The organism is Rahnella sp. BCC 1045, assembly GCF_019049615.1.
GTDB lineage: Bacteria > Pseudomonadota > Gammaproteobacteria > Enterobacterales > Enterobacteriaceae > Rahnella > Rahnella contaminans.
This window is the reverse complement of sequence record NZ_JAFMOZ010000107.1, coordinates 1-46,937: the sequence shown is the minus strand read 5'-3', so window position 1 is coordinate 46,937 and position 46,937 is coordinate 1. Positions and strand designations below refer to the sequence as shown.

The following is a 46,937-nucleotide window of genomic DNA, read 5'->3' as shown; positions in this document are numbered from 1 at the left end:
CGCTGAATATCTACATTATTGTTGCTCTTTATTAACACAGCCTATTTTAACGACATGTTTTATTATTAGGCCACAGGAAATTAAAAATGGATAAATTATTTACATCATTCAAACTCGGGCAATATACATTGAACAACCGTCTGGTGATGGCCCCAATGACCCGCAGCCGTGCTGAATATGACGGCACACCGGCTGACCTTGCGGTTGAATACTATTCACAGCGCGCCGGGGTGGGGCTGATCGTTGCAGAAGGGACGCAGCCCAGCGATGACGGGCAGGGTTACTTAATGACTCCCGGTATTTACACCGAAGCACACGTGGCCGGCTGGAAAAAAATCACCTCAGCCGTTCACAATAAGGGCGGCCATCTATTCATCCAGCTTATGCATACGGGCCGCATGAATCATCCTGACAATACGCCACACCATCGTCAGGGTGTGGCGCCTTCAGCCATTGCTCCCGGCGTACAGATGTTTACTGCAAGCGGAATGCAGGATATTCCGGTGCCTCGCGAACTGACAACGGAAGAAATCCACAACACAGTTGCTGATTTTCGCTATGCGGCACGGCGTGCTGTTGAGGCCGGTGCTGACGGCGTGGAGATCCACGGCGCTAATGCCTATCTGATACATCAGTTTTTAGCACCGAGCGCCAACCAGCGCTGCGATGAATATGGCGGCTCCATAGAGAACCGTGCCCGTTTTGCGCTGGAGGTTGCGGCAGCCATTGCAGGTGAGATTGGTGCGGACAAAACCGCGATCCGTCTTTCCCCGGGCAGTCAGATTTGGGGTATTAATGAAGGTGAAGAAGGTCCGGCGCTTTATCGTTACCTGGTTGCTGAACTGAATAAGCTAGGACTGAGTTACCTGCACATTATGCATATGGGCAATGAGGTACTGCTGGGTGAGCTGCGGGCATTATGGACGCAGCCGCTGATATTGAATCGCCCTGGGAAAAGCAGAGAAAACATCGGTGATGATCTCCAGTCCGGACTTGCCGAACTGGAATCTTACGGCCAGATGATTCTGGCTAACCCGGATTTCACCTGCCGTATTAAAACAGGGGCCGAAATGAACAGTGCCGATCCGGCGACCTATTATGGCGGCGGCGTCGAAGGTTACACTGATTATCCTGTAATGCAGTAATTTATTATGCCAATAAAGAGGATAAACGTTTAGGTATATCCTCTTTTATTTTCATCGCCCTACCATACCTAAACCCCAGTTTAGAATGTTTCCAATTAATCATGCCCTGCCCTTAACCAATACGTTACTTAATATGTTGACGGTTTGAGCTATTGCTGACGACCGTTTTTGGCAAGGAGAGAATAGACTAACTTAACCAAGGTCTGCATTGAATGAAGAACGGAAATTATTCACATCGTTTGCATAATTGCCTAAGAGAGTAACGCCCCTTTTTGGGTTTGGTTTAGACATGTCGGTTTAGCAATCTTGTTCTGGCTAATTAGGACAAAGTCCTGTCGGGGCTTTTATCGGGCCACAATCACCAAAGTCATACACTTTGTATCCCTTTTGAATCATGCAGCTCAGAATGTGATTACGCCTGGCATCAAAACGCTCCATTGTCTCTCCGGGCTCTATGCGATTCAAGCTCCAGTGACCTCCATCAAGGTTTGCCTTGGGGTTAACACCACAGCTATACAGATCGGCTTTACGCTGCGCAACATTGGTTAAGCCAGAAGCCTCCGGTTTCTGAAATACCTGGACCCAGGGAACATAATCGTAATTAGAGGAGTCCATATCGGCAACCACACACCCTGTTAACACCACTACACTCGCTAAAACCATCTTTTTGATCTTCAAAATGTTCCCTCAGATAAAGTGACCACCGGATATCAAGTAAACACGATGTTCAACCAGCAGGCAACTTCAGCTCCTGGCACTCAGCTAACGTTCAGGCCCATCAAGGTTCCTGCTTTGTTGGCGGAAGCAATTTTTTAGCTTCATGAATGAGCTTTTCAATCTCTTTCAGAGGGATGCATCCTTCGTAGCAAGAAAAAGAGAACTCATGAGTTACATCGGAATAGAAGACTTCAGCAATTTGCCGGAAGGGGGATGTTCCAGCCTCAGATAGTTCGAGGTACATCCCATCACGGATGACATCGCTTCCACGGGTTAGGTTGTATTGGATCTTAGCCATAAATTTAATTTTCCATTTTTCCTATTAATGCCTCTGTTCGAGCGCAATAAAACGTAAAACATACCCCAGAAAGTAACTTGCACAGGTCCGCAAAGAGCGAGGAGCGGACATTCAGCCCATTCATATCCAGCCCGCCAATGAGTCAGACAGATGGCTGTTAAAAGCCGCCTCTCAATAGGTGTGTGGAATTAAAGTTGATATCATTACAAGGGAGAAAACCATGTTAGTACAACCAGAGAGTTGTAAAATAGTGGGAATTGAATACTGACATCACCTGCCCAACAGATGTCAGTATTAAGTTATTTTAAGCATCCTGTGTGATATCCGAAATATCCTTACGTATTTCACCTTCTTAACCCTGACCTAGTTTCAGGCCTCCATCACAGATAATCGTCTGTCCTGTAACAAACGTATTCGTAATTAAGAAACGAATCACTTCAGCGATATCATCAGAGTTGCCCACCCTGCCTACTGGTGTTGATCCTGCATATTCATTAAACGCAGTTGATTTATCTTCTTCTGAAAGAAAATCCCACCAGGGGGTGTCAATCACCCCCGGAGACACACCGTTAACCCTCAGTGGCCGTAATTCGGAAGCCAGGGTAGGCACAAGTGCTGCGACAGCTGCATTTGCTGCACCAATCCCCGCTGTACCGGGCATGGCGGCATGTGCAGTTACCGCACTGACAAAAGTCAGACTTCCATTCTTACGAAGATAAGGGATTGCGGCCTGGGCTGTGGCAAAATGCGCGTAAAATTTCTCCTCAAACCCGGCCCTTACGTCAGCCAGTAAAACGGATGGAAAAGGCCCGGCTCCTTTGCTGCTTCCCAGTGCCAGGACGAGGTGGTCAAAACTGCCAATACAGCTGAAAGCTTCCTGCAGTTCTTCCTCGTTAGCCGCATCGAGTCTCAGCGTATGAATTTCTCCTGTCAGCGATTTTTCTGCTTCTTCCAGCCGAGCAGAACTGCGTCCTGCGATGGTGACCTTATGACCCTCGCTGAGAAGCTGACGGGCTGTGGCAAGGCCTATCCCGGATGAACCGCCGATAATTACGATGTTTTGCTGTGACATACTGATACTCCTTTTTTAGGATATTACAGTTTGTTAACCCTGTTGTTGCATCGGGTCCTGCAGGTTGGTAAGGACGAAACTTGTAGCCCTTAATGCCGTGCGTGCGGCCATGTCAAACGCTTGTCGATGCGGATGACCGGGTAAAAACCGGTCAAAATAAAGACCTGTTTGTCCTTCGGTACTGGGTGAAATGGCAAGCTGAAGAATGGCATCAGCACCTTCTTCAACGCTGCTTAGAGCCGGCATGCCGTCATTTTTAACCATAGAGGTGTTCATATAGGTAGCAGGATGCAGAGCATTAACCGCGATGTTGCTGCTACCGAGTTCCAGGGCAAGGTCACAAGTGAAAAGTATCAGGGCGAGTTTGCTTTGGCAGTACGCACGTTCCCCGCTGTAATGATGAGTCAGCATGATATTTTCAAAGTCTATTTCTTGCTGACCAGCGGAGGACACATTGACAATACGTGCTTTTTCAGCAGAGAAAAGTGCAGGCAGCAGAAGGCGGGTTAGCAGAAAACTTGCAAGATAATTCACTGCAAAACGTAGCTCGAATCCGTCAACACTTTCTGTTCGTCCCGGCCAGTTTCCCGAAACACCTATTCCTGCATTGTTTATGAGTACATCAAGTTTGGAATGCTCCTGACGGACTTCAGCCGCAAGCTGTCTGACCCCATCAAGCGAGGAAAAATCTGCGTGAAAGAAGGTGGCGTCACCGCCCTGATTACGAATAAACTGAACGACATCCTCACCGCGTTGATGGTTAAGTCCATGTATGAGTATTTTATTCCCGGAGACAGCCAGTCGTTCAGCCACCTTCCGGCCAACGCCGTCCGTTGAACCTGTAATCAAGATAATTTTAGATTCATCAGTCATGGTATTTGCTCCGATAGAGAGAAACTGATGAAGAGTTTAATCATCTCAAAGACGCTAACCAGTACTGGTATTATCCTGGTATCAGCACTACCCGGGGAAAGTAAATGTCGGATGCTAAAATTGACAAACACCGCTCACGGCTCAGGGAGTTCGGGAGTTTTCTGCAGTCCCGTCGGGCCAGGTTGTCGCCCGAGCAAGTCGGGCTGCCATCGGGGTTTCGGCGGCGCACCCCGGGGCTCCGCCGTGAGGAAGTTGCGCAACTTGCCGATATAGGGAGTACTTGGTATACATGGCTTGAGCAAGGACGCGATGTACGTCCCTCGGTTGAAGTGCTTGATGCCATCTCAAGGGCTCTTCAGCTTGACCCGGCAGAAAAACATCATCTTTTTACTCTTGCAGCAATATCCTCTTCCGAGGAAAAACCAAAAACAAAGGAACATGTCCCTGATTCTTTGACAAGAATGCTTAAGGCATTGGTCGGTCAACCTGCCTATGTGCTGGGTTGTCGGTGGGATATCCTGGCCTGGAATGATGATGCTGTCCGGGTATTTGGTGATTTTGGCAGCCTGGAGGGGGACCATCGGAATTTAATGCATATGATGTTTACCAGTCAGTCGCACCGCCAAATCCTCGCTGACTGGGACACGCTGGCTCCCCTTTCACTCGCCATGTTCAGATCTGACTGTGCTCATTATGTTGGGGATCCTGACTTTGAGAGACTTATCTCATTGCTGAAAGAAGAAAGCCCGGAGTTTCGGGCCTGGTGGCCGCGTCATGACGTTTTACAACTCCCTTCGACGATCAAACGTATTACGCATCCAGATGAGGGACATCTTGCTTTTGAATACTTAAGTCTTGCTGTCGAAGGGTGCCCCGGAATGCGTTTTATAGTCTGCACGCCATGCCAGCTATGAGCGAAAAGTGGATGTAATGAATCACCACAGGTATTAACAGCATTACCGTGTGTTAATCAGCGGGGAGCATGCCATATCTTTCCCTGTCAGTTCGGTCGCCATTTATTGGCGACCGATTTGCGCAAAGACTACTCTTAATTACTTCCTCAGAATCTGTCCAACGTCTATTCGATTTCCATCGGGATCAGCGAAAACAAATGCCCGAATGCCGTAATCTTTATCTTGTATGCCTTTGATAATTTTGGCACCGATATTCTGACATTGGGTATAAAGTGCATTTGCGTCATCTACAAGAAGGTGCGCGACGGGAAAGGAAGGCGCTTTGTGCTGTGGCTGCAGAGTCAAATGTAGCTCCGCGTCTTCACGCTTTAATATCATGAAGCCCACAGGGTCTCCATTTGCAAAAACATCATTGAAACTCAGTCCATTGATGTAGAACTCACTGGAAATTTTGATGTTTTTTACGGGTATTACGGCTGCTATACGACCAAATTTAACGGGATGCTGCATGATCAACCTCGTGATTGTTAATCAATAGCATAGCGATGGGCGGTGCCGTAGCTAAGCGACTGGACGGTGCCAGGTGATTGATAAAAGTATGATATTCTCGTCATAAATGGAAATGAAACTTTGAGTGCAGTGACAAATATTCACACGTTAATTTTCTATTGTGACAGGCACAGTAGGCTATGAGCGAAGAGCGGACGTTATCTGTAAATAAAAATGCATCTCGATTTAAGGAGCCACTTTAGCGGCTCCCAATCAATAACCCGTAATCAATCAGTATCTAAAGAGAGTGAAGAAGATAATTCACGTAAGGCATTAGCTTGATCATTAAGAGTTTTAGCTTTTGCTTCAAAAGTTTCTACTGCGTCAGCTCCGGCCGCAAAACGCGCCGGTGGGTGTTCAAGTTCAGCAAGCTGAATCAGTGCTTCGGCCAGTTTTTGGGGATCGCCTCCCTGCTTTCCGTCCATGCCCTGCCATGCTGTTTTTGTCGCCCGGGTATCGTCGGCATAATCATTGATTGAGAGTTCGGCATACTGAGTTGAATAATTGGATAACAACTCTGTACGGAAAAATCCGGGTTCAACAAGCATGCTGTTAATGCCAAATTTTTTCACCTCCAGTGCCAATGATTCCATCCATCCCTCCACACCAAATTTAGCGGCACAATAGGCACTGCAAAAAGCGATACCGCCGATCCCGGCCGTTGAAGACAACGTAATAATCAGACCTTGTTTCTGGCTTCTCATTTCCGGTAATACCGCGCGGGTGACGTTCATTGGGCCAAAGAGGAGCGTATCAATCTGGTTGCGTACCTGCGTTTGACTAAGTTCCTCAAAAAATCCGGCAAAAAAGTTCCCGGCATTATTAACCAGAACGTCAATTTTCCCGAATGTCTGTATCGCAACGGCAACCGCTATTTCAGCATCCTCGAAACAGGTGATATCGAGTTTTAAAATCAGCAGCGAGTCGTGTTGGCCTAGCGCACGGGTCACCTTGGCCGGGTCGCGGCCGGTGGCAATAACAATATGTCCGGCAGCCAGTGCTGCCCTGGCAAGATTAAGGCCCAAACCACGACCTGCGCCGGTGATCAGCCATACTTTTTTATCTGTCATAAGGATATCTCGTTAAAATCAGGGATCAGGAACAGGTAGTCAGAGACTTTATTCAAATTGAGTCATCATCATACTTCCGGCTTCATTAAGAGATAATATGCTTAATTTAGCATGAGCTTAGAAGGCAGCTTTCTTAATGGTGCCATGGAGGATGGATATCAGCCTTTGTGGTAGCGCAGTGCTTCAAGTACTAACGTAAATGCCAGAGAATGCTGCCGGCGACTGGGATAATAAAGATGATAAGCCGGTCTGCGCGGGCACCAGTCAGCAAGAACCTGAATCAACTGGCCTTCCTTAATCAGGCTATCTACTGTGTCTTCAGGCAGGTAAGCAAGACCCAGCCCATCAACAGCCGCCTGACGCATCATACTTATGGTGCTGAAGGTGCCTCTACCCTCGATACGAACGTTGATTTCACTGCCGTCCTTGTAAAACTCCCAGGAGTAAAAGCCACTATCTGTGGGGAGCTTTAGCCGGATACAACTGTGAGTACTGAGATCCCGAGGAGTAACCGGAAGTTTTTTACCGGAAAAGTAAGAGGGTGCGCCTACCACGGCAAACTGTGAATGTGACGCAAGTGGTAAGGAAATCATGTCCTGATCAATCTGCTCACCCAGCCTGACGCCAGCGTCGTAACGCTCAGCAACAATATCCTTGAGTCCGTATTCGCTCACGATCTCTATATTCAAATCAGGATATTCAAGAAGCAGCGGAGCCAGTCTGGGCCAGAGAAGCGTTTCTGCAGCATGCTCTACAGCGGTTATCCGTATAGTGCCAGCGGGTTTTTCGCGCAATTCGCCAAGTGCCGTAATTTCATTTTCTATTTCGTCAAAGTGAGGTCCGATGCGGTTGAGCATACGTTCCCCTGCTTCCGTGACAGAGACACTTCGGGTCGTTCGCGTGAGCAGACGCAGACCCAGTTGAGCTTCGAGAGTTCTAATTGTATAACTCAGCGCAGATTGGGAGATGCCCATTTGGGCGGCTGCCTTGGTGAAACTTTTCTCGCGCGCAACCGCAATAAAAGCCTGAATATCACTGATATTCTTCCGTCGCATTGATGAATCTCTCGTGTTAAACGAAGCTGACTATACCATTTTATGATTTAATTGTTAGTCAGGCCTAATGGTATGCAGCTGATCGTATTGAAAAAGGTAATGGCCGTGCTGAAAGAAAACTTTAATGAATTGCAGATGTTTCTTGTCGTAGCGCGCGAGAGAAGTTTTACCAAGGCGGCGAGTAAGCTTGATGTTTCGCAATCGGCCATCAGCCACGCGATAAAAGCGCTGGAAGAGCGTCTGAATATCCGTCTTCTGACGCGCACCACCCGCAGCGTGACGCCAACGGAAGCAGGTGAACGCATTATCGCCTGCCTCGAGCCACGGCTGGCAGATCTTGAGCAGGAGCTGGAAACGCTGCTGCATCTGAACGGCAAGACCTCGGGGAATATCCGCCTTTCGGCGGGAGAACACTCGGCGCGCAAACTGGTGTGGCCGAAGTTGAAACCGTTTCTGAAACAGTATCCTGAAATCAGTATCGAGCTGGTCGTCGATAACGGGTTTGTGAATATCGTCGAGGGGCGTTATGACGCGGGCATTCGTCTGGGCGAAAGCGTCGATAAGGATATGATTGCGGTAAAAATCGGCCCGGACATCCGTATGGCGGTGGTCGGCTCCCCGGCCTATTTCGCGGAGCATCCCATTCCGCAGACGCCGCATGATTTGCAGAATCATCAGTGCATTAATATGCGTTTACCGACCGCCGGTGGCGTGTATCACTGGGAGTTTGAGAAGGACAGAAAACCGCTGCGCGTGCGGGTTGAAGGGCAGCTGACGTTCAACTTGCTGTCCGAAAGAATCGATGCCGTGCAGTCCGGGTTTGGTATTGCCTGCGTGCCGGAAGATATGATTACCGATCTCGTAAAATCGGGCGAGCTGGTGCAGATTCTGGAAGAATGGTGCCCGTATTTCCCCGGTTATTATCTTTATTACCCGAGCCGGAAACAGCATCCGCCCGCTTTTGCACTGCTGATCGATGCGCTGCGTTATTCAGAATAGATAAATCCGCGACGCCTTTTGAGTGTCGCGGATTTTTTATAAACCGGTGATATCAGACATCCAGTTTTCGCGCCGTCAGCCATTCAACCATTGCCGGGTCACGGTGTGAGAAGAAAGCGCTGGTCGCCGTGTCCATCGCGCTGATTTTAATCATTTCGTCCTGACTCAGTTCAAAATCTAGCACATTGATGTTTTCTACAATACGCTCTTTGCGCACTGATTTTGCCAGCGAAACAATGCCGCGCTGGAATACCCAACGCAGAACAACCTGCCCCACGCTTTTGCCATATTTTGCGCCAATCGCCGCTAATACCGGATTCTGGAACAGGCCATTTTTGCCTTCCGCAAACGGTGCCCAGGCTTCCGGCTGGATCCCGCGGCTCAGCATCCACGGCACCGCGTGCAGCTGCTGGTTGAACGGGTTCACTTCAATCTGGTTGACCGCAGGAACGACGTTATTAAAGGCCATCAGGTCTGCCAGACGATCCGGCTGGAAGTTACTCACGCCAATCGCGCGGATTTTCCCCGCCTGATGCAACTCTTCCATTGCGCGCCATGCACCGTGAACGTCACCATACGGCTGATGAATCAGATATAAATCGACGTAATCCAGTTGCAGCCGGTTCAGCGACCGCTCGAATTGCGCTTTTGCGCCTTCATAACTTGCGCCCTGTAACCACAGTTTGGTGGTGACGAAAAGCTCGTCGCGCGCAATGCCGCTTTGTTTGAGCGCGTTGCCCACCTGCGTTTCATTCTGGTAAGACGCGGCGGTATCAATCAGGCGGTAGCCGGTTTCAATCGCATCGATAACGGCACGCTCACATTCTGCGGCGTCCGTCATCTGGAAGACACCAAAGCCCAGCAGGGGCATTTCAATACCGTTGTTCAGATTCACTGTTTGCATGACGTTATCCTTGAGTGTTGTGCCTGAGATAAGCATAACGCAGAGCGATTAATCGGATTAGAGGCCCTAATACGATAGGGTTCATTAGCCGAATTCATTAATTCCCGCCCGCGCCCGGCTCGAAGGCCACAATGGCTTTCACCTTGTTGTTTTTCATGGCGGTATACCAGCCGGGGACGCCGCCCTACCCAATACCCGTGTTTTTAAAAATGTCTTCACGGTTAACGCCTCCTTATCTGCGTTATCAGCTGCGTACAGTTTCCAGCCAGCTGGTGACGGTTTCTGTGGTTCTTCTTTCCTGACTGCCTTCAATGACCAGCGGTTTTTCGCGTTTTGCGCCCGCCCCCAGTCGCGCGAGGACGTCTTCACTGTCGCCCTTTCCGTAGCCGCCGTGGGTAATAAACGGGATGAGTAACTTACCGGCGAGATCGTGAGTGCTCAGGAAAGTCTGCACCACCGGCGGCACGCTGGTGCCCCAGACGGGAAAGCCCAGATACACCGTCTGATAACCCGCCATGTCGGGAACGGTATTTTTTAAGACGGGCAGCGTTCCCCGGTCGTGTTCGCTTTTAGCCTGCGCGACGGTCTGGAAATAATCTTCCGGATAGGGTTTAGCGGGTTCGATTTCAAACAGATCGGTTTTCAGGCTGCGGTGGATAACGCCCGCAATCACGCGCGTGTTGCCGCTTCTTGTGAAATACACCACCAGCGTGCGGTTGTTGCTCAGTACGTTGGTGTTATCGCTGGCCGCCGCGACCAGCGGGACATTGGCGAGCGTTAACCCCGCCAGCGCGGTGAGCAAGATTCTGCGCGCCGGATCATGTTCTTCTGACATCGCCTTCTCCTTTATTTTACAGTGGCCCGTTGCAGGGCATGTTCAGCGCGGGACGCCGCTTCGTTTTCGCCATTCTCACGCAGGGTTTGCGCCAGCAGTTGCAACTGCTCCGCCGTCAGCCCGACGCGCAAACTTGCCCGCGTATGGGATAACAGCTGCGCTTCAACGCCGGGCGTGGCGGCTAACGCCCCGACCGTTGCCAGTTCGCGGCTCTGCCAGTCCAGATTGTCGCGTGCAAAAATGTCGCCGAATAAATGCGTTTGCAGGAACTGATTAATCACCGGCGCAAAATCAAACAACGGGCCCTGCACCGGCGCACCGGAGATTTTGGTCTGACTGGCGGTTCCCGTACGGCGGAGTTCTTCCCCGACCGGGATCGGGCTTACCGGCTCCAAGCCTTCAGCGTCGCGAATGCCGCGCTGTTTGCGGGCTTCGACCACTTTCATGAGTTCGGTTAATGCGTTTAGGCTGCGCGGAAAACCGGTGTATGCGTAGAGCTGCACAAGGATTTCTTTGGTTTCGTTAACGGTCAGCCCGGCGTCCAGCCCCTGATTCAGCGCGACGCTGAGTTTTTCCATCTGGCTGCCTGCCATAAACGCGGCGATTAAAGGAATGGCCTGCTGACGTGCAGACAATGTTTCGGAAACGCTGGATTGCGGGTTCATTGTTGAGGCTCCTGTTGTGACGGGCGGCGCGGCAAATGACATCTGGCCGGAACCTGAGCGGTGACAGAAAAAGTGATTCTTGGCGCGCAGGCGTTTAATCGCGACTTCAACCACGTTCGCGTCGCTGTTGAAATTCCTATCCCACCCCTGTTAGGCAATCATCATTTTGGAGAGGATCTCACCCTGAAGGCGCGACGCACATCGGGACGTACTGGGTGCCGCGTTATGTCGATCAGGCAATGACCAAACTCGATACCTTCTTTGATAAAAATATCTAACCCGCCGTTTTAGTCCCTCGCGTAGTCAGTGCCATCACGGCGCTGGCTACGGTAAATACCGCGATAATCCAGCCCATCGTCCACGGCGTCCCGTCACTGAGCAGCGCCAGCAACAATGAAGAGATAATCCCGCTGCCGTACTGCAACGACCCCATCAGCGCAGAGGCAGAACCGGCAACGTTCGGCACGGCGTCCAGCGCGGCGGCTGTTGACGTCGCGGCAATAACGCCGTTCATCGCAAAGAAAACAAATACCGCCGCCGCAATCAGGCCGATCCCGCCGATCCCCGTGCCGGTGACCAGCGCCAACATCAGTGCGGCCAGCATCGCAATACACACGGCGAACCTGAGCAACGTCTCCAGCGGATAACGATGCACCAGACGCCGGTTGACCATGCTCACTGCCATCAGCCCGACGATGTTGACAGCAAAAAGCCAGCCGTAATGTTGCGGTTCGACGCCGAAGTAGGTGATGTAAACGAAAGGTGAGCCGGTGATAAACGCATACGCCGCGACGTAATAGAACGTCAGGCATAACGTAAAACGCATGTACTGCGTGTTGCTCAGCAATGTGTAGTAATTGCGGAAAGCGCTCCTCAGCGACGCTTTCACGCGCTTTTCTTGCGGTAAGGTTTCCGGCAACCAGAAGAGGGAAATCAGCATGAGTGTGCCGAACACCGCCAGCAGCCAGAAAATAGAATGCCAGGAGGTGACTTTGATCATCTGCCCGCCCAGCAGCGGCCCGGCAATCGGGGCGATCGCCATGATAATCATCAGCGTCGAAAGCATTTGCGCCGCGCGGGTGCGGCTGAACAGGTCACGGATCATCGCCCGCGCCAGCATCGGGCCGGTGCATGCGCCCAGCGCCTGAAAGACACGCCAGAAAACAATCTGTCCGATATCCGTGGATAACGCACAACCGGCAGAACCGATGACGAACAACACCATGCCGATAAACAGCGGCAGACGACGCCCAAAATGATCGCTTACCGGCCCCCAGATCAGCTGTGCAATACAAAAACCGATTAAAAATCCGGTGATGGTCAGTTCCGCGTCGCCCTGTAAATCCTTCGCCATCAGCGGCATGGCGGGTAAATAAATGTCGGTCGATAAAGACGTGAAAGCCATTAATGCGCTGAGAATAAGTACAAACGTGAGGCCGGTCGTTTTTCCGGTAGCGATCTGCGATCGTGCCTGAGAATCAGTCATGGTGTTCCATCGGGAAATAAGGAGAGGACTTTATACTAGCGGGTTCATGGCGCGAGATAATGGCAGGGGATCGGATAGAGATTATGAGCTGTATTCATGAATGCGGGCTGTTAACGCCCCGGCAGACGCAAAAATGCCCGCTCAGGGAAACCCGGCGGGCAGAGTATTTCTACGGCTTAACGGTTGATTTCAGGCCGTTCAGTCGCGCCAGCCCATGGCCGGTGCTACGTGTTTCAGGATTGATTCAATAACATGCACATTGTAATCCACGCCCAGCTGATTCGGCACGGTCAGCAATAACGTGTCCGCTTCGGCAATCGCTTCATCCTGTTTGAGCTGTTCAATCAGCCTGTCCGGCGTCGCCGCGTAGCTGCGCCCGAAAATGGCGCGGGTTTTCTCATCAAGATAACCAACTTTGTCACCGTCGTTGCCGCCTCCGCCAAAATACATGCGGTCGCGGTCATCCATCAGCGCAAAAATGCTGCGGCTGACAGAAACGCGCGGCGCGCGTGTATGCCCCGCTTCGGCCCATGCTGCGCGGTACGCCCGGATTTGCGCCGCCTGCTGAATGTGGAACGGCTCGCCGGTTTCATCATCTTTCAGCGTCGAGCTTTGCAGGTTCATGCCCAGCTTCGCCGCCCAGACTGCGGTTGCATTCGAACCCGCGCCCCACCAGATGCGGTCGCGCAGACCTTCGGAATAAGGTTCAGGTCGCAGTAAACCCGGCGGATTCGGGAACATCGGCTGCGGATTCGGTTTCGCGAAACCTTCACCACGCAGCACGTCCAGGAACTTTTCCGTCGTGCGACGCGCCATATCCGCCTCGGTTTCACCTTCTTCAGGCTGATAACCAAAGTAACGCCAGCCATCAATCACCTGCTCCGGTGAACCCCGGCTGATCCCAAGCTGCAAACGCCCGCCGGAAATCAGATCTGCCGCGCTGGCGTCTTCGGCCATATACAGCGGATTTTCATAACGCATATCGATCACACCGGTGCCGATTTCAATCTTGCTGGTCTTCGCGCCAATCGCGGCCAGCAGCGGGAACGGCGAACTCAGCTGACGCGCAAAGTGATGCACGCGAAAATACGCGCCATCCGCACCCAGTTCTTCAGCGGCGACCGCCAGATCGAGAGATTGCAGCAAAGCGTCAGCCGCCGAACGGGTGCCGGACTGTGGCGATGGCGTCCAGTGACCAAATGATAAAAATCCAATATTTTTCATCGAGTATTCATCCTCATATTCAGGGAGATAATCCGCAAAGAGGCCCTTTCCGCCAGGCCGCAATAATAGATTCACTCTACGCGATCCAGGATGAGAATAAATATCATTTGTTTAACATAAGGATTCAATAAATTTGAAGGAGAGCAGACTTTTTTGCTTGTTTTTTAATAACCTGAACAAATAGTCGCCATAAAAACGCAGATGTAAAAAATCCTTTGCCAACGACATCATCACCCGTTATTATGCGCCCCGTTCACACGATTCCTCTGTAGTTCAGTCGGTAGAACGGCGGACTGTTAATCCGTATGTCACTGGTTCGAGTCCAGTCAGAGGAGCCAAATTCTTGTTTTCATGCCGCTTTGCGAATCCTTATGTGATTTAGATTCAATAAGTTAGCGTGAAAAATCTTCCCGATGCATTTTTAGTTTTCCCTCTGCATCGGGAGAATTTGGTGGTCAGATTTGGGGTCATGCGGGTTCGATGACTTAGTGCCCCCCAAATGTCCCTAAAAGACTCAAAAATCCGCAATTAAAAACCATCCGAAAAAACTTCTAAGTTTCTGACTGTCATGGTCTATACACTTAAGAAAATACCCCTTCGATTCAATGCGCATAATAAACTCCTCGGGCAATCCCGGAAGCGAGAGCTTTTTTTTTAATTCACGCATGACCTGCCAGAAGCGCTGACTGGATGCGCTTACCTGGTGATTTTCCCAAACCTGAATCATGATTTCGTTATTCGATACGATTCGGTGACCCGACGTCTCCAGCATATAGATCAGCAAGCGCATCATTGTTGTTCTTAAAGTAATTGCCTGGATTTTTTCCGTGAATTATTCCAAAAACAATGTTCCTCTGGATATCAACAATGATGTTATTTCCTATGCTAAAACCAAAAAGCCTCTCCTTGTTCATCATTCCTCCCTCCTTACATTCAGAAACCATAAGCAATGAACATATTTCATATGAATAATGCCCCTGATTTCAGTGAGCGCATTCTATATCCGCAAAAAGACATTCGACAACGCAAGATAAAAAACACCTATGAAAAAAAATTAACTACATACCATCGTCCTGACCAGTATAGAAGCGGGTTAAGATTTTTATTAGAAAATTCAATACCAGTTTGAATATAAAAACATCCGGATAAGCCACAGGCATAAAACTTATTGTATTCACGTAACGTTAATAAATAACAGAATCTAATTAATAATGAAATGCATATGCAGTTACCTCTTCCCGTGTAGTTTTCAACCCCGAAAAGTAGGACTGATGCATTAAATCAGAGGGAGGTAGTAGTATTTCCACGAAAAGCAGAGTGATCACTCATTTATCTTCATTTTGTTTTTTCTTATTACGGAGGGTAAATACAGTGCGTGCATATCTTTTTTACATCTTTATGCTATTATTAAGAATGTCCCCGGAGAAATGTCAAACTTTTGCCTCACTCATTAGAGAAATGACAGATGACAGAGAAATCTTTTATTGAAAACATCACCAGAGCCAGGGGTTTTGATTTAAATCTTCTCTTATACTTTGAAGCAATCTATGCCTATAAAAGTGTTTCAAAGGCGGCGAAATTGCTTTGCATCAGTCCTTCCGCTGTCAGCCAGTCGCTGACAAAACTTCGCAGTTTCTTCTCTGATCCTCTTTTTCTGCGCGAAGGTTCAGGCCTTGTGGCAACGACGGTCGCAGAAAATTTACACAACCAGTTAAGTTCCGGATTCGGGCAGTTGCTCAGTAGTCTGGACTATTTCAAAGACACAGCAGCGAAAAATAAATTTGTCATTCATTCCACTCCCTATGCAGCTATGCGCATTTTGCCCAAGCTGACATCTGAGATCCTCAATGAAAAACTTAACTGTGAAATCAGCCATATAAGTACGGATGGGTTGTTAGATACGATAGAAGATGCCCTGACCTACAGAAAAGCAGATATCGTTTTTGATACCAGGCCTTATTATAACTTTTCGACCGTTGTGGAACCTTATCTTATTGAGCATACCGTTCCTATTTGCAGGAAGGATCATCCAAGATTAGGGTCAACGTTGACGTTTGATGAGATGGCGATTGAATCATCAACCTTATTAAATGCAGGTTCCGAAAATGTAAAACGCACCCAGACGGGTATCATGGACTTTTTGGGGCAGCGTAACTTCTTCTTTAGCAGCAGTTCTATCATTGTGAATGCGGCGATCGTTGAAAACTCTGACGTCGTCAGTTTCGTGCCGGTCTGGTTTGCTGAAAAATTTGCATCAAGCTTTAATATTAAAATTCTGGACTGTGATTTTTGCCCGGAACCCGTCACGATGTATATCACTTACAATAAGGCTTCCTTAAAAAGCCCACACTTTCTGGAACTTTTAGCCATACTCAATAAGCATAAAGAAATCTAAAATCCACCAAAGTGGAAAGAATAGCCTGAGTATGTCACAGGGCTATTCTCGTCCACTGCTCAGTCATCAAAATTCATATCTTGAGGGTTAATGCATTTTTTCAATTTTCTTGAGCAATACGTCTTTATCTTTAATGCGTGTGGGGTCTTTCAAATAGTTTATATACAGGTAGGTTTTTTTGGTATTGACTTTGAATCTGTAACTCAGTGACTTAATATTAAAAGAAGCATGTAATTTCAAATAGATGTTAACAGGAATGACGCAAATGATATCACTCACTTCTACCATTGATAGCAGTACGAGATAATAATGGCTTGAGAAAAATACGTTATCTGTATTGCTTTCCTGGATTAAATTATCAAATCTGGATAAGCATCCGACGGCTGCTTGTTTTTCCTGATAAAACTCTTTCAGGGAAATGGCGTCTGAAAATCGCGGATGTTCTTTCCGGCAGACAATGGCATAATCTTCTGTGAACAATCTTTTAAAGTAAATATCGTCGTGCTGAACAGGCGCATAATCAAAAATGACATCCGCCTTATTATTCAATAATAATTCGATTCTGGCCTCAGGCGTATCAGGGAGAGGCTTATGCTCCAGCGAGAAGGACAGGGTTTCCTGCATCACCTGATAGGTCAAAGGGATAACGGTCGCCGCAAGATGGGGGGCACATGAAAAAATAAAATGAGTACGGTGGGAGCTATCCGCACTAGCCTGCACCTTCAGCTGGGAATTGTGAAGTCCGAGCATTTCGGTATGCAGGCGGTTAGCAAACTCTGTTGGTAAAAGCCCCTTTTTATCATGAACAAACAGTTCGTCGTTATATAATACCCGCAGCTTTTTGATTGCCATATAAACGCTGGAATGTGAAATGTTTAAGGCATGAGCCGTCTGGGTCATGCTTTTCGTTTTCATCACCGTGTTAAAAATAAGGATCCTGGCAATATCTGCCTTGCTTAAGTTGAGATGCATCACATTGACCTTCCGTAATCAAATAATGTCTATTTGTAGTTTTTAAATGCTCGCTGCAGATCCCTGAACTGGTCAATCCTCGCCAGATATTTTTGCTGTTCAAGGCTTCCCTTCGGTAAGATTCCGCTGGCCTGAGTCAGAAGCTCAATGGCCTGTTCTAAATCTCCTTTAAGCGCCCTGCTCTCCGCCCAGGCGGCAAGCTCTTTACTTCTGTATCCTTCAAGAGCAGAGACCTTTCTTAACATCTCCCATCCGTTAGGTTCTGAAGGATGCGCAAAGGTATAAGCCGCTAAAAGGGGATCTGCTTTCGCATACATGCCGGATTCGATTTCGGCATTAGCCAGATTTAAGATCAGCACCGGATTATTTTTAGTTGCCGCATTCGCCTTTTCCAGGCGTTGTGCAGCCTGCCCGGCTTTTTTACGGGCAATATCATTATCAGTGGCAATATCCAGAAACCAGGCGTTGCCGGGTGAAGCACTCAACAGTTTTCGAATGGCCACATCGGCCTGGTCGTATTTTTTTGCCTGATAACTCTGGATAGCAGAACCGTAAAGTGCGGCTAACACCTCGTCTGCCTGCCCTGCATTTAGGGTGTTTATATACTCGTCAGCGACTGTCTGATCTTCGCTATACATCGTCAGCACTCTGACTTTTGCCAGCATAAAATCTAATGAAGATGCACGTACCACTGCGGGCATCTGATTCGCCCGGTTACGCATATCGGACAAACGACTTTCAGGGAGCGGATGCGTCAGCAACATTTCAGGAGGTTTACTTGCGAAAGAGGATTTATCGGCCAGTTTTTGCAGAAACAATGGCATTGCCTGGGGATTAAAACCGGCGCGCTGAAGTACCTGAATGCCTATCCGGTCCGCTTCCTGTTCGTTGGCCTGAGTAAAACTGATCATCCCCTGTTGTGAACCTGCAAGGGTGGAAGTCAGGGCTGCCATTCCGGCCTGCGGACTGGCAGTCGCCAGTAAAATTGCACCAAACGCACCGCCCCATGTCAGAGGAGAATTCTTTTGCTGATCCTCCATTGCCCGTGCCAGATGACGTTGCGTGACGTGTGATATTTCGTGTGCCATGACGGAGGCGAGTTGTGATTCATCCTCTGTCGCGGCAAATAATCCGGTATGCAAAACCACATTTCCGCCAAAAAAGGCGTAAGCGTTAAGCTCATTATTATTTACCAGATAAAAATGAAACGGCGTCCTGACAGATTTAGCCTGACTCACTAAATTTTGCCCCAGATGATTGAGATATTCCACCAGCAGGGGATCGTCAATAATCGGTGTCGCTGCCCGCATCTGCCGGACATAATAGTCTCCCATCTTAATTTCCTGAGCCACACTGAGCGTGCTGCCAGCGGACGTTCCCATTTCCGGAAGTGTTTCCAAAACAGGTTGCCCTGCAAAATGAGAAGCAGGATCATCCTGATAATGGAAACTGCTGACCGTAGAGGTTGACGCGAAGGCACCGCCGGTACATAAGGCACACAGTATTGTCGCGTACGCCCCTGGTTTAAATACTTTAGTTTTCATTTTTTCCTGAGATGACTATTTACGACCAAAGGAGTATAAGAAAAGCCCGTCTGACCGAATAAGCGGGATATAAATATTATTTTCTGAGTCAATAGTAAAGTAATAATAACGCATTAATTGCGGTGATACCTTTTAGTTTTACTAAATGACTTATTAAGCAATTGTGAATTAAGATATGCTTAAATAATCAATTCGGTTTGCTTGTTAATTAAGCCGATTCCTAATTTGTTTATCGTGATACTCTGTTTTTCGGGATATAAACCCAGTTTCAAATATCGTTCTAAATGAAAGCCAAGCTTACCGGACATGTTATTAATGACGCTTATTAACATCGGTATGCCAATGACAAAACCTGACTCCCCTCTTTTTGGGCAGGGCAATGCCGTCTTTCATAACAGGCTGTTTAAGACGATGACTTCTCCGCAGAAATGGAAATTATCATGAATATGCAAAAGAAAATTCTTTCATTATGTATTGCCCTGGCGCTTGGCAATAACGCCTTTGCCGCACCTGAAGTAGAAAGTAAATTAAAAGTCGATGAAAAAACATGCCCGGCTAAAGGCACTGTTTTAACGAAAGAGCAAAAGGCAAAACTGCCGCAAAAATGTCTTTCGGATGATGATGATAAGATGTTATGGGGCTGGATAGCCGGAGGTTCTGCGCTTGCGGGTATTATTGCCCTCGCCAGCGGCGGCGGTGGCGGTGGCGGTGGCGACGACCATCATTCGGATCCGATTCCCGACCCAATTCCTGATCCGGTTCCTGATCCAATTCCGGACCCAATTCCAGATCCTGACCCGATTCCCGATCCTGAACCTACAACGGGAACCGTAACCTATCGCAATAACGCAGTCCTGGATAAAACGGCGAAAACCATTACGTTCAACGACGTCACCTACAGCTATGCGCCGGACGGCGACCGTTATGTTCTGACCGCGCCGGACAATTCCGTGCTGTACACCGAAAGTGACAAGTGGCTGGTGGATGACCGAAACGATCTGATCCTCAGAGGTGATGATACTGAGGGCTTCTACTGGATCTACGATTCGGAAGCTAAATTTGTTCATGCGGACGACCATACCAATCTCATCGAAGGTGATGGCACAAACAACAAAATCGACAACGGTTCGAGCACATCCGGCGAATTTACCGCAGGAACGATTGTTGATGGTAACAATACCTCTACGGTTATCAACGGCGGTTCCGGCGCGACAGACGGCGGTAAAGGCACCTACATCAACGGGAACGGTTCTGTTGTCGATAACACCGGCGGCACCACGGCCAGCGGCGAAAAATCTACCGGTATCGATATCACCGGGAATAACGACAAAGTCATTAACGGCGGTGAAAGCACCATTACCAGCGGCGGCACCGGCATCAACATTGACGGTAATTATGGCCAGGTTGATAACAAAGGCGAAACCACTGTCTCCGGCGAAGGCTCCACCGGCACTAAAATCAAAGGCGACGATGCCGTTATCAACAACAGCGGTAAAACCGATGTGACCGAAAGCGCCACCGGCACAAAAATCAACGGCAACGGCGCAGACGTCGTTAACACCGGCGACACCACTGCCAGCGGTTCTGGTTCATCGGGTACTGTGATTACCGGCGATAACGCAGTCGTAGATAACTCCGGCAAAACCGACGTCACCGAAGACGGCACCGGTACCAATATTGACGGTAAAAATGCCAGGGTAGACAACAAAGGCGAAACTACTGTTTCCGGCGAAGGTTCCACCGGCACAATAATCAAAGGCGACGATGCCGTTGTCAACAACAGCGGTAAAACGGATGTAACCGCAGGTGGCACCGGCACCAAAATCGACGGTAACGGCGCGAACGTCGTTAACACCGGCGACACCACGGTCAGCGGTTCTGGTTCAACGGGTACTGTGATCACCGGTGATAACGCTAAGGTGAATGAGCAGGGTTCTGCCACTGTGACCGATAACGCCATCGGCATCAAAATCGAGGTTAGCGGTGCGGATGTCACTATCAAAGGCGGCAGCACGAACCCTGCAATTATTGATGTCTCCGGCGGCGGTAAGGGCGTGGTTGTTAACGGCGACGATGCCAAAATTACTATTGAAGACGCCACTGCTAACGTGGACGGCGCTGGCTCTGCCCTGGCAATTATCACGGGGGATAACGCCACAGCTAACATTGGTGGTGATATTTATGTTAAAGGCGCTGCGCACGGCATTGATATCGCGGGTGATAATTCCACGGTTAATACCACGGCGAGATTCTTCGTTCAGGATTTGAATTCCATCGGGATTAATATTACCGCGGTCAACGACGGCGCAGATGAGCACACCACCTTTAACAATACCGGTGATATTAATGTCACTAAAAACGCGACCGGGGTGATGGTTGCGGGTGAAAAAGCCAATGTGACTTTAGGCGGAAACATTAATGTTAACTCGGTTAAAGATGATGCCGGTGTTCTGCAACTGGGAACCGGCGTTAACGTTAACGGTAATAACGCCAGCGTTCAGATTAATGGCAACGTTAATTTAACCAATGAGACTGTCAGTTCAGCCGATATTACCAAAATAGCCAGCGGCTACATGGAAGGTGTCAAAGTCACAGGCGATAATAATGACATCACTATTAAAGGTGCCATCAACGCCAATGCAACCGGAGCAATCAAAAGCGATGGTCCTCAAAAGGGAGAAAATGACAAATCAGCGGTCTGGGTGGGCGTTGATGTTTCAGGCCAGAATGACCATGTAAAAATGGACGGTGGTATTAACCTGACATTGGATACCGGCAGCGCCCCTTTATATTCTGAAGGCGTGCATTTGATTGGCATAGATGTTTCGGGTAACAGCACGGTAGATTTGGCCGGAAAGTCTGTCATTAACAACACCAGTGCCATAACGGGTAACACTATGTTAGCCAGAATAAAGGGTGGCGGTACATTAAACATCGAAGCAGACGCTGAATTTGACTACACACAAGCCTTAAATCCCGGCACACCAACGATTGGGACCTCAGTATACGGGGTGTTAAATGCAGCAGGTAATGGCAGTGAAATACTCAATGAGGGAACACTTTCATTTGGCGGAAATCTCAGCGGGTTTGCAATAAATATCACTGACGGGGCTTCATTTGAAAACGATGGTGTTATCAAGGCTAATCTTGATGACCATAATATATCTGCGGTTGTTTCAGCGCAAAATGTCGGAACTAAAGCAATAAATAACGGCTCAATCGTAGCTCAGGGGACGGCGGGACAATCGCCTGAAGGCGGCGACACAAGGTTTCCTGCCGCAACAACAACTAATTCCATCTACGCAATGTTAGCTATCAGCTCTGCGGAGGTGCTAAATAGCGCTACCGGGACGATTGATTTACAAGGTCAGGTAATCTATGGCCTGGCAGCCAATCAGGGGGGGATTGCCACAAATGCAGGCAGTATTAATTTTAATCCTTCTTACGTTTATATTCAGGATTCAAATTCTTACATGCGCGGAGCCGCAATGATTGCAGGCTCTTCACAAAAAGGACGTGGATTAGGCAACAATGCTCAGGCAATTAACACCGGTAATATTACGGTGAATAATTCCGGTATAGGTATGGCCGCGCTAGAAGGGGGCACTGTTATCAACCAGGGCACTATCACACTGACAGCAGATGCGGGCACCGTCAAAGATCGGTATGAAACACAGCTTGTAGCTATGGAGGCAGTGTACGGGGGTAAAGCTATTAATGACACCACCGGTGTTATTAATATCAACACCGATATTGGCCGTGCCTTCTATAACGACACTGCATCTGGCCAAAAGTATGGGAGCCAGGTTGTTAACAAAGGCACTGTGAACTATATGGGCAGCGCCATTGATAGCAGTGATATCCATATGGGCAGCACGCCACAGTCACAGGTGACAGGTTCACCAGCGCTGCTTAAAGGCTACATGGTGGGCACCAACGCCGACGGTTCTTCGGGTAAATTCTACGGCAGTAATGTAGATGTCTCCGAAGTGACCGTCGATACCGGGTTCACCGAAGGAACAGATGCCAAAACCGCCACCATCAACGATGCCTTTGTGGGTTCTGATATCGCCGGTGCAGAAAACATTCAGGCTGATTCTGTCGTCTGGAATGCCGAAGGGAAAAAGGATGCCAGCGGCAACGTTGACGTCACCATGACTAAAAAGGCCTATACCGATGTGGTTACGGATACCAGCGTGAACAGCGTGGCGGGCGCACTGGAAGCGGGTTATACCAACAATGCCCTTTACCAGAGTCTGAACCTGAAAACGGCGAAAGACGTGACCAACGCCATGAAGCAGCTCTCCGGCAGTAAGGCGACCACCGCGTTTAACGAAGCGAAAGTGCTGAGTAACCGTTTCACCATGCTGGCAGACAACGCGATTGAAACCTCAAGCGGTCTGGGCTTTAACGTGGTGGCGAAAGGCGACAAGCGTGCCGAACTGGGTAATAACACCCAGTACGACATGATGGCCCTGAGCCAGAAACTGAGCCTGACAGACAACCAGACCCTGAAATTGCAGTACGGTATTGCGCGTCTGGACGGTAACGGCGACGTGAAATCCGCAGGGGACAACGGTCTGACCGGCGGCTACAGCCAGTTCTTCGGTCTTGAGCACGAAATGGATCTGGGTAACAACCTGAGCTGGGACAACGCCCTGCGTTATGACAACCATCAGCTGAACAGCAGCCGCTCAATCCAGTACGGCAGCGTGAATGAAGTGGCGAACGCCAACAATTCACAGCAATACATGGAAATGAAGAGCCAGTTCAGCAAGGGTTATGACCTGAGCGAGACGCTGAAATTCAAACCGTCCATCGGTGCGAAAGTGCGTCATACCCGCGATGGCGGCGTGAGTGAAACCGGGGCAAGCGACTACAACCTGAAAATGGATGCAGGCAGCGAAACCGCCGTTGACGCCATCGCCGGAATGGAACTGACCTACGCCGGTAAGAACGGCTGGGCGGCAACCGCCAGCGTGGAAGGCGGCCCTAACCTCTCCTACAGCAAAAGTGCGCGTTCTGCGTCCCTCCAGGGTGCAGCGGGTCAGCATTTTAACGTGGATGACGGTCAGAAAGGCGGCGGCGTAAACAGCTTGTCTCAGGTCGGCGTCAGCTACAGCCAGGGTAACACCTCTCTGGGGATGGATGCGTATAACTGGAAAGAAGACGGTGCGTCTGATAAAGGCCTGAACCTGAATCTGAAAGTTAAGTTCTAAGCGTAAGTTCGTTAAATTAACAAACCCTGCTGATTGCACCAGCAGGGTTTTTTTATGCGTAAATGTCACAGTCCCTTCTTTTTAGTCCTCAGTAAAACGCCCTCCTCCGGTAATCATTCTGCAACTCAGTCAGACAAAATACCTGAGTCAATGAATTGCTGTCGCATTACCGCTACCGCTGTTCCCGGATTAAATCCGCAGCTGAGTGAAATATACTCTTCCCTGCTGCGTGCTGATTCTCTGTTATCGGCTGACAGCACCCGCAGATCATGCGCATCAGACGTGGATGCGAAAGCCGGTATGCCTCACGTTAAGCTTAACCGGGGTGTCTCAAAGGGTGTGGTGGGTATAGCACTGAAATGGCGGAGAGCCTGCCGTACAGTGTAACGAGGGGAACAGTTGCAGAGATGTCTCTTTCCAGAGATGCAGGGGCACCTGCGTAGTTTGCCCGCGTTATACCGGCAGGGGCTAATTTCCCGGCCTGTGAGCAATCCATGATAATTCCCTGACTTTATCTTGTTTCAACTACGGTGGTGTCATCATGGCCGGAGTGCACCACTCTTCAGGTAATTATGGCGACGTGATGACTGGCAATAAAGTTTTCATTGCCTGAGGAGTTTGGATATTACGAGTTACGCATGAGTTACAGAATTACCCTCTGCTCCGTCCCGATGGACAGGGGTTCTGTTTTGACAGCAGAAAGAGTAAGCGATGAAGTTGAGACCGGAACGGTCAACAGGGGGAATGACGGGGGGCTTAAAAAATTGCGGGGCTCATGACCTGTTCTTAACCACCGACGGCTGAACAAATCATGAACCCCTGAACCTGCAATAAAATTTCACTGTATGAAATTGTGCTCGTCAATAATGCTCAGTAATAGGTGATCGTCACATCGGCTTTCGCGGTGAAATTCCCCGTAAAATCGTTATTACTGGCATCGGTGACTTTTGCCGCCGTCTGGATTATCGCCGCCTGGAAATTAGCGGTGTTCTTGCCTTTTTGTCCGACACCAAGATTTTGTTTCACGCCCATTCTCACCGTATTCCCTTCGCTGTCAAAAAGTCCGACTTCCAGACCCTGCAATTTTTCACCGTTCTGAACGCTGGTGGTGGACAATGTGTCGCGGCCCTTAATCACGGTGTAGGGTTCGTCAAACGTAAACTCCACATTATTGGTGTAGCTGCTACAGGTAAAATCCATGCCGAAGCGGATCAGCGGCCCTTTCTGAGGAAAGGTGCCGCTGCCTGTTTTGCTGATATTGCCCAGATCAACGGTCTGATGCTTATTATCCAGCGAACATGACGGCGCGGCCATGTACACACCTGAACCTAACGGCACATCAACGGTGGCGATACCGCCCAGCCCGTCGATGGTAAAGGTTAAATGCGCGCCGGGAGGAATGACGGCCTGAGACTGATATTCCATCCAGCCGAATTTAATCAGTTCTGCACGCATCGATTCGATGGCGAAATTGTATTGTTTATCGTACTTGTAGAGCGTTTTTCCCGCATTGTACTGCGCGCCGAACTGCACCAGCGTGGTGTCGTCTTTACCATTAATAATCGGATATTCCACACCCAGACGTTTTCCGCTGGCCATTTGCGCCGCAGGATAGCTGTCTGGCGGCGTTTCTTCACTGATCTGCACGGCTTTGATGTACATCTTCATCTTTATGCCGTTATTGGTGGTTTGCGCTTCACCCGCCCAGTCCAGCGCGCTGTCATTGACCGCGCTGAGACTCAGGCTGATGGTGCCGTCAAAGTTGGCCGGGGCTTCAAACTCATTGCCATCCGACGTACAGGTCAGGCGCATATTTGGCAAAAACTGGGCGTAATCAAGCGCAAGTACCACCGTGTAATCCGGCGTGTTCTGATCGACAGCCACCGGATTTTCACGCGTGTAAGGCGAGAATGGCGCTGCACCGCCGGAATCGATATCGCAGTGTAAAACCCCCGCCTGGCTGCAAACGGGAGCCAGAAGAGTCAGTAACAACGCAGGCCATATTTTCATGTGCGGCTGTCCGTCAGAAATTCAGGGACTGATGTAACACCGGGGATTCGCCACCGAAATCGTTGATGACTGAATAGTTCAGCGAGCCGGATTTACCACTCACACCGGCAGGCAGCGCATAACGCATTTCCCCTTTAGCAGGCACCATGCTGTTCTTACCGGCGACCGGCTGCGCTTTGCCGCCTGCGGTGACCGAAAGCTCAGAGAAACTGGCGTAATACTGCGTCGGGTTTTTCGCAATCAGCCAGGTTTTACCGCCTTCACGGCTGACCTGCCATTGCAGTTTGTTCAGCGTGTCAGCCGGTTTCTCTGCCAGCGTCGTCGGGCGGATAAACACTTTCAGACGGGTGCGTACGGCCACCTGTAACTGGTTGCCCTGCGCTTTACTGACCGGCGGCACTTCCTGGATCCAAAGCCAGTAAACCGATTCCCGATCCTGAGGGATTTTGCCCGGCACGATAACCATGCGTAACTTCCCTTCCCTTCCGGCACCGATTTTGAATAAAGGAGGCGTGAGGATCAGCGGCAGGTTTTTATCGTTACCTTTTAAATCTTCAATCCAGGACTGAACCAGATAATCCTGTGACTTATCATCGTTGATGAGCTTAATAGAGGTTTCTTTATCACTTTCCAGCGCGACCACACGGGTCAGCGCGGGACGGACAGCGGCGGAGGCCGCGTTTGCCAGAAGTAATAAACTCATGAATACGGGAACGGCAATTTTAGTGAATTTCATCTTTATCTCTGCTTAGCGACAAACCGCATTTATTTGCTGATACCAGGGTTCAGAAGACTCTTTGGCACCTGGTAAATCGAACTGGCACTGCGCGTTATTGCCCAGGTCCACATGCAGTGTTGTACCGCCATCGGCCAGAATGCCGTTGAGATACAACAGTCCGTTATCGGCCACCATGCCGACCTGCTCCTTGCCCTGCCATGCCGCCGCTCCGAATGGCGCAGGTTTGCCGTCTGAAAGCGATAACATCACTATAGCGCGGCGGCCTACTTTCGTCTGGAAACGGCGGACAACGACCGCTCCGTGAGTCGGGATCACGTTCTGGCCACCATCAACCAGCTCAACGTTATCCGCGGCATGTCTTGTATCGAGCGACAACGGATTGTCGCGGTAAGCTGAAACGGACGGCACCACGGCACGCCCGAAACGGTTGGTGCTGACACCCGGCTGACCGTCGACGCTGATACCCGCCGCCCCCGGTGTTTCAATAATGGCAATGGTGTCGCCGAGTTGCTGGGAAAGCACCACGCCGTGACGATAAGCCACCACGCCGCCGGAAATCCCCGCCGAATACTGACGGCTGTCCTGACTGGTGCTGGCGCTCACATTCATATTCGCCATCGAATTGCGGTAAGCTAGCGCCGCCGAAGGCGAGTAACCGGTGCTGTCATGCTGCGCGGAAAGCGAATAGTTCATCGTGCTGTCGAGTTCGGTTCCCGACACCGTCGCCATTTGTGAATCACCGGAACGGTTACTGCTATTGGTGCTAAATGACAGATTACGGCTGCGCCTGTCGCCCATATCCAGCGGCACGGAGAAATTCAGTGAGAGCTGACGGTCAGGCGCGTTCTGGCCATCATTGCCCGAATTCGCCTGATAACTGTAATTCATGCTGATGTTGACGGCTTTAATGTTGAAGCTGTAACCGAGCGTCAGTGAGGTGTCGGTTGCGCTGCTGTCGTAATAGCTGTCGCGCTGTAACGTCAGATAACCGCTGCCGAAGTCACCTAAGCCCTGATTGATGGTCGCCTGCATTTCATTTTTGCGGTGGTGCTGCGTGTCATCATCGCCCCAGCGCCAGCCCGCGTATTCGGGAAAATCCATGAAATCTGCGGTCTGGTAGCGGTAAGCCATCAGTTGCAATGAGGTGTCAGAACCGTCAAACCGGCGGGCATACAGCAAACGCAATGCACGACCACTGTCGCCGATACTTTCTGCCTCAGTGGCTGCGTTGTCGTTAACCTGCTGATGTCTTTCCAGCGCCCAGTCCAGAGAAATGCTGCCCAGCGTGCCGAGATTAAACGCGCTGCTGAGCGCCATAGACTGATAACCTTCGCCGGTGACCACCAGATCGCTGAGTGTGAACTTATCCCAGCCATATTGCAGGCTGCCCTGAGCGACCAGCGGCTGATAAGACAAGCCGTCGTCGCGATACCGCCCGGCGCTCACACTGTAACGCCAGGTGCCGGGGCGCAGCATGTTGGGCAGTGAAGTATACGGCACCGTAAAATGCTGCTGTGAGCCGTCGCTCTCTTCAACGGTCACCTCTAAGTCGGCCCCGATTTGTCCGTTGTTAAGATCGGTAATGGCAAAACTGCCCGGCGCGACCGTCTGGCTGTAGATAATGTTGCCGCGCTGACGGATAACCACGCGGGCATTGCTGCGCGCGACGCCGCGGATCACCGGAGAATAACTGAACGTGTCGGAAGGCAGCATCTGGGCGTTAGTTTCCAGCGTGACGCCGCGTACCGGCAAAATCCCCAGCACGTCGCTGGAGGTGCTGGCGTACACATCACCGGCTGTAAAACGCGAAACCAGAGACGCAATGTCCCGTTCTGCGTAGGCGCGGTCATGGTTCTGCTCCCAGCCGGTGTCCGATTTATTGAACGTATCGAAACTGTAGAAACGCCAGTTGCCGAGATTGACGCCGGAATTGAGGCTGAGATAGGCGTTATCGCTGGTGGAGGCATCCGCGTTATTGCCGCGGTTTTCACTGTGATACACGTAACCCGAATAGCTCATACGCAGGGCGTTGACGCCGTTATCCCACAGCGAAGGGTCAATCATCTCGCTTTGTCCGGCGACGTTCATCGCCGCCTGAGGGGCGGTTATCACCAGTTGTTGCATGGCCTCGTCATAGCTGATTTTTGCATCAGGCCATTTGGTCGCAAAATCGTAGCAGGTTTCATTACCGGCTTTGGTCAGTTCATCCAGATGATGGTCAAGTCCCATCTGGTGCAGCAATGCCTGAGTCAGACACGGCGTGGCACTTTCACTGCCCTTAACCGTAATAAAGTCGATTTTGGTTTTAAAAAGAGTATGGCCGTTCAGCACAATATCGACCGTTTTAATCCCGGCTTCGGTCTGTTCGGGATGATAAAATTGTTTAGGGATTTCCTGGGTATCTTTACGCAGGAAATCAGCATCAAAGGCACTGTCATTTTCTGCTGCATGAGAATAAACAGAAAAAAAAGCAGGCGCAAAAATGAAAAATCTTATTATCAAAAACCAATAATTTATTTTCACAGTTGGCCTGCTTAATGTCGGGGTGGTTATTCGTTATTTATTTACGGGGATACAAAAGTGTTAATTAATTGTATGTGATATCCACAAATGTCTTCGCGGTAACATTCCCTGCGGTGACAGCGGGTGTGGACGTATTCGCCTTATAAGCCACTTTAAATTTCAGTGATGTATCTCCGGTAGTTAATGCCTGTGACACGGAAGACTGACCGCCGTTGATATCCACCAGCGTTGTTCCGTTATTTTCTAAAACAGCCACGCCGACGCCGGTTGCCGGGGTCGCAGCATTGGTGTTTTTCAAAATGGAATTATCAACCGTATCGGGCGTGCCACTAAAGGCAACACGGGCGTTTTTCATCGTTGAGGTATCACAGTCTTCGAGATCAATGGTGAAGTCAGTCATACCGGCATAGCCGCCAGCCCCGGAGAAAGAATCCGGGGTAACGTTAGGAAGCGTCATCAGGCCAGATGTGCTGGCAACGTTATTAAAACCTTTCAGAGAGCAGGCTGATGCCGTCACTTTACCGGTAAAGGTAATGTCACCATCTGATGCAAGAGAAGCCAGCGGGGTCAGCCCGAGGATGATAAGAGTGAGTGCTTTAATTTTCATAGCAATATTTCCTGGAAAAGAGAGAATGACATTCCGTTAAACAGAGGACGATTGATTCACGGCATGAATAACGGCGATGGGTGGATTGTAGTGGAATAAATAATTTAGGAAATACGCAATGTTTTAATTCGGCATTAAGAAAAACGAAATACCCCTGACAAATAACATAATCTTAACTTCACAGATGCTTCAGAAAAGAGAACGTATTTTCTAAAATAATTCATTAAGAAATATGAGATTGTCATTCATTCTTTAATCCCTGCATTATTGACCATTATTTTGCAGCTGGGCAACACGGAGAACGACAATGAATATCACCTTTCTGGGATGTCAGAAAGAGTATGAGGAATGGTACATTTTACTCATTAACGCCGGGGTAGATGACTTCCCTTCCCTGCTCAACCCTCAGGAAATTGAAGCCGCACTGGCTGAAAACATGCCAGCAGCCTTTCCCTGCATGGCTTACATCCAGAAAAACGAAACCAATTACCTTGATGAAGAAATTGTTTACGTTTATGAAGAAGAATTTTCAAAATGGATGCATCTGATGGGGGCAGACAAAAGATAACTAAGTCATTGGTGCTACAATTAGAATCACTCCAGATGTCAGCCAATGAGGTTGGAAATGAATGACACGAATCACAAGCGCCCTGTCTCCCTTAAGATCAGGAAATTCGATCTTAACCTGTTAATGGTCTTAGATGCGGTTTACACCACCGGCAGTGTTAAAAATGCGGCCACTTTGCTCAATGCCTCCTCACCCAGCATCAGCCAGTCCCTGCAAAAACTGAAAGATTACTTTGGTGATCCCCTGTTTTTGCGTGACGGGCAAAAGCTGAAAGCCACCACCATCGCCACCAGACTACATCTTACGATTAAGGACAGCCTGGAAACGCTAATCAGCAATATTGAAGATTTTGAAAATGATGAGTACCACAATCAGCTCGTCATTCAGTGCCCGGTATACTTATCGCTGAAAATCATTCCGATTATCAGCGAGTTTTTCGCTAAAGAAAAAATAAACTGTGAAATTGTCCATCGGGTCAGCGACAACATGGTTGACAGCTTTAGTGAGTCGTTATCACTTCGCCAGGTCGATTTAGTGTTTGGCGTCAGTAAAAACCTCGGGCTTTCTACTCAGTCCTTCCTGATTGGTCAGGAAGACCTGGTGTTTATTTGCAGAAAAAATCATCCACGTCTTCACACCGAACTTCGTGAAGAAGACATCCCGCAAGAAGTCTTTGGTTACCTCCATACCGACGAATTACCGGCAATCACATCCCGCAAAAATATTGAAAATAACCTGATGTCAGGACGAAGCTTTTCTCTGAAAAGCCCTTCTTTCATGTCTATCCTCAGCCATGTTTCTTCTTCAGATTCGGTGGCTATTGTTCCCCGCTGGCTGGCTGAGCGTTTCATAGATGCCTTTGACATCAAAATTCTTACCAGTGAAATTCCCTTGCCCGTGGTGGAAATCGCCATGAGTTATAATAAAAACAATCTTAATAAAAAGATGAACAACCAGCTTTTTAATTATCTTAAAGAAAATTTCCGCGCCTGAGAGGGGATCTCAGATCTTTGAGACAATACGATTATTCGAACTGAGAGTTCAGCCATCATAAAAAGAAAATCTAAACACAGTTTCCGGCAGTCCGTTTTTGATTAAAAAAACGCGGACTGGCGCTGTGTGTAAGCAGTTCTGGCTATACTTATCCTGCCCGGCTCAGAGGCGTTATTCCTGGTGGTCATTCCCGTTTAGTCCCCGCGGTTTTCCGGAGTTATCAGCATGACCGAAATCGGATTTGCTTTGCTGGTGTTCACGCTGTTGCTGGCCGCCACGCTGGTGGGCATGGTTGTCCGGCCCTTGTTGCCTGAGGAACATAAAGCGCACGAAACCGTACAGCTGGTGCAACTGGTCATCGGGATGCTGCTGACCTTCGCCGCGCTGGTGCTCAGCCTGATGACAGCGTCGGCGAAAAGTAACTTCGATACGCTGACCAATGATTTTCGCAGCTACGCCGCAGACCTCATTCAGCTTGATGTCACATTACGCGATTACGGGCCGGAGGCTGACGCTGCGCGGTTAAATCTGCGCCTTTATACCGCGGCCGCGATTGCCAGTACCTGGCCCGCAGATGTAAAACCCGCGGCCACCGTCACACAGAAAACAACACCGCCCGAAAATATTCAGGATCGGTTAGAGGATTATCGGCTTGGCGAAATGCTCAATATCGCGGAGCGACAGGTGCGTCAGTTACCGGCGCAGGATCCGTTGCAGAAACGTGTGATGGAAGTGGCGCTCAGCCAGTTTGACCGGCTGATTCAGGCGCGCTGGCGGCTGATTGAAGTCTCGCACAGTTCGATGTCACAGCCGTTCTTTACCATGCTGACGTTCTGGCTGATGATCATCTTTCTGAGCTTTGGTCTGATTGCCCCGCGCAATGCGCTGGCGATTGTCACCATCACCCTTGGCGCGTTATCCATCGCTTCCGCCATTTACGTGATTGTCGATCTGGATTCACCCTTTACCGGCCCTATCATGATTTCCAGCCAGCCGATGCAGGAAGCTTTGCAGCATTTACTGCGCTGACAGGCTATACCAAACTTGCCATCGCCAGATACGCTGTCACCGCATTGCCCGGCTCCTGTACCCGGCTCACCATCACCAGATTGGCGGTCAGTTCGGGGGCGTTCAGGCTGCGGTAGACGAGGCCGGGAATATTCACCTGTTGCAGCGGCGCGGGGATCAGCGCCAGCCCGAGCCCTGCCGCCGCAATCGCCAGAACGCTCAGCGTGCTGTTTGAACTGTGCGCCACGTTAAAATTTTCTCCCAGCCGCTGCGCCAGCAAAATATACAGATTTTCATGCGTATCGTGGGCGTCATACAGCACCAGCGGCTGTCCGGCGAGCATGTCCACGGTCAGCTGCGGATGCACGGCTAAAGGATGATCGTCGCACAGCGCCGCCATGATTTCCCAGTTTCCGGCCTGCTGTACCCTGATTTGCGGATCCGCCGTCGTGCTGTTATCCGGCGTATAACCGATATCAATGCGACCGGTCAGGATCGCCGTCACCTGCTGCTGTGGCGCGATTTCCTGAATAATCACTTCGGCATCCGGATGGGCCTGGCGGAAACGACGTAAATCGGCAATCATTTTGCCGCTGAAAATGGCGTTACCCGCAAAACCGACACGCACCCGCCCCGTCTCGCCGCGCATCGCGCGTTCCACCGCCAGCCGCGTATGTTCCACCTGTTCCAGCGTCAGCCTGGCCTGTGCCAGTAAAAGTTTTCCCGCTTCAGTCAGTTCCACCCGACGGCTGGTGCGGATAAACAGCGGGCCGCCCAGCTCCGTTTCCAGTGCTTTAATCTGCATGCTGAGTGCTGGCTGAACAATATTGAGCCGCCCGGCGGCGCGGCCAAAATGCCCTTCTTCAGCCACGGCCACAAAATAACGTAAGTGTCGGAGTTCCATTATTGCCTTATTCATCATTAAAAATGATTATTCAGTAAAATCTATCTATTTGAGTTTAACGCGGAACCCCGCCAGACTGAATCCCTCAACGTAAAAGGATCCCCAAAATGCACACTCAACCACTGCAAGACCGTCAGGCGCTTAACGACCTCATGAATGGCTGGATGTACCGCGATCTGGGCGAATGGGAACAGTTACGTAACCTGTTCCATCCGGACGGCACCATAGAAATCACCTGGTATGAAGGGCTGGCGAGCGGTTTTGTCGATGGCTCGATGCGGATGGGCGCGTCAGATTTACGCACCAAACACATGATCGGCTCACCCGTCGTGACCTTTAACGAACGTGGTGACAAAGCGATTCTTGAAACCAATGCGATGATCATCGCCGAAAACGTGAAACTGAATATCGGCTGCGAATGCCACAACCGCTTCTACGATCTGGCAGAAAAAAGAGACGGCGTGTGGAAGCTGTTTCACCGTCAGAGCGTCTACGATATGGGGACGTTCACCTTCCCGCTGGGGCCGGTAGAAATTGACGCAAGCATTGCCGCTAAATATCCGCGTGAATATGCGGCGCTGGCCTGTCTGCTGGAACTCAGCGGGTTCCCGCTCAGCCGCGTGTTTGCTACCCGTGGCAGTGAACTGGAATCAAAAATGAAAGCGGACGCTAAAAAGTGGCTGGCGGTCTGACTGTTCAGTCAGAATAAAAAAGCAAGGTGACAGACGCAGGTCTGCACCTTGCTGCGTTTCAGACCGGTAAACTCATCAGACCCGGATACGGTAAGTGTGTACGTTACCCGCCGCCTGTCTGATGGCACCGGCAAGTTGTTCGGTCAGATCTTTATGAGGCGAATACGCATACGGCGGTTTTTCGACGCCGGGCGTAAATCCGCAACCATTTAAATCTCCGGTTTTCTGATTAAAGACAGAACCGGAATCCGCCAGAAACTCCCCGCCAAAACCTTTATATAATTTACAATGGTCAGTCAGCCCTTTGACATTGAAGACATTATATTCTGAGAGCGTGCGTGAATTTTTCCCGACGCCGAAGCTGTACTGATATTTATATATCGGATCAGAGGTATTGTTATCAAACACATTATTATAGAGATGGATATTACCAAAGCGGACGCGTGGCGTGCGCTGCACAATACGGCTGAAATTATTATCATGAAACGTCACGCGTAATTTGCCGGTATCTTCGGCGTCATTACTGTCGCTGTGGCCAATTAAAATCGTCTTATCATGTAATGTAAACAGGCAATTCGAGACGGTAATATAATCTGACGCCCGTTTGATATCGAGGGAGCCATCATGCTGAACGTATTTCCAGCCATCGACTTCTTTATACATGTCCATGGTGAAACGCCCGTCAGTAAAGGTCACGTGACTGACCCAGACGTGATGAGCGCGGATAATACTCAGCCCGTCCCATTCGGCATTCCAGCCATCGCCCTCCTCAAATTGCGGGTCAACATCCACCGGGTTTTCTATGAAAATATTGTGGATAATCACATTGCTGACATCCTGAACCAGCAGCGCGCTTTCGATAAATTTCGCGTTATGGTCTATGCCGATGAGTGTGGTGTTGCTGCCCAGAAAAATGCGGCCACGCCGGGACTGATCCTGCCGGTTCACGTAGGGTACGCCTGCGCTGGCATCAATCACACCGCCCACCCAGATGCGCTTTTTGCGGTCGCCTGATGCATCGATAGCCTGCCGGAGCTCTGCAATCGTCGTGACATAATATTCGAGTTCCGGTTTTTCTCCGCCGCCGGTGGTTCCCCCTGCCTGCGATGCCCATCCGTCAGGAGTTTGATACCAGGGTTCATGTGGTGGAATATGCGTGATGTTGTCCATAATAAATACTCCCTTTATTTTTCAGATAAAATGAGGATCCTGTTTCTTTATTGCTGTCATCTCTTTTATATGTTTTATATTCCCGGCAGGCCGTGCGTAAAGTCACAATTAGCAGAATATAGCTAAAGTATTTCATTGGAAAATTCCCAACATACAATAACTAAGAATAAGCGTGCAATAAATAAGGACGCATCCTACGCCTGTGGCTTTATTCTGAAAATAAGGGTTTATCCGGATTTGTTTATTGGTATTTAAATTATGACACCTGCATTCACGTCCCGGAATAAAAAAAGGCGCCACCCGAAGGATAACGCCTTTCCTTTCAGAAACAGTGTTTCTCAGTTTACCAGTTCACATCAATAGTCGCAGCGGCTGTCGCCGGGCCCGGTTCGGCGGTCGGACGCGGACACAATACCCATACCAGCGGATCTGACCACGACTGGGTGGAGGTCAAAGTGTGCAAACCAAACGCGCTGCTGTCCATGGGAACCGATGACGCTTTGTTGGTACATCCGGCATCGGTGGCAGCATTTACCCCGAGGAATCCGCGGATATCCCCCGACACGCTTGCATCTGCCATTGAGGTTATCGGCAGCGTGTACTGATCGCCAGCCTGTGATTTCGGCGTGAAGGAATAGCTGACATCCGTGCTGATCCCGGCGTCGTTGGTACAGTTCACATTCAGTGCCGACTGTACCGCAACGCCCTTTCCGCCGGTCGCCTGGCCCGGAGTGACATCACCGAAAGAGATCACCGCCGCGGTATCCAGCGCACATTGTGTACGGGCGATGGACAGGTTGCTGAAGTTGAGCACTGACTGCTGGTTGGTGCCGCTGGTTTTATGCAACTGGAGATACGTGGTCGGAAGCGCACCGGGTGCGGCGGTCGGTGAAACATAAATCCCGTAGGTGACATTCATCGCGGCGCTTCCCCCGGTCAGCGCGTAGAAATTACCGCTGACTGTACGCTTAAGCCCTGCACAATGGGACGTGGCGCCGGGGCTGAGCCAGTCGGCGGTGATCGCTCCCTTGCTGTCCCATGTGGCGGAGTAGTTATCCGTAGCAACGTTGGCGGTAGCGTTCGGGGTGCCCGTGGTTGTCGATGCGGCCAGGTTACCGGACAGGATAATCAGCACACCCGGCTGGATCTGGTATCCCGACCACCCGTCTACCGTCACATAGGGCTGACCGGCAATATTACACGTCGCGCCATTCGAATCCGTGGGGGTGGACTGCCAGGCCGCCAGTTTCCAGCCCCAGCTGTAGTTTAATGCCGTGTTCGCACTATAAGGTCCGTACTGAGATGTGCCTATTGATGGCGTCCAGGTGCCCAGCTTTGTGTATCCGTCCCCGATAACTTGCGCTGAAACCGGAGTACAAGGCACCAGTAAAATCGCAAACAGCCATTTTATCCAGGGTTTACCCGTAGCTTGCGTGAAAAAATGGAGCAGCGAGCCTGGGGCTCGCCTGGTCAGATTGCCGGAGCCAGGCCGGTTAACGATGTGGGTGAAATCAGACATACTTCTTTCCTGTATAAACATAATGTGGATAGGTGAGTAACAAAACCTGCCCTTCAAAAGTGGAGTCCCCACTCAGGTTCAGCGGCACTCGCCGTTAAGCTGGATAACCGGCATCTGCGCGGTTGGCTTCAGCCCTTCAAGGTTATAACTGACGCGGCACTGCTTATCGTTGCCCTTACCCCAGGTCACGGACAGCGCGCCTTTTTGCGGTAAGCCGGTCATATAAACCTGACCGTTATCACCGACGATGCCGGTCGTTTCGTCCTGGGCCGTTTTGTCCAGTAACGAGACGGTTGCGCCAAATGGCACCATGCCAGCCCCGGCAGTGCGGGTCAGGGTCATTAACACCTGATAACCGATACGGGTAGCAAAGTCGGCCTTCACCACCGCGCCGTTCGTCGGATACACGGTTTGCTGGTTTTGCGGCAAATCGACGTTGTCCGGCAATGTGCTCGGATCCAGACCCACGCTGTTACGGGTGTAATCGGACAGATAAGGCACTATCGCATAACCGCGTGAGTCGGTTTTTCCGCTGCCATTTGACAGATCTACGCCGCCGGCACCCGGTGCGCTGACCAGCGCGACAGAACTGCCGAGAGGACGTGACAACGTCACTCCTTCACCGTGTACCACCGCACCGCCGTTCATGTTGACGTTCATCGAACGCATGTCACCTGAGTAGCCGTAACCGGCTGACACATTGCCTTTACTGCCCTGATAGCCCAGATTCAGGTTGCTGTTACTGACCTGATCCTGATTTCCCCAGCCCTGCATCACGCTGTAGGAGAGCGCGCCATCTGCGTTACTGCCGGAAATTCCGGTCTGGTTCTGCGTGCGGCCTTTATTGTCATGCGTCATCTGAGCGCTGGCGTAAGTGTTTTGCAGCGCGGAGGATGAGCTGAAGATGCTGAACGGCACGCTCAGGTTGAAGGACACCTGACGATTCTCTGGCCAGTCGCCGTTGCCTTTCATCCGGTCAACGGTGTAATAAAGGCCGTAGCTGACGCCCCGGTAACTGCCGTTATACCCTGCCGAAAGGCTGGTCAGCGTTTTGGTCGATCCCCAGTAATCATCACGGTTGGCGCGCAAACTGACCGAACCATAATTCCCCAGTTGCTGAGTCACCTGCGTCTGGAAGCTGCTGCGACGGCGGCTCAGCGTCCACGGCGAAACGTCATCCTTCTGCGCATATCCCATGCTGTTGTATTCCGCGAAACTGTAATAATTTCGGGTGGAATAGCGCAGCGCCGTCAGGTCAAAGGACGTGCCGGTAGTCAGCATGCTTTTGGAGTAACGCATACGCCATGACCCGCCGGTCTGGCGATCGCTGTCTTCAAACTTCGCCTCAGAGAATGTCCCGTCGGCGGAAAACGCCCCCATATCCCCGAGCGAAAGGCCGCTGCCCAGCGTCAGGGCACTGTAGTTTTGCGAGCCCAGCATGCCGCCGTACAACGTCAGGTTTTTAGGCAAACCGTAAATCAGCGTGGCGAGCACAAACTCTGACTCGCGCGAACCCTGCGTCATGCCGCCGTTATAACGACCGGCAGTGACCTCATATCTGACGCCACCGGGGCGCAGCATCACCGGCAGTGAAGAATAAGGCACCACAAAACTGTGTACGCTGCCGTCGGCTTCGGTGACTGATACGTCGAGGTCTCCGGCGTTACCTGCCTGATAGACATCTTTAATTTCAAACGGACCGGGTGCGACGTACGTTTCATACACCACATAGCCGTTCTGACGCACGGTGACGCGGGCATTGCTGTTGGCGACGCCGGTGATCTGCGGAGCAAAACCACGCAAACGGGCAGGCATCATCTGCTCGGTAGAACTGAGCTGGATCCCGCGGAACGGCACCCCATCAATCACGTCGCTGCCGGTGCTGGATTCCCCCATCGTCAGACGGGAACGCCAGTCGCGGATATCGCGTGACAGATAGGTGTTAGAAAAACGCGTGCTGTCGCTGTTATTGCCGCCATCCGAGTCGGAATGGCTGTGCGTGACGGTACTGCGCAGACGCCATGCGCCAAGGTTTGCACCGGTCTGCACGTTGGCAAACAGGCTGTTGTTCACGCGGGTATCGCTGTTGAGCGTCTGTTCGTTACGACCGGCACTGAGGTTGTAGTTAAACAACATGGCCGGGATACCGTCATCCCATTGCGACGGATCGGTCTGGCTGTCCCTGCCCGGCTGCATCGCCACCTGCGGAATGCTGACATCCAGTCGCAGACGCGATAAGTCAAATTTGACGGTGGATTGCGGGATCAACGCCGGAAGATCTTCCACCGGTTTCTCTTTCGGCAAGCCTTTGAACGCAGGCAACTGATCCACGTTGACGCCCAGCGTGTTGAGCAGCGCCGGCGTCAGTTCCGGTGCGATAGCGCCCTGCGCGTTTTTGCTAAACACCAGTGTTCGTGAAACCGCTTCGTGCTGGTTCACGAAAATAGTCACCGGATAATTCCCTTCAGCCACGCCGCCTGCCTCGGAAAACGCAGACAGATCGACATCCGATGCGCCGGTGCCCAGTGAAAGTAATTCAGGGTCAAAATAATCCGCCGCCCAGGTGTTCTGGCAACTCATTAATACAAACAGCGCAAGCGTTTTGCGCGGGAAGGCGCGGATGTGGCCTGCCATTCCGTTAGTCCCTAAACAGGATGTCAATGTCTTACTCAAGGTCGTTCCCTGCTCTGCAATAATTTATTAGCTGTTCCGGATATGCCGGTCATGCGATCTGATGGCTTACAATGTGTCTTTGCACAATCACTTGTTTTATAACGTTTTGTGCTGCACTGGCGTTGGCCGGCTGTCTTCTCCGATCACCTGCCATTCCACCTCATTACGCGCCCCTTTCGGCACCGGATAACGCTGCTGCCCTTTTGGCGGAACCAGCGTGCGCAGTGTGGCGGCAGGAAGTGCCTGGCCTCCCACTTTCAGCTGGCTGAAATTGAGGTAAAACGGCGTCGGGTTATCCACCACCAGCGCATCGCCTTGCAGACTGAAACGAAGCTGCTCTGACGCCTTTGTCACACCGCCTGCCGGTAAACCCGCCGGGCGATAAAACAGTTTCATGTTGTTCACCACGGCGACGACCAGCTGTCCCCCGGTCTGGCTGGCTTTATCCGGCGCCGACGGAATGCCTTTCACCGAAAGATAAAAGACGGATTCCCTGTCCTGCGGCAGCGACGAGCCGGTCTGGCGCAGTCGCAGCGTCAGCGGTTCGCCGGGATCGACGCGTTTGAGCGGCGGTGTCACCAACAGCGGAAGCGCATCGCGCGGGCCTTTGTTGTCTTCTTCGGCCACCGGCAATCCGGTCGCCTGATCCAGCGGGCGTACCCACGACTGCATCAGATAGGCGCGGTGAGTGTTGTTGGTCATTGACCAGGTAATGCCTTTGGTTTCAGAAGCCGGATACACAATGCGGAACTGATTGATCGACAAGCCGTCAGGGTGTTCCTGCGCGGCCAGACACGGCAAGGCCGCGGCCAGCATGGCGATGAGCAGCGGCACTTTCAGGAAACGCTTCATCATTTGCTCCCGCCCTGCACCGGCGCAGTGAACAGCGGGCTGTTACCGCCGTAATCATTGATCACCGTCCACTGCGCCTGCCGCACAGCCCCTGTTACCGGATAACTGGCCTGTGAAAAAGGCGCGATCATCGGCACGACATCGCGCACCGCGACGTCACGACCGTCAAACGCCAGACGCGAAAACGTCAGGTAATAAGGCGTCGGGTTTTTCACCTCAACGCTGCCATCCTGAAGATGGAACGTCAGGCGCCCCTGCGCTTCTTCTGCCGTCATATCCAGACCCACCGGGCGATAAAACAGCTTGATGGTGTTCTGAATGCCGACGGAAATACGCGCCGCCAGCGAGGCCTCTTGCGCGTCTTTCGGTTGCGTCATGGCCGGCACAGCGATCGCGGTGAAATAAAATACCGATTCACGATCGGCAGGCAGCGCGCCATCGCCCTTGCGCAAAATCCGCAGGCTGTTTTTGCTGTTTTCTTCCAGCCGGAACAGCGGCGGCGTGGTCATAAAAGGTGCCGCTTCACGCCCCTGCGGCGAACCGACAACCGCAGACTGCACCAGATAGGGCCGCGAACCGTGGTTTTGGATCGTCAGCGTTTGCGCACTGTCGGTGGACTGGAAAATGACCCGCGTCCGGCTGAGGCTGATCCCGTCACCGGCGGCGGCAGCGTTGTGAGTCAGCGTCATCATTAACCCGGCGCACAGCAGCACACGGCGTAAAAACAGAGGAATAAAATGCACAGGAAGCCCCTTACTGATAGACGAAATCGAAGGTGACGCTGGCATTTAGCGTTCCTCCTTTGGTAGCGGCGTCGTTGCATTGGTTGCCACAGGACAACGCTGCTTTCAGCGCAATGCTGGCGCTGCCACCGTCAAAACCTGACCCGTCCAGCGCTACCGGCAGCACGGTGGTGTTATCCACCACGTCACCCTGAGCGGTGACAATGCGCACCCCGTAATTAACCACCTGAGAAGTCCCCGGTTGCAGGAACAAAAAATCTCCCGAAGCGGTGTTGCCGGTACCGGAGACTTTCACGCCCGGTTTTTGCACTGCACCGACAAAACCGGCGCATTGCGTGAGGGTGATCGCCAGCGGCAACGGATTCGCCAGGCTGTCTCCGCTGCGGATCCCGGATGACTGCACCGAACCGAAATCCAGCACAGGGGGGGCAGATACCTGACAGGTGGGCGCCTGAAACCTGGCGGTGAATTGCACATCTGCCGCTCCTGCGCGGGCGGTTATCGCCAGCAGACACAGACAAAAGGCAGCCCTCAGAGCCGTCAGGTGCCCTGATAAAATGTTGTGATTTTTCATTTTGTTTATCTGTAGAAAGCGTCAGGGAAAGATAAAGGCAAACGTGATTTTTGCGCTGACCGTTCCGGCATTCAGCTGCGGATCACCGGCGCCCTGCACAAGTCCCACGGAAAAGGGCTGCACAAAACTGCCGTTATCCTGCGTCAGGGCGACCGTGTCGCCCGGTGCTACTGTGCCTGTGGCGTTATAAAAATCTGTCAGGTTGTTCAGCGTGCCCTTTTTCAGCATGAAACCGACGAACTGCGCCGTCGAACTGGCCGCGCGGTACAGCCGGGTGTCACTAAGCTGCGAAGATTCACCGGTCACGGTCAGTGACGGGGCTTTGCCCTGCATTCCTTCGCAGTTTACGTTCACGCCTAGCGGAAGGATCGCTGCCGTACCGCTGCTGAATTGCGAAACGTCCCGGTTCGGGAACGTGATGGTCGCGGTATCCACTGCGATCTGGCAATTGCCATCTACCACCGTGGCTTTCATGTCCGTGGTCGCCGCCTGTCCGCCAGAGATGCCGCATAGCATCAGCAAAATGCCGGATGCTAAAGGCTTAGTTAACCGTGCCATGGAACGTCTCCACTCCACCAAAATCGTTGATTGCTGCCCATTCTGCTTTGCCCTGCCCGGCGGTCACCGGATAGTGACTGGCAGAAAATGGCGCAATCATACTGGTGCCTTTAATGACATCGAGTCTGACTGCCTTACCATCCACCAGCAGTTTGTTCAGGGAAATATAATAAGGCGTCGGGTTTGTCACTTTGATGCCCTCACCCGCGCGGGAAAACTGTAATTTGCCCATGGCCGTTTTATGCGTCATCGGCAAATCAGCCGGACGGTTAAACAGCTTCAGCGTATTTCCGGTGGCAATTTGCAGCGTTCCGCCTACCGTATTGTCATTATTATCCTGTCCCGCTTTACTGGTCGGGATTGCCATAATATTCAGATAAAAAACGGACTCTCTGTCGCGGGGTAAATTATTTGTTTTTCTCAGGATACGGAGTTTATTGGTGGTATCCGGTTCAATACGAAATAATGCCGGCGCAGGCATAAAAGCGCTGTCCGTTGATTTAGCGGTCAGACTGTCTGAAATGCCGACATTAATAAGATAAGGTTGATTATGGGAACGGTTATTAATGTCAATGCTCTGACTGCTATCAGATCCTGCAAAAATAACGCGGGATGCACCGATGCCAATACTGGCTAATACCGGCTCGCTCAATAACAGACTCAGGCTTAATACAACGCCCAACTTGCGGTAAAACTTCATAATATTCTCTGTCCGTTAAATGAAAAAGAGAGGCTAAAAAGTCCCTCTCTTTTTTTACTCAGTGTCGTACCAGGGATCTAAACTCTTAGTTACTCACGTAAGAGATTTTGATCGGAGCGGTATATGCGCCTGGCATTACGTTGGTAGCATCCATGACGGCCATACCCGCGGTGAAGGTATAGTCCACTGCGCCGGTAGCGTCAGCGGTCAACGGAATGCTGGTGTTGTTTTTAACCTGAGTGAGGTTATCTTTCTGAGTCAGCATGAAACCCGCTGTCTGGTTAACATCGCTCAGGAACAGGTTGTCAGTGCCAGTGGTAACAATGCCGGAAACCTGCAGTGCGCCTGTTTCGTCTTCGCTACAATTTTTCAGGGAAACCAGCAGCGGCTCCTGACCAACTTGTTGCTTAGCGGTAGTGAACGCAGATTTTGAGAAAGAACCCACGTTCAACGTTGCAGCACCATTATTTGCAGTCACTTCACAAGTGGTGTCTACAATAGTGCCCTGCAACTGGACATCAGCCTGAGTTGCAGCCTGAACCTGACCAGCAATACCCATAATCAGAGCAACGGGAGCAAGGGCGATAATTTTTTTCATTACAAAATCCTTCATTAGATATATGTGTTATTACAATGGAAATACTTAACTTCAGCCTGCCTTGGCTGATGCGGTAATAATACGTTTGCGAAGGGTTTCCGGATATCAGAGGGAGATTATTTTAATGAAGGTGCCAGACTACGGCTGTAGGATGAAGGATATTTCAAGAAGGTAATTTTTTGAAAGGGCTGAGGAGAGAAAAATATAACGGAATCATCAGATAAAATAAAGCCATCGTAAAAGGATGGCGTAAATTAAATAATAGGTTGTTGCCGTTTTACGGCGTAAGTATCCCAGTTGCCGTTCCACGCGTTTTTTTGAGATTTCCAGTCTCTCAGCCGGTATTCTTCCGGCGTCAGGTTATTCAGGGATTCATGGGGCCGCTCGTGGTTAGATTCTGCCCGCCGGTGTTCCGTGCATAAAATCAACCGATCAACTTTGGTTGAGTGCTTCCGGCGTTGCCAGAGACAACGAATTTAGAAAAGCCCGCTCAGGAGACTAAGCGGTTTTATTATTTTCCAGGGGAAGCCCTAAGCGGTAAACAGGAACCCGCCGCGTGGTGCCTGTCAGATTATCGAAGGCTTCGGCCTCAGCGGTGGAAATTCTCATACCGGACTTTCTCAGCGTTGAGATGTCAGCGGCGATACGCTGCATGCCAAACCAGAATAAACCATCAAGCGCGGTGACAGATAAACCGGCTTCCAGCGCCAGACGCAGACGTTCACGCGGCGCTTTAATCTGTTTTGCAATTTCCTGGTACGCGGCAGTGGTCACGCCATCCGCCGTCACGCGACGGATCCGGTGGGTGAAGCGGTAGCGAAAAGCATCGGGGACATTGTTCAGATCGGCCCTGATGCTATACACACAACCATACCGGCTTTCGCTGATGGTGACAGGTTTGCGGCCTAACGGCAGCGTTTTACGCAGTTGATCTATCAGCTGCGGGGCACGGATCAACTGGAGGCGAAACGGTATTTCAAAGCTGGTGACGTAATCAACATTCAGCAACGCAATGTGCAGCCGCTCTTCACTTCCGGCTTTTATCTGCCGGCACTCTTCTGTCACCTCCGCCCACTGCTGCGTTAGCCGGGGGGATTCGTCTATTGCTGCAAATTGGTATTTTTCGATCTGATAGTCGATACGTTCACTCATCGTTATTCCCCGCACATGTCTGTCATCAAACCGTATAAAACTAAATCACATACCGGTGTTTACGCGACAGAAATATCGTTTTTTTGCTCTTTTAACGGTAAAACGCCCTACCCGTTATATGCCCTGATTTACGCAGACCGGGACACCCTTTACTGCCTGCGTTTCCATTCATCCACAACATCGCCCAACGTCTTTGGAATATCATTGCGTATCCATGCCATGAAATCACGGTTGAACCGGAATTCCTCTCCGCAATGTTCAGTCATGAAACGACGAACGTTTTGCGTGTTTTTATACTCTTTATCGACGATTGTAGCGGGTGTGAGTGATGCGCTGTGCCAGTCCGTTTTCATCGGTCCTGCTCCTGAAAAAGCCAATAAGGGGAAAGCCCTTAACCTTAAATCAGCTGCTTTTTATTTTCCATATCACCGTAGTATTTTAACGTCCGCCTTAAACAGTCCGGTCAAACAACAAATTAAAGTTTTCTCCCAAAATGCCGATAACTTCCCTGAGAGTTCTTTTTTGCTGCATTAAACAGGAGAACGAAATGGATGTATCGCAAATTGCTTCACTGGCGACCGGGCTTGATAATCTGGATCTGAGCAACAAAGTTGACACCCTGATGTTGAAAAAGACGCTGGATAACCAGCAGTCAACCGCTGCCAGTCTCATCGAATCGATCCCGCAGCTACCTGCTAATCCGGCGATCGGGCGCAATATCAATATCACCGTCTGAACCCGCTTTTCACCTGTTCACTGTTGATGAATGCACCGCGTTTTCAGCAGTGTCAGTTTCTGACTCTCCGTCACATGCAGAGCGTTGGGCGACTGCGCCGTTATGAGATATATTACGGCAATCTCTTTATGACAGGTAACATCGCCAATGGCTCTGATCCCAAAAAACTACGCGCGCTTAGAAAGCGGATATCGTGAAAAAGCCCTCAAAATCTATCCCTGGGTCTGCGGACGCTGCACGCGGGAATTTGTTTATTCAAACCTGCGGGAATTAACGGTTCACCACATCGATCACGATCACACCAACAACCCGGAAGACGGCAGTAACTGGGAATTGTTGTGTCTGTATTGTCATGACCATGAACATTCAAAATACACCGAAGCGGATCAGTACGGCACCCGCGTAGTTGCAGGCGAAGACGCACAAGATGATGTGGATGCGGCAACCTACAATCCGTTTGCCGATTTAAAGTCGATGCTGAATAAGAAGAAGTAGTTTTAGATCTGTCCGCTTCTGTGGCAAAACCGCCAGAGATAACACTCCGGGTATCTTGTCGTTGAGAAGCGGACGCTACAGAGGTAACGCTTTCAGGATAACAGCGAAATCGTCTAAAACTCCACAGTAAGTTAGCCGTCCCGAACTATTAAAGATTAATTACACAAGGAGGCCTGCGTAAATAGCCTCCTTTTATTGTGCTGGGTGACTATCGTAATCAAATTATTCCAATAGTTCTTTAGGGTTTATTATTTTTTCTTTTCTTTCATTTAAGCCACCGTTGATGGCTATCCTGTTGAGATGATCCTCAATGAATTTTTGACCTTGTTTTGACAGCATGCTTATGTCATTATTTAAAATCACAATATCCCTGTTAAGTTCCATTAAAAAATTATTCGCTGTGTTGATAATATTCGAAAGTTTTACATCTACGGCCTTAATGAGAATATTCTGGGCAGCCACATTATCACCGAACTTATTTTCAATTTCGAAGAGTTCGCTCATGGCTCTATTCATGGCCTCATCCTGGAGATCTCTATATTGCAATGTTTTACTATGGACGAGATCCTGAGCCTTTTTCTTGAGGTCAAGATGCATTTCACCAATAGCCTTTATTGTCTCCGTATTAAGAATAGTTAATTCCTTTTGATACTTTTTGATAGCATCGGTAGTCATCATCATGCGCTGGAAATCATTATCTTTTACAATTTCCTCAAGGTCAATTAACGCTTTTCTTACGCCCGTTTCTTCTTTAATCCTTAGCTCTACCTCAAGCTCTTTCATCCGTATTGTTCTTTCGTGATCTGAATTCCTTTCAGTTTCGTTGCGTTGATGTTCCCAACGTTTTGATGGTTCTCTGATCAGATCACTTACCGCATCTAACGGCGCTTTAACTAAATCTATAATAACGCTTCCAAATTTACTAAACATACTCATTTAAGTCTCCTTTTGTTCCTGTTGTTAGTCTTTCCATTTCTCTCTCAAAGAGTCGGTTATCTTTAATGATAAGGTACTTCAACTGAGATAGGTTGAGTGATGATTTCTCTTCCATATTTATAAGCAAGTCTAGAAATTCAATCTTCGTAGAAGCCAAATTTTTATAGAAAATAGAAGAGGATATACTTTCATGCACAGAAGATTCCTCTTCAGAGAGCAAACATATTAATCTTTTAATGGCTGAATTATAA

General features: G+C 50.3%; 45 protein-coding genes, 1 tRNA gene and 1 pseudogene. 12 read left to right on the top strand and 35 right to left on the bottom strand.

The annotated features are described in order from the left end of the window. Nucleotides 1-86: 86 nt before the first annotated feature. Nucleotides 87-1,145, top strand: coding sequence for an alkene reductase (locus tag J1782_RS05955; protein ID WP_165057247.1), 1,059 nt, complete (start codon nt 87-89; stop codon nt 1,143-1,145). A gap of 315 nt (nt 1,146-1,460) precedes the next feature. Here the strand turns inward: J1782_RS05955 and J1782_RS05950 are convergent, their stop codons facing one another. The 4 genes from J1782_RS05950 to J1782_RS05935 all read right to left on the bottom strand — a co-directional run bounded on the left by J1782_RS05950 (nt 1,461) and on the right by J1782_RS05935 (nt 4,105). Further along, a complete protein-coding gene (locus J1782_RS05950) occupies nt 1,461-1,823 on the bottom strand; it encodes a hypothetical protein (protein WP_254302940.1) in 363 nt (120 codons plus the stop codon). Nucleotides 1,824-1,923: 100 nt separating this feature from the next. After that, the gene (locus J1782_RS05945; protein WP_165057245.1) at nt 1,924-2,160 is read right to left on the bottom strand and encodes a hypothetical protein; all 237 of its coding nucleotides are present in this window, start codon (nt 2,158-2,160) and stop codon (nt 1,924-1,926) included. A 352-nt stretch (nt 2,161-2,512) separates the two neighbouring features. Beyond that, nucleotides 2,513-3,232, bottom strand: coding sequence for an SDR family oxidoreductase (locus J1782_RS05940; RefSeq protein ID WP_165057243.1), 720 nt, complete (start codon nt 3,230-3,232; stop codon nt 2,513-2,515). Between the two features lie 33 nt (nt 3,233-3,265). Further along, complete coding sequence (locus tag J1782_RS05935; protein ID WP_217152644.1) at nt 3,266-4,105, bottom strand: SDR family NAD(P)-dependent oxidoreductase; 840 nt, start codon at nt 4,103-4,105, stop codon at nt 3,266-3,268. Between the two features lie 104 nt (nt 4,106-4,209). Between J1782_RS05935 and J1782_RS05930 the strand changes: the two genes are divergently transcribed. Then, nucleotides 4,210-5,019: a helix-turn-helix transcriptional regulator gene (locus J1782_RS05930; RefSeq protein ID WP_217152643.1), complete on the top strand. Its 810-nt coding sequence runs from the start codon at nt 4,210-4,212 to the stop codon at nt 5,017-5,019. Between the two features lie 138 nt (nt 5,020-5,157). Here the strand turns inward: J1782_RS05930 and J1782_RS05925 are convergent, their stop codons facing one another. The 3 genes from J1782_RS05925 to J1782_RS05915 all read right to left on the bottom strand — a co-directional run bounded on the left by J1782_RS05925 (nt 5,158) and on the right by J1782_RS05915 (nt 7,693). Further along, nucleotides 5,158-5,529: a VOC family protein gene (locus J1782_RS05925; RefSeq protein WP_152326011.1), complete on the bottom strand. Its 372-nt coding sequence runs from the start codon at nt 5,527-5,529 to the stop codon at nt 5,158-5,160. 266 nt (nt 5,530-5,795) lie between these two features. After that, nucleotides 5,796-6,638, bottom strand: coding sequence for an SDR family oxidoreductase (locus J1782_RS05920; RefSeq protein WP_217152642.1), 843 nt, complete (start codon nt 6,636-6,638; stop codon nt 5,796-5,798). A 158-nt stretch (nt 6,639-6,796) separates the two neighbouring features. Beyond that, entirely contained in the window at nt 6,797-7,693 is an 897-nt protein-coding gene (locus J1782_RS05915) for a LysR family transcriptional regulator (protein ID WP_165057233.1), read from the bottom strand. Nucleotides 7,694-7,798: 105 nt separating this feature from the next. Here J1782_RS05915 and J1782_RS05910 point away from each other — a divergent pair, with 105 nt between their 5' ends. After that, on the top strand, nt 7,799-8,692 hold the full coding sequence (locus tag J1782_RS05910; protein ID WP_195812949.1) for a LysR family transcriptional regulator: 894 nt from the start codon (nt 7,799-7,801) through the stop codon (nt 8,690-8,692). Nucleotides 8,693-8,744: 52 nt separating this feature from the next. Here J1782_RS05910 and J1782_RS05905 read toward each other — a convergent pair whose 3' ends face one another. The 6 genes and pseudogenes from J1782_RS05905 to J1782_RS05885 all read right to left on the bottom strand — a co-directional run bounded on the left by J1782_RS05905 (nt 8,745) and on the right by J1782_RS05885 (nt 13,806). After that, complete coding sequence (locus J1782_RS05905; protein WP_152326007.1) at nt 8,745-9,596, bottom strand: aldo/keto reductase; 852 nt, start codon at nt 9,594-9,596, stop codon at nt 8,745-8,747. A gap of 244 nt (nt 9,597-9,840) precedes the next feature. Continuing rightward, on the bottom strand, nt 9,841-10,431 hold the full coding sequence (locus J1782_RS05900) for a flavodoxin (protein ID WP_217152641.1): 591 nt from the start codon (nt 10,429-10,431) through the stop codon (nt 9,841-9,843). Nucleotides 10,432-10,442: 11 nt separating this feature from the next. Continuing rightward, nucleotides 10,443-11,138, bottom strand: a complete 696-nt coding sequence (locus tag J1782_RS05895) for a carboxymuconolactone decarboxylase family protein (protein WP_217152640.1) — start codon at nt 11,136-11,138, stop codon at nt 10,443-10,445. Between the two features lie 36 nt (nt 11,139-11,174). Then, nucleotides 11,175-11,291, bottom strand: a pseudogene (locus J1782_RS26535) (winged helix-turn-helix domain-containing protein); the annotation flags it as partial. Nucleotides 11,292-11,370: 79 nt separating this feature from the next. After that, on the bottom strand, nt 11,371-12,582 hold the full coding sequence (locus tag J1782_RS05890; RefSeq protein WP_217152639.1) for a multidrug effflux MFS transporter: 1,212 nt from the start codon (nt 12,580-12,582) through the stop codon (nt 11,371-11,373). Nucleotides 12,583-12,780: 198 nt separating this feature from the next. Next, nucleotides 12,781-13,806, bottom strand: coding sequence for an LLM class flavin-dependent oxidoreductase (locus J1782_RS05885; protein ID WP_165057225.1), 1,026 nt, complete (start codon nt 13,804-13,806; stop codon nt 12,781-12,783). 262 nt (nt 13,807-14,068) lie between these two features. Here J1782_RS05885 and J1782_RS05880 point away from each other — a divergent pair. Then, a tRNA-Asn gene (locus J1782_RS05880) sits at nt 14,069-14,144 on the top strand. A gap of 176 nt (nt 14,145-14,320) precedes the next feature. Here the strand turns inward: J1782_RS05880 and J1782_RS26530 are convergent. Both J1782_RS26530 and J1782_RS05870 read right to left on the bottom strand, forming a co-directional pair. After that, complete coding sequence (locus tag J1782_RS26530) at nt 14,321-14,578, bottom strand: hypothetical protein (protein ID WP_371819744.1); 258 nt, start codon at nt 14,576-14,578, stop codon at nt 14,321-14,323. After that, nucleotides 14,541-14,723 carry a hypothetical protein gene (locus J1782_RS05870; RefSeq protein ID WP_165056864.1) on the bottom strand — a complete coding sequence of 61 codons (183 nt, stop codon included), beginning with the start codon at nt 14,721-14,723 and terminating at the stop codon, nt 14,541-14,543. Before J1782_RS05870 ends, J1782_RS26530 begins: the two co-directional genes overlap by 38 nt. Before the next feature lie 548 nt (nt 14,724-15,271). On the opposite strand from J1782_RS05870, the gene J1782_RS05865 reads away from it, so the two are divergent. Next, entirely contained in the window at nt 15,272-16,201 is a 930-nt protein-coding gene (locus J1782_RS05865; RefSeq protein ID WP_152326002.1) for a LysR family transcriptional regulator, read from the top strand. A gap of 87 nt (nt 16,202-16,288) precedes the next feature. On the opposite strand, the gene J1782_RS05860 is transcribed toward J1782_RS05865, so the two are convergent. Next, nucleotides 16,289-17,173 carry a LysR family transcriptional regulator gene (locus J1782_RS05860; RefSeq protein ID WP_235937333.1) on the bottom strand — a complete coding sequence of 295 codons (885 nt, stop codon included), beginning with the start codon at nt 17,171-17,173 and terminating at the stop codon, nt 16,289-16,291. 29 nt (nt 17,174-17,202) lie between these two features. Beyond that, nucleotides 17,203-18,717, bottom strand: a complete 1,515-nt coding sequence (locus J1782_RS05855; RefSeq protein ID WP_217152637.1) for a M48 family metalloprotease — start codon at nt 18,715-18,717, stop codon at nt 17,203-17,205. A 440-nt stretch (nt 18,718-19,157) separates the two neighbouring features. Here J1782_RS05855 and J1782_RS05850 point away from each other — a divergent pair, with 440 nt between their 5' ends. Further along, nucleotides 19,158-23,936: an autotransporter outer membrane beta-barrel domain-containing protein gene (locus tag J1782_RS05850; protein WP_217152636.1), complete on the top strand. Its 4,779-nt coding sequence runs from the start codon at nt 19,158-19,160 to the stop codon at nt 23,934-23,936. A gap of 870 nt (nt 23,937-24,806) precedes the next feature. Here the strand turns inward: J1782_RS05850 and J1782_RS05845 are convergent. The 4 genes from J1782_RS05845 to J1782_RS05830 all read right to left on the bottom strand — a co-directional run bounded on the left by J1782_RS05845 (nt 24,807) and on the right by J1782_RS05830 (nt 29,815). Then, nucleotides 24,807-25,946, bottom strand: a complete 1,140-nt coding sequence (locus tag J1782_RS05845; protein ID WP_217152635.1) for a fimbrial protein — start codon at nt 25,944-25,946, stop codon at nt 24,807-24,809. A gap of 13 nt (nt 25,947-25,959) precedes the next feature. Next, nucleotides 25,960-26,682 (bottom strand): molecular chaperone, encoded by a 723-nt coding sequence (locus J1782_RS05840; protein WP_217152634.1) that lies wholly within the window; start codon nt 26,680-26,682, stop codon nt 25,960-25,962. Between the two features lie 12 nt (nt 26,683-26,694). Beyond that, a complete protein-coding gene (locus tag J1782_RS05835) occupies nt 26,695-29,208 on the bottom strand; it encodes a fimbria/pilus outer membrane usher protein (protein ID WP_371819743.1) in 2,514 nt (837 codons plus the stop codon). A gap of 64 nt (nt 29,209-29,272) precedes the next feature. Next, nucleotides 29,273-29,815 carry a fimbrial protein gene (locus tag J1782_RS05830; RefSeq protein WP_152325996.1) on the bottom strand — a complete coding sequence of 181 codons (543 nt, stop codon included), beginning with the start codon at nt 29,813-29,815 and terminating at the stop codon, nt 29,273-29,275. A gap of 307 nt (nt 29,816-30,122) precedes the next feature. Between J1782_RS05830 and J1782_RS05825 the strand changes: the two genes are divergently transcribed. The 3 genes from J1782_RS05825 (at nt 30,123) to J1782_RS05815 (ending at nt 32,405) form a co-directional block, all read left to right on the top strand. Next, nucleotides 30,123-30,383 (top strand): hypothetical protein, encoded by a 261-nt coding sequence (locus J1782_RS05825; RefSeq protein WP_152325995.1) that lies wholly within the window; start codon nt 30,123-30,125, stop codon nt 30,381-30,383. 57 nt (nt 30,384-30,440) lie between these two features. Beyond that, a complete protein-coding gene (locus J1782_RS05820; RefSeq protein ID WP_208952458.1) occupies nt 30,441-31,376 on the top strand; it encodes a LysR family transcriptional regulator in 936 nt (311 codons plus the stop codon). Between the two features lie 225 nt (nt 31,377-31,601). Further along, the gene (locus J1782_RS05815) at nt 31,602-32,405 is read left to right on the top strand and encodes a hypothetical protein (RefSeq protein ID WP_152325993.1); all 804 of its coding nucleotides are present in this window, start codon (nt 31,602-31,604) and stop codon (nt 32,403-32,405) included. Nucleotides 32,406-32,409: 4 nt separating this feature from the next. On the opposite strand, the gene J1782_RS05810 is transcribed toward J1782_RS05815, so the two are convergent. Next, nucleotides 32,410-33,288 carry a LysR substrate-binding domain-containing protein gene (locus J1782_RS05810; RefSeq protein WP_217152633.1) on the bottom strand — a complete coding sequence of 293 codons (879 nt, stop codon included), beginning with the start codon at nt 33,286-33,288 and terminating at the stop codon, nt 32,410-32,412. Between the two features lie 107 nt (nt 33,289-33,395). On the opposite strand from J1782_RS05810, the gene J1782_RS05805 reads away from it, so the two are divergent. Beyond that, nucleotides 33,396-33,980, top strand: a complete 585-nt coding sequence (locus J1782_RS05805) for a nuclear transport factor 2 family protein (protein WP_217152632.1) — start codon at nt 33,396-33,398, stop codon at nt 33,978-33,980. 75 nt (nt 33,981-34,055) lie between these two features. Here the strand turns inward: J1782_RS05805 and J1782_RS05800 are convergent, their stop codons facing one another. The 11 genes from J1782_RS05800 to J1782_RS05750 all read right to left on the bottom strand — a co-directional run bounded on the left by J1782_RS05800 (nt 34,056) and on the right by J1782_RS05750 (nt 44,872). Then, nucleotides 34,056-35,150, bottom strand: a complete 1,095-nt coding sequence (locus J1782_RS05800) for a polysaccharide lyase family 1 protein (protein ID WP_217152631.1) — start codon at nt 35,148-35,150, stop codon at nt 34,056-34,058. A gap of 343 nt (nt 35,151-35,493) precedes the next feature. Beyond that, nucleotides 35,494-36,669, bottom strand: a complete 1,176-nt coding sequence (locus J1782_RS05795) for a hypothetical protein (RefSeq protein WP_217152630.1) — start codon at nt 36,667-36,669, stop codon at nt 35,494-35,496. Between the two features lie 78 nt (nt 36,670-36,747). Next, a complete protein-coding gene (locus tag J1782_RS05790) occupies nt 36,748-39,342 on the bottom strand; it encodes a fimbria/pilus outer membrane usher protein (protein WP_254302939.1) in 2,595 nt (864 codons plus the stop codon). 96 nt (nt 39,343-39,438) lie between these two features. Next, nucleotides 39,439-40,197 carry a molecular chaperone gene (locus J1782_RS05785; RefSeq protein WP_165057203.1) on the bottom strand — a complete coding sequence of 253 codons (759 nt, stop codon included), beginning with the start codon at nt 40,195-40,197 and terminating at the stop codon, nt 39,439-39,441. Continuing rightward, nucleotides 40,194-40,982: a molecular chaperone gene (locus tag J1782_RS05780; protein WP_217152629.1), complete on the bottom strand. Its 789-nt coding sequence runs from the start codon at nt 40,980-40,982 to the stop codon at nt 40,194-40,196. The genes J1782_RS05785 and J1782_RS05780 overlap by 4 nt, the downstream gene beginning before the upstream one ends. Continuing rightward, on the bottom strand, nt 40,948-41,412 hold the full coding sequence (locus J1782_RS05775) for a fimbrial protein (protein WP_165057199.1): 465 nt from the start codon (nt 41,410-41,412) through the stop codon (nt 40,948-40,950). Before J1782_RS05775 ends, J1782_RS05780 begins: the two co-directional genes overlap by 35 nt. Before the next feature lie 120 nt (nt 41,413-41,532). Next, nucleotides 41,533-42,069: a fimbrial protein gene (locus J1782_RS26325; RefSeq protein WP_254302937.1), complete on the bottom strand. Its 537-nt coding sequence runs from the start codon at nt 42,067-42,069 to the stop codon at nt 41,533-41,535. Then, complete coding sequence (locus J1782_RS05765) at nt 42,053-42,769, bottom strand: molecular chaperone (protein WP_217152628.1); 717 nt, start codon at nt 42,767-42,769, stop codon at nt 42,053-42,055. The genes J1782_RS26325 and J1782_RS05765 overlap by 17 nt, the downstream gene beginning before the upstream one ends. A gap of 85 nt (nt 42,770-42,854) precedes the next feature. Then, nucleotides 42,855-43,367, bottom strand: coding sequence for a fimbrial protein (locus J1782_RS05760; protein WP_165057197.1), 513 nt, complete (start codon nt 43,365-43,367; stop codon nt 42,855-42,857). Between the two features lie 498 nt (nt 43,368-43,865). Beyond that, nucleotides 43,866-44,519, bottom strand: coding sequence for a helix-turn-helix domain-containing protein (locus J1782_RS05755; RefSeq protein WP_165058674.1), 654 nt, complete (start codon nt 44,517-44,519; stop codon nt 43,866-43,868). A gap of 149 nt (nt 44,520-44,668) precedes the next feature. Further along, on the bottom strand, nt 44,669-44,872 hold the full coding sequence (locus J1782_RS05750; protein ID WP_152325982.1) for a DUF6434 domain-containing protein: 204 nt from the start codon (nt 44,870-44,872) through the stop codon (nt 44,669-44,671). A gap of 194 nt (nt 44,873-45,066) precedes the next feature. Here J1782_RS05750 and J1782_RS05745 point away from each other — a divergent pair, with 194 nt between their 5' ends. Then, nucleotides 45,067-45,255, top strand: a complete 189-nt coding sequence (locus tag J1782_RS05745; protein WP_152325981.1) for a YjfB family protein — start codon at nt 45,067-45,069, stop codon at nt 45,253-45,255. Nucleotides 45,256-45,402: 147 nt separating this feature from the next. Then, nucleotides 45,403-45,750, top strand: a complete 348-nt coding sequence (gene yajD / locus J1782_RS05740) for an HNH nuclease YajD (protein ID WP_152325980.1) — start codon at nt 45,403-45,405, stop codon at nt 45,748-45,750. Nucleotides 45,751-45,972: 222 nt separating this feature from the next. On the opposite strand, the gene J1782_RS05735 is transcribed toward yajD, so the two are convergent. Both J1782_RS05735 and J1782_RS05730 read right to left on the bottom strand, forming a co-directional pair. After that, the gene (locus tag J1782_RS05735; RefSeq protein WP_217152627.1) at nt 45,973-46,686 is read right to left on the bottom strand and encodes a hypothetical protein; all 714 of its coding nucleotides are present in this window, start codon (nt 46,684-46,686) and stop codon (nt 45,973-45,975) included. Beyond that, nucleotides 46,673-46,937, bottom strand: a 265-nt coding sequence (locus tag J1782_RS05730; RefSeq protein WP_217152626.1) for a hypothetical protein, incomplete at its 5' end; no start/stop codon positions are given. The genes J1782_RS05735 and J1782_RS05730, both read right to left, overlap by 14 nt.

Coding starts and splice junctions, on each gene's coding strand:
- J1782_RS05955 (WP_165057247.1), top strand. CDS start 87: ATGGATAAATTATTTACATCATTCAAACTCGGGCAATATACATTGAAC.
- J1782_RS05945 (WP_165057245.1), bottom strand. CDS start 2,160: ATGGCTAAGATCCAATACAACCTAACCCGTGGAAGCGATGTCATCCGT.
- J1782_RS05940 (WP_165057243.1), bottom strand. CDS start 3,232: ATGTCACAGCAAAACATCGTAATTATCGGCGGTTCATCCGGGATAGGC.
- J1782_RS05935 (WP_217152644.1), bottom strand. CDS start 4,105: ATGACTGATGAATCTAAAATTATCTTGATTACAGGTTCAACGGACGGC.
- J1782_RS05930 (WP_217152643.1), top strand. CDS start 4,210: ATGTCGGATGCTAAAATTGACAAACACCGCTCACGGCTCAGGGAGTTC.
- J1782_RS05925 (WP_152326011.1), bottom strand. CDS start 5,529: ATGCAGCATCCCGTTAAATTTGGTCGTATAGCAGCCGTAATACCCGTA.
- J1782_RS05920 (WP_217152642.1), bottom strand. CDS start 6,638: ATGACAGATAAAAAAGTATGGCTGATCACCGGCGCAGGTCGTGGTTTG.
- J1782_RS05915 (WP_165057233.1), bottom strand. CDS start 7,693: ATGCGACGGAAGAATATCAGTGATATTCAGGCTTTTATTGCGGTTGCG.
- J1782_RS05905 (WP_152326007.1), bottom strand. CDS start 9,596: ATGCAAACAGTGAATCTGAACAACGGTATTGAAATGCCCCTGCTGGGC.
- J1782_RS05900 (WP_217152641.1), bottom strand. CDS start 10,431: ATGTCAGAAGAACATGATCCGGCGCGCAGAATCTTGCTCACCGCGCTG.
- J1782_RS05895 (WP_217152640.1), bottom strand. CDS start 11,138: ATGTCATTTGCCGCGCCGCCCGTCACAACAGGAGCCTCAACAATGAAC.
- J1782_RS05890 (WP_217152639.1), bottom strand. CDS start 12,582: ATGACTGATTCTCAGGCACGATCGCAGATCGCTACCGGAAAAACGACC.
- J1782_RS05885 (WP_165057225.1), bottom strand. CDS start 13,806: ATGAAAAATATTGGATTTTTATCATTTGGTCACTGGACGCCATCGCCA.
- J1782_RS26530 (WP_371819744.1), bottom strand. CDS start 14,578: ATGCTGGAGACGTCGGGTCACCGAATCGTATCGAATAACGAAATCATG.
- J1782_RS05870 (WP_165056864.1), bottom strand. CDS start 14,723: ATGATGAACAAGGAGAGGCTTTTTGGTTTTAGCATAGGAAATAACATC.
- J1782_RS05865 (WP_152326002.1), top strand. CDS start 15,272: ATGACAGAGAAATCTTTTATTGAAAACATCACCAGAGCCAGGGGTTTT.
- J1782_RS05860 (WP_235937333.1), bottom strand. CDS start 17,173: ATGCATCTCAACTTAAGCAAGGCAGATATTGCCAGGATCCTTATTTTT.
- J1782_RS05855 (WP_217152637.1), bottom strand. CDS start 18,717: ATGAAAACTAAAGTATTTAAACCAGGGGCGTACGCGACAATACTGTGT.
- J1782_RS05850 (WP_217152636.1), top strand. CDS start 19,158: ATGAATATGCAAAAGAAAATTCTTTCATTATGTATTGCCCTGGCGCTT.
- J1782_RS05845 (WP_217152635.1), bottom strand. CDS start 25,946: ATGAAAATATGGCCTGCGTTGTTACTGACTCTTCTGGCTCCCGTTTGC.
- J1782_RS05840 (WP_217152634.1), bottom strand. CDS start 26,682: ATGAAATTCACTAAAATTGCCGTTCCCGTATTCATGAGTTTATTACTT.
- J1782_RS05830 (WP_152325996.1), bottom strand. CDS start 29,815: ATGAAAATTAAAGCACTCACTCTTATCATCCTCGGGCTGACCCCGCTG.
- J1782_RS05825 (WP_152325995.1), top strand. CDS start 30,123: ATGAATATCACCTTTCTGGGATGTCAGAAAGAGTATGAGGAATGGTAC.
- J1782_RS05820 (WP_208952458.1), top strand. CDS start 30,441: ATGAATGACACGAATCACAAGCGCCCTGTCTCCCTTAAGATCAGGAAA.
- J1782_RS05815 (WP_152325993.1), top strand. CDS start 31,602: ATGACCGAAATCGGATTTGCTTTGCTGGTGTTCACGCTGTTGCTGGCC.
- J1782_RS05810 (WP_217152633.1), bottom strand. CDS start 33,288: ATGGAACTCCGACACTTACGTTATTTTGTGGCCGTGGCTGAAGAAGGG.
- J1782_RS05805 (WP_217152632.1), top strand. CDS start 33,396: ATGCACACTCAACCACTGCAAGACCGTCAGGCGCTTAACGACCTCATG.
- J1782_RS05800 (WP_217152631.1), bottom strand. CDS start 35,150: ATGGACAACATCACGCATATTCCACCACATGAACCCTGGTATCAAACT.
- J1782_RS05795 (WP_217152630.1), bottom strand. CDS start 36,669: ATGTCTGATTTCACCCACATCGTTAACCGGCCTGGCTCCGGCAATCTG.
- J1782_RS05785 (WP_165057203.1), bottom strand. CDS start 40,197: ATGATGAAGCGTTTCCTGAAAGTGCCGCTGCTCATCGCCATGCTGGCC.
- J1782_RS05780 (WP_217152629.1), bottom strand. CDS start 40,982: ATGCCAGCGTCACCTTCGATTTCGTCTATCAGTAAGGGGCTTCCTGTG.
- J1782_RS26325 (WP_254302937.1), bottom strand. CDS start 42,069: ATGGCACGGTTAACTAAGCCTTTAGCATCCGGCATTTTGCTGATGCTA.
- J1782_RS05765 (WP_217152628.1), bottom strand. CDS start 42,769: ATGAAGTTTTACCGCAAGTTGGGCGTTGTATTAAGCCTGAGTCTGTTA.
- J1782_RS05760 (WP_165057197.1), bottom strand. CDS start 43,367: ATGAAAAAAATTATCGCCCTTGCTCCCGTTGCTCTGATTATGGGTATT.
- J1782_RS05755 (WP_165058674.1), bottom strand. CDS start 44,519: ATGAGTGAACGTATCGACTATCAGATCGAAAAATACCAATTTGCAGCA.
- J1782_RS05750 (WP_152325982.1), bottom strand. CDS start 44,872: ATGAAAACGGACTGGCACAGCGCATCACTCACACCCGCTACAATCGTC.
- J1782_RS05745 (WP_152325981.1), top strand. CDS start 45,067: ATGGATGTATCGCAAATTGCTTCACTGGCGACCGGGCTTGATAATCTG.
- yajD (WP_152325980.1), top strand. CDS start 45,403: ATGGCTCTGATCCCAAAAAACTACGCGCGCTTAGAAAGCGGATATCGT.
- J1782_RS05735 (WP_217152627.1), bottom strand. CDS start 46,686: ATGAGTATGTTTAGTAAATTTGGAAGCGTTATTATAGATTTAGTTAAA.